This window comes from Burkholderia sp. HI2714 (assembly GCF_002223085.1).
Classification (GTDB): Bacteria; Pseudomonadota; Gammaproteobacteria; order Burkholderiales; family Burkholderiaceae; genus Burkholderia; species Burkholderia lata_D.
Map to the genome: position 1 here is coordinate 1 of NZ_NKFM01000061.1, position 49,712 is coordinate 49,712.

General features: G+C 65.1%; 39 protein-coding genes and 2 pseudogenes. 17 read left to right on the forward strand and 24 right to left on the reverse strand.

Annotation, left to right across the window (positions count from 1 at the left end; genetic code table 11):
• The 4 genes and pseudogenes from CFB82_RS33545 to CFB82_RS33560 form a co-directional block, all read right to left on the reverse strand.
• A pseudogene (locus CFB82_RS33545) lies at positions 1 to 262 on the reverse strand (multidrug transporter); the annotation flags it as partial.
• Positions 263 to 264: 2 nt separating this feature from the next.
• Positions 265 to 3,456, reverse strand: a complete 3,192-nt coding sequence (locus CFB82_RS33550; protein WP_089486755.1) for an efflux RND transporter permease subunit — start codon at positions 3,454 to 3,456, stop codon at positions 265 to 267.
• Positions 3,457 to 3,471: 15 nt separating this feature from the next.
• Positions 3,472 to 4,728, reverse strand: a complete 1,257-nt coding sequence (locus CFB82_RS33555; protein WP_089486756.1) for an efflux RND transporter periplasmic adaptor subunit — start codon at positions 4,726 to 4,728, stop codon at positions 3,472 to 3,474.
• Between the two features lie 231 nt (positions 4,729 to 4,959).
• A complete protein-coding gene (locus CFB82_RS33560; protein WP_089486757.1) occupies positions 4,960 to 5,844 on the reverse strand; it encodes a LysR family transcriptional regulator in 885 nt (294 codons plus the stop codon).
• A gap of 597 nt (positions 5,845 to 6,441) precedes the next feature.
• On the opposite strand from CFB82_RS33560, the gene CFB82_RS33565 reads away from it, so the two are divergent.
• Positions 6,442 to 7,422 carry an AraC family transcriptional regulator gene (locus tag CFB82_RS33565; RefSeq protein WP_179255485.1) on the forward strand — a complete coding sequence of 327 codons (981 nt, stop codon included), beginning with the start codon at positions 6,442 to 6,444 and terminating at the stop codon, positions 7,420 to 7,422.
• An 80-nt stretch (positions 7,423 to 7,502) separates the two neighbouring features.
• Here CFB82_RS33565 and CFB82_RS33570 read toward each other — a convergent pair whose 3' ends face one another.
• The 3 genes from CFB82_RS33570 to CFB82_RS33585 form a co-directional block, all read right to left on the reverse strand.
• Positions 7,503 to 8,474 (reverse strand): aliphatic sulfonate ABC transporter substrate-binding protein, encoded by a 972-nt coding sequence (locus CFB82_RS33570; protein WP_089486758.1) that lies wholly within the window; start codon positions 8,472 to 8,474, stop codon positions 7,503 to 7,505.
• A 266-nt stretch (positions 8,475 to 8,740) separates the two neighbouring features.
• Complete coding sequence (locus CFB82_RS33575; RefSeq protein WP_089486759.1) at positions 8,741 to 9,682, reverse strand: LysR family transcriptional regulator; 942 nt, start codon at positions 9,680 to 9,682, stop codon at positions 8,741 to 8,743.
• A gap of 300 nt (positions 9,683 to 9,982) precedes the next feature.
• On the reverse strand, positions 9,983 to 11,281 hold the full coding sequence (locus CFB82_RS33585; protein ID WP_089486761.1) for an adenylosuccinate synthase: 1,299 nt from the start codon (positions 11,279 to 11,281) through the stop codon (positions 9,983 to 9,985).
• Between the two features lie 139 nt (positions 11,282 to 11,420).
• On the opposite strand from CFB82_RS33585, the gene gcvA reads away from it, so the two are divergent.
• Entirely contained in the window at positions 11,421 to 12,326 is a 906-nt protein-coding gene (gene gcvA / locus CFB82_RS33590) for a transcriptional regulator GcvA (RefSeq protein WP_089476471.1), read from the forward strand.
• 179 nt (positions 12,327 to 12,505) lie between these two features.
• Here the strand turns inward: gcvA and CFB82_RS33595 are convergent, their stop codons facing one another.
• Positions 12,506 to 12,814, reverse strand: a complete 309-nt coding sequence (locus CFB82_RS33595; RefSeq protein WP_046547226.1) for a hypothetical protein — start codon at positions 12,812 to 12,814, stop codon at positions 12,506 to 12,508.
• Positions 12,815 to 15,408: 2,594 nt separating this feature from the next.
• Here CFB82_RS33595 and CFB82_RS33600 point away from each other — a divergent pair.
• Entirely contained in the window at positions 15,409 to 16,725 is a 1,317-nt protein-coding gene (locus tag CFB82_RS33600; protein WP_039369202.1) for a replication initiation protein, read from the forward strand.
• Positions 16,726 to 16,819: 94 nt separating this feature from the next.
• On the opposite strand, the gene CFB82_RS33605 is transcribed toward CFB82_RS33600, so the two are convergent.
• The 4 genes from CFB82_RS33605 to CFB82_RS33620 form a co-directional block, all read right to left on the reverse strand.
• The gene (locus tag CFB82_RS33605) at positions 16,820 to 17,851 is read right to left on the reverse strand and encodes a ParB/RepB/Spo0J family partition protein (RefSeq protein ID WP_089486762.1); all 1,032 of its coding nucleotides are present in this window, start codon (positions 17,849 to 17,851) and stop codon (positions 16,820 to 16,822) included.
• A complete protein-coding gene (locus CFB82_RS33610; protein WP_011350423.1) occupies positions 17,844 to 18,539 on the reverse strand; it encodes a ParA family protein in 696 nt (231 codons plus the stop codon). The genes CFB82_RS33605 and CFB82_RS33610 overlap by 8 nt, the downstream gene beginning before the upstream one ends.
• 1,787 nt (positions 18,540 to 20,326) lie before the next feature.
• Entirely contained in the window at positions 20,327 to 21,343 is a 1,017-nt protein-coding gene (locus CFB82_RS33615; RefSeq protein ID WP_089486763.1) for an AraC family transcriptional regulator, read from the reverse strand.
• Between the two features lie 126 nt (positions 21,344 to 21,469).
• On the reverse strand, positions 21,470 to 22,594 hold the full coding sequence (locus tag CFB82_RS33620; protein ID WP_089486764.1) for an MBL fold metallo-hydrolase: 1,125 nt from the start codon (positions 22,592 to 22,594) through the stop codon (positions 21,470 to 21,472).
• A gap of 83 nt (positions 22,595 to 22,677) precedes the next feature.
• On the opposite strand from CFB82_RS33620, the gene CFB82_RS33625 reads away from it, so the two are divergent.
• Complete coding sequence (locus CFB82_RS33625; RefSeq protein ID WP_089486765.1) at positions 22,678 to 23,331, forward strand: TetR/AcrR family transcriptional regulator; 654 nt, start codon at positions 22,678 to 22,680, stop codon at positions 23,329 to 23,331.
• A 195-nt stretch (positions 23,332 to 23,526) separates the two neighbouring features.
• Positions 23,527 to 24,018, forward strand: coding sequence for a flavodoxin family protein (locus CFB82_RS33630; protein ID WP_089449010.1), 492 nt, complete (start codon positions 23,527 to 23,529; stop codon positions 24,016 to 24,018).
• Positions 24,019 to 24,112: 94 nt separating this feature from the next.
• Here CFB82_RS33630 and CFB82_RS33635 read toward each other — a convergent pair whose 3' ends face one another.
• Positions 24,113 to 24,697 (reverse strand): DUF2889 domain-containing protein, encoded by a 585-nt coding sequence (locus CFB82_RS33635; RefSeq protein ID WP_089486766.1) that lies wholly within the window; start codon positions 24,695 to 24,697, stop codon positions 24,113 to 24,115.
• 729 nt (positions 24,698 to 25,426) lie between these two features.
• Between CFB82_RS33635 and CFB82_RS33640 the strand changes: the two genes are divergently transcribed.
• Together CFB82_RS33640 and CFB82_RS33645 are read left to right on the forward strand one after the other, a co-directional pair.
• Positions 25,427 to 26,089 carry a ProQ/FinO family protein gene (locus tag CFB82_RS33640; RefSeq protein ID WP_089486767.1) on the forward strand — a complete coding sequence of 221 codons (663 nt, stop codon included), beginning with the start codon at positions 25,427 to 25,429 and terminating at the stop codon, positions 26,087 to 26,089.
• A gap of 501 nt (positions 26,090 to 26,590) precedes the next feature.
• Entirely contained in the window at positions 26,591 to 27,652 is a 1,062-nt protein-coding gene (locus tag CFB82_RS33645) for a DMT family transporter (protein ID WP_089486768.1), read from the forward strand.
• A gap of 120 nt (positions 27,653 to 27,772) precedes the next feature.
• On the opposite strand, the gene CFB82_RS33650 is transcribed toward CFB82_RS33645, so the two are convergent.
• The 4 genes from CFB82_RS33650 to CFB82_RS33665 all read right to left on the reverse strand — a co-directional run bounded on the left by CFB82_RS33650 (position 27,773) and on the right by CFB82_RS33665 (position 30,251).
• Positions 27,773 to 28,138: a bleomycin resistance protein gene (locus CFB82_RS33650; protein ID WP_089486769.1), complete on the reverse strand. Its 366-nt coding sequence runs from the start codon at positions 28,136 to 28,138 to the stop codon at positions 27,773 to 27,775.
• A gap of 59 nt (positions 28,139 to 28,197) precedes the next feature.
• The gene (locus CFB82_RS33655) at positions 28,198 to 28,788 is read right to left on the reverse strand and encodes a nitrogen fixation protein NifQ (RefSeq protein WP_089486785.1); all 591 of its coding nucleotides are present in this window, start codon (positions 28,786 to 28,788) and stop codon (positions 28,198 to 28,200) included.
• A gap of 84 nt (positions 28,789 to 28,872) precedes the next feature.
• The gene (locus CFB82_RS33660) at positions 28,873 to 29,298 is read right to left on the reverse strand and encodes a TOBE domain-containing protein (RefSeq protein ID WP_089486770.1); all 426 of its coding nucleotides are present in this window, start codon (positions 29,296 to 29,298) and stop codon (positions 28,873 to 28,875) included.
• A gap of 263 nt (positions 29,299 to 29,561) precedes the next feature.
• The gene (locus tag CFB82_RS33665; protein WP_089486771.1) at positions 29,562 to 30,251 is read right to left on the reverse strand and encodes a TetR/AcrR family transcriptional regulator; all 690 of its coding nucleotides are present in this window, start codon (positions 30,249 to 30,251) and stop codon (positions 29,562 to 29,564) included.
• A gap of 154 nt (positions 30,252 to 30,405) precedes the next feature.
• Between CFB82_RS33665 and CFB82_RS33670 the strand changes: the two genes are divergently transcribed.
• The 7 genes from CFB82_RS33670 (at position 30,406) to CFB82_RS33700 (ending at position 37,895) form a co-directional block, all read left to right on the forward strand.
• Positions 30,406 to 31,974 carry a bifunctional 3-(3-hydroxy-phenyl)propionate/3-hydroxycinnamic acid hydroxylase gene (locus tag CFB82_RS33670; protein ID WP_089486772.1) on the forward strand — a complete coding sequence of 523 codons (1,569 nt, stop codon included), beginning with the start codon at positions 30,406 to 30,408 and terminating at the stop codon, positions 31,972 to 31,974.
• Positions 31,975 to 31,985: 11 nt separating this feature from the next.
• The gene (locus CFB82_RS33675; protein WP_089449005.1) at positions 31,986 to 32,888 is read left to right on the forward strand and encodes a VOC family protein; all 903 of its coding nucleotides are present in this window, start codon (positions 31,986 to 31,988) and stop codon (positions 32,886 to 32,888) included.
• 53 nt (positions 32,889 to 32,941) lie between these two features.
• Positions 32,942 to 33,787, forward strand: a complete 846-nt coding sequence (locus CFB82_RS33680; RefSeq protein WP_089486773.1) for an alpha/beta fold hydrolase — start codon at positions 32,942 to 32,944, stop codon at positions 33,785 to 33,787.
• A gap of 53 nt (positions 33,788 to 33,840) precedes the next feature.
• The gene (locus CFB82_RS33685; RefSeq protein ID WP_256990578.1) at positions 33,841 to 34,629 is read left to right on the forward strand and encodes a fumarylacetoacetate hydrolase family protein; all 789 of its coding nucleotides are present in this window, start codon (positions 33,841 to 33,843) and stop codon (positions 34,627 to 34,629) included.
• Positions 34,630 to 34,637: 8 nt separating this feature from the next.
• Entirely contained in the window at positions 34,638 to 35,585 is a 948-nt protein-coding gene (locus CFB82_RS33690; RefSeq protein WP_089486774.1) for an acetaldehyde dehydrogenase (acetylating), read from the forward strand.
• A gap of 13 nt (positions 35,586 to 35,598) precedes the next feature.
• Positions 35,599 to 36,621 carry a 4-hydroxy-2-oxovalerate aldolase gene (gene dmpG / locus CFB82_RS33695; RefSeq protein WP_089486775.1) on the forward strand — a complete coding sequence of 341 codons (1,023 nt, stop codon included), beginning with the start codon at positions 35,599 to 35,601 and terminating at the stop codon, positions 36,619 to 36,621.
• 182 nt (positions 36,622 to 36,803) lie between these two features.
• On the forward strand, positions 36,804 to 37,895 hold the full coding sequence (locus CFB82_RS33700) for a porin (protein ID WP_166893426.1): 1,092 nt from the start codon (positions 36,804 to 36,806) through the stop codon (positions 37,893 to 37,895).
• 15 nt (positions 37,896 to 37,910) lie between these two features.
• Here the strand turns inward: CFB82_RS33700 and CFB82_RS33705 are convergent, their stop codons facing one another.
• From CFB82_RS33705 to CFB82_RS33725, 5 genes are read right to left on the reverse strand one after another with little or no spacing between them, the layout of a single operon-like run.
• Complete coding sequence (locus CFB82_RS33705; RefSeq protein WP_089486777.1) at positions 37,911 to 39,428, reverse strand: efflux transporter outer membrane subunit; 1,518 nt, start codon at positions 39,426 to 39,428, stop codon at positions 37,911 to 37,913.
• Positions 39,425 to 40,417: an efflux RND transporter periplasmic adaptor subunit gene (locus CFB82_RS33710; protein ID WP_089449000.1), complete on the reverse strand. Its 993-nt coding sequence runs from the start codon at positions 40,415 to 40,417 to the stop codon at positions 39,425 to 39,427. Before CFB82_RS33710 ends, CFB82_RS33705 begins: the two co-directional genes overlap by 4 nt.
• Before the next feature lies 1 nt (position 40,418).
• Positions 40,419 to 40,631 carry a DUF1656 domain-containing protein gene (locus CFB82_RS33715; protein ID WP_011350409.1) on the reverse strand — a complete coding sequence of 71 codons (213 nt, stop codon included), beginning with the start codon at positions 40,629 to 40,631 and terminating at the stop codon, positions 40,419 to 40,421.
• Between the two features lie 34 nt (positions 40,632 to 40,665).
• Positions 40,666 to 42,807: an FUSC family protein gene (locus CFB82_RS33720; RefSeq protein ID WP_089486778.1), complete on the reverse strand. Its 2,142-nt coding sequence runs from the start codon at positions 42,805 to 42,807 to the stop codon at positions 40,666 to 40,668.
• Complete coding sequence (locus CFB82_RS33725; RefSeq protein ID WP_089486779.1) at positions 42,804 to 43,283, reverse strand: MarR family winged helix-turn-helix transcriptional regulator; 480 nt, start codon at positions 43,281 to 43,283, stop codon at positions 42,804 to 42,806. The genes CFB82_RS33720 and CFB82_RS33725 overlap by 4 nt, the downstream gene beginning before the upstream one ends.
• A gap of 309 nt (positions 43,284 to 43,592) precedes the next feature.
• On the opposite strand from CFB82_RS33725, the gene CFB82_RS33730 reads away from it, so the two are divergent.
• The 3 genes from CFB82_RS33730 (at position 43,593) to CFB82_RS33740 (ending at position 45,472) form a co-directional block, all read left to right on the forward strand.
• Positions 43,593 to 44,453, forward strand: a complete 861-nt coding sequence (locus CFB82_RS33730; protein WP_089486780.1) for an FAS1-like dehydratase domain-containing protein — start codon at positions 43,593 to 43,595, stop codon at positions 44,451 to 44,453.
• Positions 44,454 to 44,664: 211 nt separating this feature from the next.
• Positions 44,665 to 44,952, forward strand: coding sequence for a DUF1330 domain-containing protein (locus CFB82_RS33735; protein WP_089486781.1), 288 nt, complete (start codon positions 44,665 to 44,667; stop codon positions 44,950 to 44,952).
• Between the two features lie 58 nt (positions 44,953 to 45,010).
• Positions 45,011 to 45,472 carry a hypothetical protein gene (locus tag CFB82_RS33740; RefSeq protein ID WP_143751000.1) on the forward strand — a complete coding sequence of 154 codons (462 nt, stop codon included), beginning with the start codon at positions 45,011 to 45,013 and terminating at the stop codon, positions 45,470 to 45,472.
• Positions 45,473 to 45,619: 147 nt separating this feature from the next.
• Here CFB82_RS33740 and CFB82_RS33745 read toward each other — a convergent pair whose 3' ends face one another.
• Entirely contained in the window at positions 45,620 to 47,320 is a 1,701-nt protein-coding gene (locus CFB82_RS33745; protein ID WP_089486783.1) for a dihydroxyacetone kinase family protein, read from the reverse strand.
• A gap of 736 nt (positions 47,321 to 48,056) precedes the next feature.
• Positions 48,057 to 48,936, reverse strand: a pseudogene (locus CFB82_RS33755) (IS5 family transposase); the annotation flags it as partial.
• Positions 48,937 to 49,712: the final 776 nt, after the last annotated feature.

Sequence of the window (49,712 nt, forward strand, 5' to 3'; positions counted from 1 at the left end):
GGTTGTTCTTCAGCGCGATCTCGATCAGCCGCTGCAGGCGCGGATCGACGAAGAACTCGCGCCAGCCGATGGCGGTCGCAGCTTGCCCGTTCGCGCTGCGCGCGCCGGCCGCACCCGGCTGCGTCGCATAGACGCCGCCGGCCGGGTACGCCTGCGCGACGGGCGCATCGGGCCGCTTGTAATGCGGCGCCATCGTGCAGCCCGCGGCGAACAACGCGGCAGCCAGGGCGACCGCGGTTGCAGTCAAAGCGTGTTTTTGCATCGTTACTGCCCCTTCGAATCGTGTGCGTCGTCGTGACCACGCTGCAGGTCGCCCTGCACGAGACGCCATGCGTCGTCGACGTTTTCCGTCTCGCCGCTGAAGATCGCGCGAACCCGCACGAAGAACATGGGGATCATGAAGATCGCGAGGAACGTCGCCGTGATCATCCCGCCGATCACGCCCGTACCGATCGCGTGCTGGCTCGCCGAGCCCGCGCCGTTGCTGATCGCAAGCGGCAGCACGCCGAGCATGAACGCGAGCGACGTCATCAGGATCGGACGCAGCCGCAGGCGCGCCGCCTCGATCGCCGCGCGCACCGGCCCCATGTTTCCGCCCGCCTGCAACTCGCGCGCGAACTCGACGATCAGGATCGCGTTCTTCGCGGACAGGCCCACGGTCGTCAGCAGGCCGACCTGGAAGAACACGTCGTTCTCGAGGCCGCGCAGCATCGTCGCGAGCAGCGCGCCGACCACGCCGAGCGGCACGACCATGATCACCGAGAACGGGATCGACCAGCTTTCATACAACGCCGCGAGACACAGGAACACGACGAGGATCGAGATCGCGTACAGGATCGGCGCCTGCGAACCGGACTGGATTTCCTGGAACGACAGGCCCGTCCACGAGTAGCCGATACCTTCCGGCAGCTTGCTCGCGAGCGCTTCCATCGCCGCCATCGCCTGCCCGGTCGACTTGCCTTCCGCGGCCTGCCCCTGGATCTCGATCGACGACACGCCGTTGTAGCGTTCGAGCTTCGGCGAACCGTAGCTCCAGTGGCCGGTCGCGAACGCGCTGAACGGCACCATGCCGCCCGCGCTGTTGCGCACATACCAGATGTTCATGTCCTCCGGCGTCATCCGGAACGGCGCGTCAGACTGCACGTACACCTTCTTGATCCGGCCATCGGTATCCAGGAAATTGTTCACGTACTGCGACGCCCACGCGATCGAGAACGTCTGGTCGATCGCGGCAGCCGTCACGCCGAGCGCGTTCGCCTTCTCGCGGTCAATGTCGACCTTGTACTGCGGCGTATCGTTCAGGCCGTTCGGGCGCACGAGTGCCAGCGCGGGATCCTTCGCGGCCATCCCGAGCAGCTGCCCGCGCGCGGCCATCAGCGCTTCGTGGCCGAGACCGGCGTTGTCCGTCAGCTCGAAGTCGAAGCCGGCAGCGGTGCCGAGCTCGGGAATCGACGGCGGGTTGAACGGGATCACCATCGCGTCCTTGTACTGCGCGTAGTGCGCGAACGTCCGGCCGATCAGCGCCTGCACCTTCTGGTCCGAACGCTGGCGATGCTCGTACGGTTTCAGCTTCACGAACACGAGACCGGCGTTCTGGCCGCGGCCCGCAAAGCTGAAGCCATTGACCGTGAACACCGAGTCGACCGCGTCCTTCTCGGTGGTGGTCAGGTACGTGTTGATGTTGTCGAGCGTCTTGCCGGTCGTTTCCTGCGTGGAGCCGGACGGCGTCTGCACGATCATGAACATGTAGCCCTGGTCTTCATCCGGCAGGAACGACTTCGGCAGGCGCACGAACATCACGCCGACCGCGATGAACACGGCCAGGTAGATCACGAGCCAGCGGCCCGAGCGCCGGATCACGTGGTTCACGCCGCTCGTGTAGCGATCGCGGCTGCGATCGAACGTGCGGTTGAACCAGCCGAAGAAGCCCTTCTTCTCTTCGTGATGCCCTTGCGGGATCGGCTTGAGGATCGTCGCACACAGTGCCGGCGTCAGAATCAACGCGACGAGTACCGACAGCACCATCGCTGACACGATCGTCAGCGAGAACTGACGATAGATCGCGCCGACCGAGCCGCCCGAGAATGCCACCGGCACGAACACCGCCGACAGCACGAGCGCCACGCCGACGAGTGCGCCGGTGATCTGGCCCATCGCCTTGCGGGTCGCCTCCTTCGGTGACAGGCCCTCTTCCGCCATCACCCGCTCGACGTTCTCGACCACCACGATCGCATCGTCGACCAGCAGGCCGATGGCGAGCACGAGGCCGAACATCGACAGCGTGTTGATCGAGAAACCGGCGATGCCCATGATCGCGAACGTGCCGAGCAGCACGACCGGCACCGCGATCGTCGGGATGATCGTCGCCCGCAGGTTCTGCAGGAACAGGTACATCACGAGGAACACCAGCACGATACCTTCGAGCAGCGTCTTGACCACTTCCTCGATCGACAGGCGCACGAACGGCGTCGTGTCGTACGGATAGTGGACGACGAGACCGTGCGGGAAGTACTTCGACAGCTCCTGGACCTTGGCCCGCAGCGCCGTCGCGGTGGCCAGCGCGTTCGCGCCGGTCGCGAGCTGGATCCCGAGACCGGCCGTCGGCTGCCCCATGTACTTCGTGTCGAACGTGTAGTTCTCCGAACCCAGCGCCGCGCGGCCGACGTCCTTCAGGCGCACCTGCGAGCCGTCCTGGTTGACCTTCAGCAGGATGTTGCCGAACTGCTCGGGCGTGCGCAGCAGCGTCGATTCGGTAATCGTCGCCTGCAGCATCGTGCCCGGCTTCGCCGGCGTGCCGCCGATCTGGCCGCCCGCGATCTGCACGTTCTGCTGCGTGATCGCGGCCGACACGTCGGTCGGCGTGAGGCTGTAGTTGGTCAGCTTGACCGGGTCGAGCCAGATGCGCATCGAAAACTGCGAACCGAGCAGCAGCGTCTGGCCAACGCCGTTCACGCGGCTGAGCGGATCGAGCACGTGCGACGCCACGTAGTTCGTCAGGTCCTCCTTCGACATGCTGCCGTCCTCGGAATTGAACGCGAACCACATCAGCCAGTTGCTGCTCGACTTCGTGACCTGCATGCCGAGCTGCTGCACGACCTGCGGCAGGTTCGGCGTCGCGAGCGACAGCTTGTTCTGCACCTGCACTTGCGCGACGTCCGGATTCGTGCCCGGCGCGAAGGTCAGCGTGATCGTCGCGTTGCCCGAGTCATCGCTCGTCGACGACATGTACAGGAAGTTGTCGAGACCGCTCATCTGCTGCTCGATCACCTGCGTCACCGTGTCTTCCACCGTCTTCGCAGAAGCGCCCGGATAGTTCGCCTGGATCTGGATCGTCGGCGGTGCAATCGTCGGATACTGCGCGATCGGCATCTTGAAGATCGATGCGACGCCGGCCAGCATCAGCACGATCGCGATCACCCACGCAAAGATCGGGCGATCGATAAAGAACTTGGCCATGAAACGGACTCCTTGTTATTGCGCGGCCGACGCAGCGGTCGAACGCGCGGCAGCATGGGCGGCAGTGCTCGCCGGCGCGGCGCCGGACGCATTCGCGGCGCTTGCCGGTGTGCCGGACGCTGCGTCCGGCGCCGGTGCGAGCTGCGCCGCGACGGTCTTCACGGTCGCACCCGGGCGCACCTTGTCGACGCCCTGCACGATCACGTGGTCGCCCGCTTCCAGACCGCCTTCGACGATCCAGTCCTGGCCATACGTGCCGGCCGTCGTCAACGGACGTGTCTCGACCTTGTTGGCCGCGTTCACGACCAGTGCGATCGCCTGGCCCTTCTGGTCATGCGTGACGCCGATCTGCGGCACCAGGAACGCGTTCTCGTTCACGCCTTCCTCGATCCGTGCGCGCACGAACATGCCCGGCAGCAGCACACGGCCCGGGTTCGGGAAGATCGCGCGAATCGTTACCGAGCCGGTGGCCTGGTCGACCGTCACGTCCGAGAACTGCAGCTTGCCGGCTTCCGAATAGGTCTTGCCGTCTTCCAGGATCAGCGACACCTTCGCCGCGCCCGGGCCGCTCGTTTTCAGCTTGCCGCTCTGCACGTCCTGGCGCAGCTTCAGCCCGTCGAGGCTCGACTGCGTGAGGTCCACGTACACCGGATCGAGCTGCTGCACCGTCGACATCAACGTCGCCTGGCTCGCCTGCACATACGCGCCCGGCGTCACCTGCGAGATGCCGACGCGGCCTGAAACCGGCGAGACGACATCGGTGTAGCCGAGGTTGATCTGCGCGGTATCGACCGCCGCCTTGCCCGCTGCGACGTCCGCCGCGGCCTGCCCTTGCGTGGCCACGGCGTTGTCGTAGTCCTGCTTGCTGACCGCGTTCGCGGCCACCAGCACCTTGTAGCGCGCGACCAGCGCGTTCTGCGTGACGAGGTTCGCCTGTGCCCTCGCGAGCGTCGCCTTCGCGCTGTTCAGCGCGGCGACGTACGGTGCCGGATCGATCTTGTACAGACGCTGGCCGGCCTTGACGTCGGTGCCTTCGGTGAATTCGCGACGCAGCACGATGCCGTCGACACGCGCGCGGACCTGCGCAACGAGGAACGCGCTGGTGCGGCCCGGCAGTTCGGTTACCGCCGGCACGGCCTGCGGCTGGACGGTGACGATGCCGACTTCCGGCGTTTGCGGCGGCGGTGCCGATTCTTTTTTCCCGCACGCGGCCAGGAAAACGGCGGCCGTTGCGGCAGTGATTAAGCGGTATGGAACCCGTTCGACGCGCATGGAGCGACCTCTCACAAATAGACGACCTTCAATGGGAATCACCAGATCTCCTCGTGACCTGCACGCGCGGCCGGAATGCTGTCGCTTCCTGTTTGCCGCGGATGCGGTCGCGTATTTCGGGCGTGCGTTGCGCCCTGCGGAGCGTTCGTTCGTCGAACTGCTTCCGAGGAAAAAGAACCATGAGCCCGCAGCGCTGGCGGGCGGGCGTTGCTGCGGCGATCAACCGGGCTGCTAGCGCGCGGGCCGGAACGCGGCGCCGGCGAATTCGACGAATGCCCGTGCAGCGGCCGGCAGATGCGCGGTGCGCGCATGCGCGAGCTTCAGCGTGACGGGCGCGAGCGGGCGAACCGGCGCGACGCGCACCAGCGTGCCGGCCACCAGATCGGCATCGACGAGATACGCGGGCAGCACTGCAGCGCCCATGCCGGCCACCGCCAGCCGCCGCGCCATTTCGAGATGGCCGACACCCGGACTGGCGCCGGGCGCCGTGTCGGATCGAAACGCAGCCGCATCGTCATCGCCGGTCGCCGGCAGATCGAGCCGCACGGCCGTGATGTCCGGCCAGTCGCCCGACGCAGCCGCGCCGCCATGCGCGTCGACATAAGTCGGCGCCGCGACGCGCACGGATTCGTAGGCGGCCAGCGTGTGCAGCGCATGCGCACCTGTCACCGGCATGCCGTCGGTGAGGAACGCGACGTCGATGGCTTCGGATGTCAGGTCGACATGGGCATCGGTCAGCGTGACGGTCGGCCGCACGTCCGGAAACCGGTTCACGAAACGATCGAGCAATGCGCTCAACTGGCTGAGCCCGAACGCGACCGGCGCGGCAATGCGCAGCGCGCCTTCCGGCTTGCTGCCCATCGCGACGAAACGCCCGTCGATCTCGTCGATCGCACCGAGAATCCGCTCGACGCGCGCGAGGTACAGCTCGCCGATTTCCGTCAGCGACTGGTGGCAGGTGCTGCGTTGAAGCAGGCGCGCGCCCAGGCGCGTCTCGAGCGCATCGACCAGCCGGCTCGCCATCGCCGTCGACACGCGCAGCCGGGTTGCCGCCCGGCGAAAGCCGCCTTCCCTTGCCACCGTCACGAATGCCCGAATCGATTGAAGTTGGTCCATTTGTCCGGATTCCCCTGCGCGGTCGACTGCCTTGACGCGGGCGCCCGTCGCCGCATCGCGACCGACATGCAACGGCCCGGCCAATGCGGCCGCACCGACGCCAGCCACGCCGGGTCGGTCGGCACGCTCGCGCCAGACGCGAGCCGGCATGCAACGGACGCAAGCCGGCCTCGGCTGGCCCGATGCATGAATATTCGAATAGCAGTCCTGAGTCTTTTCCAGTGGTTCGCCGCGACAACGCCGGCGGCGCCCGCCGGCCATGCGACGCTCATGCCCGCATCGCCCGAGCGCACTGGATCACGTTTGTTTCAGCAGGTGCAATGGTATGAAAACGGCCGGAAAATGGCTTGCCCGATCCTGCGATTGTTTTGCCTTAATTTCCGAATTTGTGCGCTGCACACGGCGCAGCGGCGAGCGAGGCGGTCACCGGCCATGCAGATCCGGATGATCGGGCTAATTTCCCACAGATTTAGGCAATCACGTGCACGCGACTCGCCGTACGATGTGACCGCCGTGCCGGCCCCCCCTGCCGGGACACCAACAGGGAATCGCAGCCGCGCACCTTGCACCGACCACTCCGCCATCCGCTCACGCACCATGGAAATCGACGCCCGAACGCCGCCGCTACAGCGCATCACGCCCGATCACGACCCTCGGTCGCCGGCCCGGTCGCCCACGGCCCGACTCGCTGCGCTGATCGCCGCGTATGCACCGCACGACGGCACGTTCGCGCTCCCGGTACGTGGCATGCGCATCGGGCGTGCCTCCGCGTCGCCGCCGCACTGGAACCATGGCGTGCACCACGCGTGCCTGAGCATCGTCGGGCAAGGCGCGAAATCGACGCAGGTTGGCGACGACACCTACGTGATCGACGAATCACGGATGCTGGTGGCGACAGCCGACCTGCCCGTCACCGGCCGCGTGATGCGCGCGAGCCCGGCCGAACCATTCCTTTATGCGCAACTGGAACTCGACCCGGCCCGCATCGCGGCACTCACGCCACGCGTGTTTCCGCTCGGGCTGCCGAAGGCGGTCGACTGCCGTGCACTCGACACGCAGGATGCCCAGCCTGAAATCGTCGACGCCGTCGTGCGCCTGATGCAACTGGTCGCGCACCCCGACGACATCGACCTGCTCGCGCCGCTGATCGTCGACGAAATCCTCATTCGGCTGCTGCGGGGCCCGTCGGGTGCACGCGTCGCGCAGGTCGGCCAGGCCGATTCGACGACGCAGCGCATCTCGCGCGCCGTCGCCTGGATACGCGACCACTACCTCGATCCAATGACGGTCGAATCGCTCGCGCGGCAGGTGGACATGAGCCCGTCGACCTTCCATCACCACTTTCGTGCGGTCACGTCGATGAGCCCGTTGCAATGCCAGAAGGTACTGCGGCTGCAGGAGGCGCGCCGACTGATGTGCCTGTCGGCAATGGATGCGCGGCAGGCGTGCCGCAGTGTCGGCTATGTGAGTGCGTCGCAATTCAGCCGCGAATACGCACGCCTGTTCGGCGATGCGCCGGGCCGCGATGTGCTGAAGCTGCGCGACGAAGCGGTGCCGCTATCCCGCGTCGCGCCGTAGGCCCGGCTCGACGCGTGCCCGATTGCGGACGGTGTGGCACGGTCATTCCGCCGTTGAGCGGTTACTTGCCGGCCGGACCATCAAGCGAGCGCAGGTGGCGCGGCCAGACTGACGTCGACGCGTTTCGGCAGGACGCCTGTCTGGTAGAACACATCGGCGATACGCTGCTGATACGCGAGCGTGTCGCGCGTGACGGGCTCGACACCGAAGCGCGCGCGGCGAAATGCGAGCGCCACCGCCGGCTCCGGAATCCCCCATAGCTTCGAGAACTCGGCCGCACCCTGCGCGCGGTTCGCATCGAGCCACCGCTGGACCGCCGTCAATTCCGACACGGCCGCGTCCAGCACGTCGGCATTGCGCTGCGCATAGGTGCGCGACGCAAAGTAGTAGCTACGATTCTCGACGAGCCCGGTGCCGTCCGCGACGATGCGCGCGCCGAACGCCTGCTGGACCACCGCGAGAAACGGATCCCAGATGATCCACGCATCGACCGAACGATTTTCGAACGCGGCGCGCGCATCGGACGGCGACAGCCAGACCGGCGAGATGTCGCCATAGTTGAGCTTGGCGGACTGCAGCAGCCGGACCAGCAGGAAGTGCGTGTTCGATCCCTTCACCAGCGCGATGCGCTTGCCGCGCAGGTCCGCGAAGGTCCTGACCGGCGAATCCTTCGCGACCACCAATGCCTCGGCCGCGGGGCCGGCCGGCGTTTGCGCGTAATAGACGAGTGGCGCGCCGGCCGCGAGCGCGAAGATCGGCGGTGCCTCACCGACATCGCCGAAGTCGATCGATCCCGCGTTCAGTGCCTCGAGCTGCGGCGGCCCCGACGGAAACTCGGTCCACGTGACGGTCACGCCGAGTGTCGCGAGCTTGCTCTGCAGCGTACCGCGTGCCTTCAACAGGCTGAGCGGCCCTTTCTGATAGCCGATGCGCAACGTACGCGCGCCGGCGGTGCTCGCCAGCGCAAAGCCCGGATGCGCGGCGGCGCCCGCCGCGATCGCCAGGCCAGCATGCAGGAGCCGGCGGCGGGTTGTGGAGTGTTGGTCTGCCATGTCGTATCGGGTTCGATGAAGAGGATGCGGCGTTGCGCACGCATGCGATGAAGCCGGTCGAACCGATTCTAGGGGAGTGGCGCCGCGCATCGAACCAACGTTGTTCGATAACGAAAGCAAGCGCTTTCATAAGGGCACGCCGGTTACCCGGGCATCATTGCCCGGGTCGGTCGCGAGGACGCCGCCGACATCCGCGCAAAACAAAGGACTACGGATTATTTATCGTTTGATGCGCAGCCTCGGGCTCACACGCCGAAGGTTCGACTTCAGGACTTGCAGGAAGCGGTCAGCGCAGCCTCGTCGGCAGCGAGCAACTCGGGCACGCATTCGCGCAGGAAATCGACGAACGTGCGGATCTTCGCATCGAGATACTGGCGCGATGCGTACAGCGTATAGACCGTCAGCTTCTGCAACCGGTATTCGGGCAGCACGCGCACCAGCGCGCCGCTCGCGAGCCCGGGCAGTGCGGCCGACATCGGCAGCGAACCGATCCCGAGCCCGGCACGCAGCGCGGCGCCGAGCGCATCGGCGATGTTCACCTGGAAATCCGGCAATGGCAGTTCGAACGTTTCGCGTCCGTTGGGACCATCGAGATGCCAACGGTCGCGCGGAAAGAGCGGCGTGACGATCTGCAGGCACGCATGCCCGTCGAGGTCGCTCACCGTCTGCGGCGTGCCGCGCGCCTTCAGGTATGCGGGTGACGCGCACAGCACGCTGCCCACTTCGCCGAGCCGCTGCGACACGAGCCCGGAATCGGGCAACTCGGTCGTGCTCAACTGCAGCGATACGTCATAGCCTTCGTCGATGATGTCGGGCACATGCTGCGACAGCGTCAGTTCGACCGCAACCGACGGATAGCGCTCACGGTAGCGCACGACAGCGGGCACCACGTAGGACTGGCCGAAACTCGTCGTCGCGTGAACGTGCAGCCGTCCCGACGGCTTCGCCTGTGCGTCGGCCGCCTCGGCTTCCGCCTCGTCGATATAGCCGAGGATGCGCTGGCAGCGGTCGAGATAACGCTGCCCGGCGTCGGTCAGCGCGATACGGCGTGTGCTGCGGTTGAGCAGGCGCGTGCGCAGATGCGTTTCGAGCTGCGCGACCGACCGCGATGCGTAGGCCGTCGTGATGTCCAGGCGCTGGGCGGCGCTCGTGAAGCTGCCCTCCTCCGCCACCCGGACGAAAATGCGCATCATCTGTAACGTGTCCATCGGCCTGTCCCCGGGATTGAGATCACGTCGCGCCACCGCGCGGCCATGGTGCCGGCAGCGCCGGCGCAGGCCGGTCTGGCGCGAATTGTGCGGAACAGTACAGCAGCCGTGCAGACGTGTCCAGTTCGTCGTATTCGGCGTAATCCGGATGCCGAATCGTGTCGCCGAGTCGCCCTGCGCGCGGTGTACGGACCGAGCGCATACGCGCCCCCGTCGCGCCGGCACGCGACCGGCATCGGATCGGCAAAAACTACCCGGCGACCACGATGCCGCCGCGCGATTCACGGCATGGATGACGTATTAGGCCCCGGCGGCCGCATCGAACGGATTACGCAACACGATCGTGTCGTCGCGCTCCGCGCCGGTCGTGATCATCGATACCGGTGCGCCGGCGACCGCTTCGACGCGTGCAATGAAATCCTGCGCGGCGCGCGGCAGCGCCGCACGTTCACGTACCCCCTTCACGGTGCCGCGCCAGCCGTCGAACCGCTCGTACACCGGCTTCGCGCGCGCCTGCGCATCGAGGCTCGCCGGCAGATGATCCACCCGCACGCCATCGAGTTCGTAGCCGACGCACAGCGCGATCGACTCGAAACCGTCGAGCACGTCGAGCTTGGTGAGCGCCAGCGAATCGATGCCCGAGACCCTGACGGCCTGACGCAACTGCGCGGCATCGAGCCATCCGCAGCGGCGCGGTCGGCCGGTATTCACGCCGAACTCCTGCCCGCGCGCGCGCAGCGTTTCGCCGGTCGCGTCGGACAGCTCGGTGAGGAACGGGCCGCCGCCGACCCGCGTCGCATACGCCTTGGTGACGCCCAGCACGTGGCCAAGCTTCGACGCACCCAGCCCGGTACCGGCCGCCGCCGCCGAGGCAACGGTGCCGGACGACGTCACGAACGGGTACGTGCCCCAGTCGATGTCCAGCATCACGGCTTGAGACCCTTCGAACAGGATGCGCTCGCCGCGGTCGGTCGCGTCGTTGAGATCGGCCCAGACGGAGCGCACGAACGGCAGGATCCGCGGCGCCAGGTCGATCAGCGTCGCCAGCATCGCATCACGGGAATACTCGTCGAGCCCCAGGCCGCGGAACCATGCGTTGTGATGGTCGACGAGCACATCCAGTTTTGCGGCGAGCCGGCCCGGTTCCGCGAGATCGCCGACGCGCAGCCCGCGACGCCCGACCTTGTCCTCGTAGGCCGGCCCGATCCCGCGCAGCGTGGTGCCGATCGGCTCGCGGCGCAGACGCTCCTGAGCCTGATCGATCGCGCGGTGGATCGGCAGCACCAGCGTGGCGTTCTCGGCGATCGACAGGCTATCCGGCGTCACCGACAGCCCCAGCTCGGCCATCCGCCCGATTTCCGCGAGCAGCGCTTCCGGATCGAGCGCCACGCCGTTGCCGATCACGCCGCGCTTGCCGCGCACGACACCGCTCGGCAGCAGCGCGAGCTTGTACGTCTTGCCGCCGACGACCAGCGTATGACCCGCGTTGTGGCCGCCGTTGTAGCGTGCAACGAGATCGGCCTGTGCGGCCAGCCAGTCCACGACGCGCCCCTTACCTTCGTCGCCCCATTGGGCGCCCACGACCACCACGTTCGGCATGCTCCGCACTCCATGTGAGAAATTCAGACAATCATTCGGCCGACCGGGCCGTTTGTATGCCATATTGGCGGAGCTTGAGCACCCGATCAAACGATTAAACCTGAACCATCGTGTGAGTAAATATCACACGAACGATCCAATGGCCCGACGACTCCCTCCGCTGAATTCGCTGCGTGCGTTCGAAGCCGCCGCGCGCCTCGGCAGTTTCACGCTGGCCGCGGACGAACTGTGCGTGACCCATGGCGCGATCAGCCGGCACGTGCAGCAGCTGGAAGCCTGGCTCGGACGGCCACTGTTCGAACGCCATAACCGGCGGGTCGAGCTGACCGACTCGGGCCGGGCGTATCTCGCCGAGGTCGGCGCGTCGTTCGACCGGATCGCGCTCGCCACCGCGCAGCATTTCGGCCACGCGCAGCAGCGCGTGTTGCGCGTCAGCGCCCCCGCGACGTTTTCGTTGCGCTGGCTGGTGCCGAAGCTGTCGTCGTTCCAGGTCGCCCATCCGGCCATCGAGGTGCGGCTGTCGACGTCGAACGAGCCGATCGACAAGCTGCGCGACAAGGTCGACCTGATCGTTCGCGGCGGCCCGCAGGCCATCGACGGTTACGTTGCCGAGGAATTCCTGTCCGAAGTCCGGCTGCCGGTGTGTGCGCCGAAGCTGCTGGAAGGCCGGCCGTTGCATACGCCTGCCGATCTGGCCGGCTTCACGCTGCTGCACGCTGCCACCTATCCCGGCATGTGGCCTGAATGGCTCGCGGCAGCCGGACAGCCGAATCTCGTGCCGCGCCACTCGCTCACGCTCGAGCACTTCTACCTGACGCTGCAGGGCGCACTCGACGGGCTTGGCGTCGCGATGGGACCGATCGCGCTCGTCGCGGACGACATCGCGGAAGGTCGGCTGGTGCAGCCGTTCAGCGAACCGGCACTGCCGCCGTGGCGCTACTTCACGTACGTGGCCTCGGCACGCGCGAATGACGAAGCGGTGCGGGCGTTCAAGGATTGGTTGAAGGTGGCGGGAAATACGGCCGCGCCGGGCGTGCGGAACTGACTGCGTCGGTGTGCGGAGAGCGCGCGCCGAGATAGACAGGAATGCGAAACAAATAACGCAAACGCCTGGATCGCGTTTGCCTTCGTCGATACCGGGAATGCTGTTTTCGAGGTGCGCCGCGGAACCGCGACGCACGCGGCAAGCCGCGGATCGAACCGTGGCTTGCCGCCGGCCGGCGCTTACTGACTTGCGCCGGCGGCTTTCTTCTCCGCGTTCTGCAGGTTCTGCGGATAGTTCGGATCATTGGCCGCGGGCTTGTAACCGGCGTCTTCGAGTTTCTTCAGCTCGGCGTTGTTCTTCGCACGTGCTGCCTTGTGCTCTGCCTTGCGTTGGGCCCGGGCAGCCTTGCGTGCCTGGCTCTTCGCTGCCTTCGCGTCCTGTGCCGCAGGTGCGCTGGCGTCGGTCTGCGCAAACGCAGGAACTGCCGAGCCGAACAGGAACGCGGCTGCGGTAGCAGCCAGCGTGAGTTTTCTGATCTGGATTTGCATCGCTGAACTCTCTTATCTGGTTTATCACGGATTGAAAGACCATCGAGATACCGCCCCTGCCCCGATCGGTTGTCATGCCGAGTTCGGGACCTGTGCATCATAACCGCGCCGCGAAAAATGTGGCGCCAACGTGGGAACGGAATGGGGATACACCTATGGGAGACAACGTGGATGCCCGGTCGACTGTCACCGACAGGACGAACTGTGTGGCGTGTGCCGATCGCGCTGCGGCGGAGACAGGACACAGTCGGTGTACCCGCGATTCAGCGCAGAGGATGGGTCATGTGCGCCCGGTGCAGTGCGATGTGAGTGACCCAGGACTGTTTCATAGGGGGTGTTGCCGGCACGCTCGCGCCTGAGGTGACTGTTATCAGACCATTCACGATCACAGCATCAGCAGTCGAACTGTGTGCCGCGTTGCCAGTCGACGCGGTTCAAGCGACGGTTCCTCCCATAAACGACCACGATTCGGTTTTGCGGCGATCAACGCATGCACGATTGCGTCGCCACGGCGCGCAGCATTCGATCCGTCAACCAATCGCCGCACTGTGATGCCGAGCGCTACCTGGGCCGGTACAACGCGTCACCGCGTGATCCTGTGGGTCCGTATGACGAATGGTGTGAACACATCGCGTGTGGTGAAGAGATCGGCGGGATTCACTTCACGGTTGCGCCGACGGTGCCGCACCGATGTCGCTGCGCTCGTCCGGTGACCGTGGCACGTCGGGTTGCGATGTGGCGGCCACGCTTGTGATCCGTCCGATTCGGCTCAGGAACGCACCGCGCAACGGGTGCGAATCACAGGTTTTTCATTCCGTAGCGTGGCTCGCCCGGAATCCAGCCGGGTGCCGCTGCCTGCACAGCATGCCGATTCCTGCGGCCTCGCCTGGTTGGTGAGCTTTTACAGGATTCGGAACTGTCGGAAGGTGAGCATGTTCGGGATCATCGCTCGAATTCGATTGCGGTGAGCTTCGCGGTCGCCCGCATCTTCACGTTGGTTCGCGACGTGCCCTGGATCGACCCAGGAGCCGGCGATGCGTGCAGATAGCGCCACCCACCCCGTTCATCCGCGGGAAGCCGTTCCCGGGCCTCTCCTTGTGATCCTGGTGCACAGCATTGAACTTCGGTTGGTGGCTCCAAAGGTAGAAAGTTCGAAGACCACCGAGGCAGCAAAGCGAACGACGTCGATTGCCTCTGTACACAGCCCACAGGCTAAATTTGACGAGAAGCGCGCGCGGGCAAACGGAAAAACTTGTCCATGGACAGGGAAGCATGAGTGCAAAAAACCCTTCGGCTGCCGTCCCGGATGATTTCAAACTGCTGTGAACGAAACCAGAGAGATTCATGTTTCCGGATCGTTGATCCGCTTTGCGGGTCGGTGACACGCGCTGACGAGGTCACGTAGCCGGGTTTTTTGATCCCATAAACGGGAACCTGTGCGTGGAAACGGAGCCTTCTTCCCGTTTTTCTCCCATAGGTTTCTACGTTTCGGGCTCATGTGAGTGTGTACTCACCTCTTTTGGGAGCCTTGTCGGGCCTGGAGCCTGTGTAGAACAGGGCGCCAATTCATTGTTTCCACGCTTGAATCGATTGTTTGAAGGCGAGCAACACCATAGACGGCTACCCATTGGTAGCGGTTTATGGGGTTCGTCTTTCTGCGGACGCGCACGTGTGTTTACATCTTTTGTAAACCACGTTTACTTCTTTAACTACCTTTAGACGGCTCACAGCCTTATCTGACAAGGGTTTGATGGGGGTTCGGTACCCATTTATGGGAGCACAGGTGTAAGGGCTTGGGAGTTAAGGTCTGTGGATTTGGGGATTGGGGTACCCCGTTGTGGGGAATCGGGGTTGTGGATATGGGGCAAGCGTACCCGGTTATGGGAAATCGGCCCGGAAACGCGTTGGGTAGTCGTCTATGGGAATGCCCGTGGGTAGCCTTTTATGGGGCGCTTTTGGGGATCCGTGAACGCCGGGCCGCACAGTGATTTTTCTCGGGTAGCCGGTTATGGGGCCCCTCAAAGGTAGCCGGTTATGGGTCACATCTGGGGTGGCTCGATTGCTTCTCTCCCGGATTTCCTGTGGCTGGCTCCCATGGACAGGGTCGATGGGACCGACAGGTAACCTTTTATGGGGAAAACAATGGGTTGCCGTTTATGGGAGCGATGTTTGCCTTCAGGGCTGGAATCAGCGCAGCCAACGCAGCCCGTGCCGGTCGAAAGGTACCCTCCTGTGGGAATCGGTGAAGGTAGCAAGTTATGGGAAGAAAGCAGGTCCGTGCTGCAGAGCACCACGAATTCGCCGAACGATCTCGATTCTCCGCATTTGCTTCCCATGGATGGTTACCTTGCCAGGGGCAAATCTCATGCCGGGTTTCCGCGTCCGGGCAGGAAAGGTAGCGGCTTGTGGGAGGCATTTTTGTCGAAAGGTAGCTGGATATGGGGTTCCGCACAGATCGTCTGATTGTGAATTTTCCTTTTATATCTGTAGGTTAGCGGAGAGAGTGCAAGTAAATCCGGAACAAGGACGTTGCTCGTTGGCGCGAAAAGGTATAAAGTCCGCTCTCAACAAGGTGACCTTATCCGGACATTACGATGCCGCGCAAGCCCGCAAGCAAAGGCTCAGACAAACAGGTTTCGCTGTTTCAGACCCCAGAGCCTCCCGACTTGCTGCGCAAGGCGGTCCAGGCGATTCATATCGCGCCCAAGTCCGGAAAGATCGGCCTGCAGCAGCGCAAGATGTTCAGTTCGCTGATCAAGAACGCGCTTCGCCAGGAGGCGTTCGAGCCGGGCCGGACGAGCTTCTCGATTTCGCTTGCGTCGCTTTCGCACGAGAGCGGGTTGAACAGCAACAATACGAAGTACGTGAAGGACACGGTCAACTCGCTGATCAGTACCGTCGTCAACTGGGACTATCTGGCCGCGGATCGATCGACAGTCTGGAAAGCGTCGGGCCTGCTCGCCGGCGCGGAGCTCGAGCAATCGGTGCTGAAGTACAGCTTCTCCGACCAGATTCGCAGCGAGTTGCTCAACCCCGAGATCTACGCACTGATCGATATGCGGATCGCCCGCGAGTTCCGGCGGTCGCACTCGCTCGCGTTGTGGGAAAACACGGTGCGCTACGAGGGGATCGGCATCACCGCGAAGATTCCGCTGCCGAAATTTCGTGACCTCATTCTCGGCCAGGACAAGGCGTCGCAGTCATACAAGGAATACAAGCTGTTCAAGAGCAAGGTCCTGGTGCCGTGCATTCAGGAGGTGAACGAAGTTTCGGATCACACGCTCGAGCTGATCGAACACAAGTCCGGCCGGAGCGTGGAGGCGGTTCAGTTCAAGGTGACGCGCAAGCAGAGCACCGATACGGTGGAGGACGGCGACGTCAAGAACGAAGCGCTGGTCGAGGAGGTCGCCAAGTTCGGCATCCCGCGCTCGGAAGCGCGCCGGCTGATCACGCAATACGGCGTGCAGCGCATCAAGGCGGCGATTGCCTATACGCTCAATCGGACTACGAAGAAGAATGCGGCCCCGGTCGACAACGTGGCCGCGTATTTCCGCAAGGCGCTGACGCACGGCTACACGCTGTCCGACGGGCAGGGAACGGAAGCGGCGGCCCCGGCGAAGGAATCCGCGCAGAGCAAGCAGGAGCAGATTCGCGATAAATATCTGGCGGCGAAGGTCGAGGAAGCCGGCGCGTATTTCCGCGAACTGGAGATCGACGATCAGACCAAGCTGATCGAGCGTTACAACGAGACGGTGGCAGGCTCGAAGGACCTGACGCTGTCGCCGAAGAAGAAGGCGAGCAAGCTCGCGCAGACCAGTTTCTTCCGATGGCTCGCGCTGGATACGTGGGGCGAACCGACCTCGGACGACTTGCTGGAATTCCTGCTGAAAAGCAGTCTCGCCGGCAACTGAACAAGGCCTCGCAGCCGGATGTGTGTCGCGCGCCGGACGTCATCGTCCGGCTTCGCGGTGCAACGCGGATGCGAGGCTTTCTGCTTTTCGCGCGTTACTGCTGCGTGGCCGTTGCCAGTTCGGCAACGTACGCGTCGATGACGGTCTTGAGCTTGTCGGCGAGCGCTTCCTGGTGCGATGCGTCGACGCCCTTGAGCTGCAGATCCAGACGTCCGTCCGGATAGGTTTTCAACTGGCCGATCGCTCGCGATTCGAGCTCGAAGTCATGGCGAACGCTGTAACGCGTACGCCCCGCTTTCTTGCTGCCGTCGCTTTGTGCACGCAGGAAATTTTCCAGATCACGAACCGACTTTTTCCGGTCGATCACGGCCGTCAACAACCGGTCGGCAGTCGGCTCGCCCAAGCGTTCGAAGATCAGCTTCAAGAAGTATGCCGCCTGCAGGCCGACCACGTCGTTCGCGCTCGCCATCCGTTCCAGGAGTGTGTTCGGCAGCGCGTTGAGCGACAGCGTCTTGCTGATCGATGCCTTGTCCTTGCCGATCTTTTCCGCCAGCGTGTTCTGGTCGGCAAAGACTTTCTCGTCGAGGAGACGCTTCCACGCGACCGCATCATCGAAGATCGTCTGGCGTTCGTGGTCGTGGTTCGCGCGATATGCGATCGTGTAGAGCTGCTCAGGCGTGTGATCCGTGCGGAACGTGGCGTTGATGGTTTCATCGCCGTTGATGCTCGTCGCGCGGAGCCGGCGTTGCCCATCGATCACCACGAGCTTGCCGGGAAACTCCGGGAGGCGCGTAACCTTGATCGGCTCGATCTGCCCTTCCCGTTTCAGTGTCAGCGCGAGCTCGTGCAGACTCGACTCCGAGTAGAACACGCGCGGGTTGAACGGGTTCGGAATGCAATCCTTGACCAATACCTTCTGAGGCGCGCCAAGATCCGGTGTGCTGGCCGGCGTGGCCGAGGCCGGAGCGCTGGCGGGTGCCGTTTCGCCGACGACATTCGGTGCAGCCGCCGGTTCGGGCAGCCGCGTTTCGAGTGCCGCATTCTCCTGCGCGAGTCCGCGCAGCAGGCCGGCTGCGAGATGCAGGTTGCCGGTCGGCTTCTTGTCCTTCGAGGTGTCCTTAGCCATGGGCGGCTCCGGTAGCGCGCGTCGACGCGATGTATTGGGCCATTTCCGTGACCAGCTTTTCGATTTCCGCACGGGCTTCTTTCAGGCCCTTCAGATATCGATTGTGGTGATGGATCGTGGTGCCGAGCGCAAACGTCTGACGGTAGACCTCGCGCTGCGCGATCTGGCTGTCGAGCAGATGCTCCCCTATTTCCTCAGCCCTTAGAATTTTTAAAATTTCTTCACGCATTTTAGTTTTTCCATTAACGCTATTCAGCATTAATGCGGAAGAAAGATTCGGGTTACGGACGGATCGCATCGACTCGATCATGCGGATCATCGCGACCGTGCTGTAGAGATCGGCTGGCGATGGTGATAGCGGCACGAGGCAGAAGTCGGCGACCTCGAGTACGGAGGCGATTCGCGGGTCTTCGAGGTTGCCAGGACAGTCGACAACGATCACGTCGAAGTTCGCGTCCTGTTTCTTGATCTCGCCGCCGATGCCGCGACCGGCAGGGGCCAGAGAGAGAACCGTCATCGGCAGCGTGTTCTCGCCGCTCGTCACCCACCGGACGGACGTGCCTTGAGGGTCGGCATCGATCAGGGCGACCTTGTTGCCGCCGGCTTCGAATGCAGCGGCGATATTGACGGAGATGGTTGTCTTTCCAGTCCCACCTTTTTGATTACTGACGGCGATCTTGAAAGCCATTAAATTTCTCCACGGAGTTTTGCGTAATATATTCAATTGTTATCGAAATGTCCAGAAAAGCCTTCGACGTGATGTATGTCTTGAGGATCGATGCGGTTGTCACGTGACAAGTGGGCCGAATGGCTAACGAGTCAGTCGTAATTCGCGGTCGAGTAAAAATAAAAATGACGATCGCGGTTGGAAATTACGTACGAAGATCGGGAGGAAGTTCGACAAATTGCCGATGGCTGCGTTTTGCGAATGGAGACAGGCCACTTGAGGTCGCAGTGTCCTCGGCAGGACTCGCCACAATTTCCATTAGCCAATTTATGGGCGTCGCCAGGAAACCTGGTTGTCACGTGACAAGCAGCCGGGATTTGCTCTTTCTCGACGTAATACGGCGCCAGAAATCCCTCCTTTGATTGCAATCAAGACTACGTGAGGTCATTCGACGCCCGAAATATGGTTTTGGATTTGACATGACTGCCTCTCATGCGATGAGTTGTCACGTGACAATCGATTTGGAGCGGGAGATAACGTAAGTACTGAATCGTTCATCAGGAGGGGTTGTGATCGGACTCGATAGAGCATGAGCACGTGGATCACTAAAGAAGAGATTTGCATCGCCGGTTTGTCGCGACATGCAGCTTCCTAGATGGATTGGCTGCGGCGTTGTCACGTGACAACTGGAGTGTTGTATCGGGGGACTTGCGTGTCGAAGTAGCGGTTTGTGTCGCACTTCGGACGAAGGGCGTCTATGTCGGAGAGTATGGGCCGTCAATTGCTTCGCAGACCCGGGAGCTTCATCGTTGTTTACCTGCAGTCATGTGCCAGAAGAAAGGCGCCGGTTAGTTTGCCGGGCTGCATCCATAAATGCGTATCACGGGCGCATTTGATGTGTCCCCATTTATGCGAGGTGTTTTGTTCGGACCACCTTTGCCAGTGTGTGGGTCGGAAGGGGAGGGCATGGCCTTGGTCGCGCGTAGCCTTGAGTTAAGCCAGGAGCTTCTGCGCGATAACTCTGCATGCGAGGCTCTGATTTGCGACGAACTGCAGTGTTGAAGGCCGCTGACAACTCAAACGGGCCGGATCGTGAAACATTTCCAAGAAATTCGACGTTCGTGGAAATCCTTATCTGGCAATGGGTTGCGCTCTATTCTTCATGTTGTTTCACGCACAATTGCCAAGATCACCCTTGTAAATAGGGGGCGTATGGTCATTTCGCATTCTTCGTGCCAAAGACGGTGCGTACGCGCTGCAAATTGTCTCGTTTGATACGTAATGTGTGGTATTTGAGACGTATCGGTCGGTCTGGCATCGAGCTGAATCGAATTGAGGCGAACCTGATACCTCACGACACGATGCAGAACACTCATATTAGGTGCCTGCGCTGATCTCTCAGCGAGAGTTGTCACGTGACAACGCACACTCTCACCGGGCGAATCGTTGGGCCGCAACGTTATGCGAGACTTCCGGCACTGGAGAGTATGTGGCCGAGCGACAGGAGGGCACTAAGACGACTTGGTTGCGGAGACGGCAAAGTCCCCATCAGTTCATGAGGTCGGTATGAGACGACTCGTCTCCCACCGATGGAACACTTGCGAGTTCGGGTGCTGGTCGGACCGTTCGATACTCAAATCGAAATTCGCGGCCGGCTGCCGGGCAATCAATCCAGGATCAGCAACAAGCGTGTATCCCGCTGCGCTCGTCTGGCTCAACCGGATCGACCTTTCACGTGGAGAGTCGATGCAACCCTTCTACGGATACCACCAAACGTGGATCCTGCATCTCAAGTACCGTCCCCGCGATCAATACGTTGTGGCCACAGACAGGACGACATCGGCTCCGCTTCGCAGGCTATCGATATCTCTCCGCGGAGAATTACCGAACAACCGGCTGTATTCGCGATTGAACTGAGTCGGGCTCGCATATCCGACCCTGAACGATGCCGACGCGGCATCGAGCCGCTCGGACAGCATCAGTCGACGCGCCTCATTGAGCTGAATCCATTTCTGGTACTGCAGCGGACTCATGCCGGTGAGCTGGCGGAAGTGGTGGTGAAAGGTCGAACTGCTCATTTGTACCTGCGCCGCCAGATCGTCGACCCGAAGCGACTCGTCGTAATGGGTCCGCAACCACTGGATCGCCCGCGACACGCGGTTGCCCTGACTGCCGGCGGACGCAATCTGGCGCAGACGCGCGCCCTGGTCGCTCGTCAGCAGCCGGTAATAGATTTCCCGCTCGACGTACGGTGCAAGAACTGCAATGGCATTCGGATCATCCAGCAACGCCAGCAAGCGATTCACTGCGTCGTAGAGCGGTTCGTTCATATTCCCGACGACGAGGCCGCGGCCTGCAGGGGCTTCCTCGTGATCCGCTGCGACCTGCGCCATCAGTTCAGCCATGACCCGAAAATCAAGCTTGAGCCCGATTCCGAGAAACGGCCTTTCGCGGCTGGCCTCGATGACCTGCGTCGAACCGGGCAAGTCGAGCGACGTGATCAGAAAGCGGTTGGCGTCGCAGAGATACACATCGCCGCTCTGAATGAGCCGCTTCGTGCCTTGGACGACGAGACCGAAGCTCGGCTCGACCATGCAGTCCATCGGCTGCGTTGTCGCCTCCCTTCGATGGAGGCTCAGGTTCGGAATGGCCGTGGTGAGGTGATCGACGTCATCCGTCCATCTCGCGACGCGCTCTGCGAGCGTCTGCCGCAGGTCATTCTCCCGGCTATGGCTCGTCGATCGGGGGACTGCCGGGTTGAATGCGGCGATGGTGGCGTCGTCGACGGGTTGGCCTGGTGCGTATCGGACGGGTGCCGGAGGCATGACTTTTCTACTCAGGTAATCGGGTCTACAGACAGCACGTCGACGTGCGGCTACGCCGGCAACGCGCCTGCCGGAGTCGCGGCATTGCCGCGCTCCGGGGAAAAAATGTACAACGATCGGTGGGTTTTACTTCGTGGCCTGCGACGCGCAAAGCGTCCAGCGGCGCGATTTCGTGGCAACGGACGTCACGCGATCGTCGACCGTGCGCCACCACCGCTCGCCGCGATGCGGTTCGTCGAGTGCGAGGCGTTCGCCCATCCTGGGCGTCGACAAATCGACGCCTCGCACGATCGCCAGTGCCGTGACGCGCTCGAATGGTTCCTGCCAGCGATGCATCGCGAGATCGAACGTGCCGTTGTGAATCGGGACCAGCCAGCGTCCGCGCAAATCGATGTGCGCCTGCACGGTCTCTTCCGGCTGCATGTGCACGTACGGCCATTGCGCGTCGTAGGCGCCTGTTTCGATCAGCGTGACATCGAACGGCCCGAGGCGCTCGCCGATCGTCCGGAAACCGTCGAAGTAGCCGGTGTCGCCGCTGAAGAACACGCGCAGGTCGTCGTCGACGATGACCCAGGACGCCCACAGCGTGCTGTTGCCGTCGAACAGACTGCGCCCGGAAAAGTGCTGGGCAGGTGTCGCGGTCAGTGTCAGGCCGGCCACGTCGACGCTCTGCCACCAGTCGAGCTGACGGACTTTCTTCGCGTCGATGCCCCATTCGATCAGGCGGTCGCCGACACCCAGCGTTGTCACGAACACGCCGGTGGTTGCCGCGAGCGCGAGCACCGTGTCTCGGTCGAGATGATCGTAGTGATCGTGCGACAGGATCACACCGCGCAGCGGCGGAAGATCTTCAAGCGCGATCGGCGGCGCATGGAAGCGCTTCGGCCCGACGCGCCGAAACGGCGACGCGCGCTCGGCGAACACGGGATCGGTCAGCCAGAATTCGCCGCGCAGCTTGAGCAGCAGCGTCGAATGGCCAAGCCGGTACAGGCTGCGATCGGGGGCAGCATCGAGTTCCGCGCGCGTCAGCGAATCGACGGGCAGCCGCCCTGCGGGCACGGTATTGCGCGGCTTGTTGAACAGCACGTTCCAGGCGATCCCGAGCGTCTTGCCGAAACCCTCGACCGGACGGGGCGCGACATTGCTGAAGCGCTCGCCATTGTGCTGCGGCGAGCCGCCTGACAGTGCGCGGCCGCGCCGGGAGGCCGCCAAACCCAGAATGCGATGAATCAAAACGAGAGGCGATGCCATGTCGGTTCGTCCGGAAGATAAAGTACACTAAACAGTGTAGTTTATTTTTGGGATAAGTAAACTACCCGGTGTAAAATTTCTGAATGGATACCAGTACTCCCCCTCAGCGCCTGACCGATCGAAAGCGCGCGGCCATCGTCGACGCGGCCATCGAGGAATTTCTCGCGTCGGGTTACGACGCGACCAGCATGGACCGCATCGCTGCGCGTGCCGACGTGTCGAAGCGCACGGTCTATAACCACTTCCCGGGCAAGGAAACGTTGTTCGCCGCCATCCTGCAAAAAATGTGGGATGCGACCCGGACAGGCAGTTCGCCAACCTACCGTGCCGATGTGCCCCTGCGCGAACAATTGCTTGCGTTGCTGGATCGCAAAATGCGCCTGCTCAGCGACGAGGCATTTCTGTCGCTCGCGCGCGTCGCGATCGGTGCGGCCATCCATTCGCCGGAACGTGCGCGTGACATGGTCGAGCGCCTCGGCGAACGCGAGGAAGACATGACGGTCTGGGTGCGGACGGCCGCGGCCGCCGGACGCCTGTCGGTCACCGACCCGGTGTTTGCCGCGCACCAGTTGCACGGTGTCGTGAAGGTATTCGCGTTTTGGCCGCAGGTAACGATGGGCCAGCCGCCGCTCGCGGCGCAGGAGCAACAAAAAGTCGCTGAATCCGCTGCCGACATGTTTCTCGCGTACTACGCGCAACCGGAACGCACCGACGCATCGCGCGACGTAACGGACTGATCGTGTATCCGGTCGAACTTGCGCGAATCGAGCCTGGCGCGACGTGCACGGATCGATACGTGCGTCGCAACGACGAGCCGGCAAACCGGCAGATCCGCGCAAGCGCATGCGGGATTGCCTCATCGAATCTCCGGCCATTCAGCGGAAATCGGCGATGCCGTCAGCGCACCTGAAACCGAACGTGAGTAACGACGAATGAAGACGTTGTTGATCGTCTATCACACGATGACCGGAGGCACGCAACAGATGGCCGAAGCGGCCGCCGGCGCTGCGCGCGAGCAAACCGGCGTCGACGTGAGGCTGCAGCGCGCCGATGCAACGAGCGCGGCCGACGTGCTGGCCGCCGACGCCTATCTGTTCGCCACGCCGGAGAATCTCGCGGCAATGTCCGGGCTGATGAAGGATTTCTTCGACCGCTGCTACTACGCGGCGCTCGATCGCGTGAACGGCCGCCCGTATGCGGTGATGATCTGCGCGGGAAGCGACGGGCAGAACGCGCTGCGCCAGATCGACCGGATCGCGACCGGATGGCGGTTGAAGAATGTGGCGCCGGGCCTGATCGTCTGCACGCACGCGCAGACGCCGGAACGCATCCTCGCGGCGAAGACGATTGACGCCGGCGATCTCGCGCGCTGTGCCGAATTGGGCGCCGGTCTTGCAGCGGGGCTTGCACTGGGCGTTTTTTGATCGCAGGCGCTGCAACTGCGACGACTGTTCGACGCACGTTGGTGCACGCGACGCACGCATTCTGCCGGTACGGCACTAGCCGAATGCCGGGCCTTTAGCTGTCCTTTGCCGTCTCGGAAGGCCGGTGATATTCGGGCCAAAGACGTTTCACGAGATCGCGCGATGCGCCATAGGCATGGCAGCTGTCGATCTTGAGCGGCTTTCCGTCGCTGTCGCGCGCCTCGAGCGACGACTTCCGCATGCCGACCATCGTCTGATAGGCCGTGGTGGCGATCGGGCCGAGCAACTCCTTCAGGTGCGTGCACGTATCGCAGGATGGCAAGCGCTTGCGAATCTCGCTGTTCCACCCCGCGCCGATGCTCAGTCCGACGAGCGCCTGCAGCGAGTCGCCGCCGCCCGGGCACTGCGCATACGGATGCGACCGGAGGAACGTGGATACGGCGCGAACGACCATGTCGGCGTCGAAGACCAGTGTCACGCCGAGGTCGTGGATCGGCGACAGCGCGGCGACTGTCCGCGTGCCGCCCGGCGGCGTGAAATCAAAGGTTTTGCGGTCCGAGAGGCAGGCCGTTACTTCGAACCGGCCGTCGCTGCGCCGATAGCCGCGCATGTCGATCTGCCGATGGTGAATTTCCTCGCGCATGATGCCGTCGTGCGGGATGTCGTGTGGGGGAACCATGTATCTGCTCCGTTTCGTACAACCGGTTCGTTCTTTCGGCAGGCAAGCGTGATGTCGGCGGCTCGCCCGTGGGGCCGGGCGAAACGGGCCGAGGTGCGCTGCCGACGACATCGATCCGGCCATACTACGCACTTTTCGGCCTCTTCGTGCGCCACGGGATGGATGCGGACGCAACGAGTCGCGTGTGGGCACCGATGCTTTCGAATGGGCACGGCACTTGCGCCGATCCATCGCCGTGATCTTTGATTCGCACGCGGCCGACGCTGCCAACCGGATGCAGATTCGCAGCCGGGGGCGGCGACGCACCGATGCGGCGGGATCGCGCTCGACGTCCCGAGGCGGAACACCACGTGCCGGACGTCGATCAGTACCGCCGGGGCAATCGCAGTACGGAAAATGGCCCCGATTTCCGCCAACGAGCGTGAACGGCGTGACTTCCGGAAACGTATCCATATAATGCGCAACACGACCGCATGGACGCATTTCCGGTACCCCGAATCGGGCCAATGCAGACCGGTGAGTCAACCGGCCGCCGCGCGTACCGGTATACTTCCACTCCTGCCTTGTCCGGCATCGTGGCCGGGTGCCTGAAAACAGAGTGGCGTGCGCGATGCGGCCCCGTCGTATTCCGCATCGGCGGCAGACGGGTCGCACGCATGGCGGCGAAGCTTGTGCGCCGCGCGGCATGGCCGCACGAACCACACCTTATATTCCTGGTGGATTGAATTTATGGGTTTTGAACAACTTGCCGAATTGCGGGCGCAGCTCGCAGCGAAGGCCAAGCAGGAGCGCAACGCGAAGCGGCCGGCAGCGCCGGCGGACACCGGCGCGAAGCCGAAGTCCGGCGACCAGCCGCAGCGTGGCGCCAAGCCGGCTGCGGCCGGCGGCAAAGCAGCGCACCGCGCGAAGCCGGCTTCGGCGAAGCCGGCGGCGCCGGTCGATCCGGTCATCGTTGCGATCGGCAAACTGCAGCGCAAGTTTCCGCGTGCGTTCCCGAAGAATCCGGCCCCCAAAGTGCCGCTCAAGGTCGGTATCTGGGACGACCTCGCACGTGAAGCACAGGCCGTCGGGCTCAACGAAGCCGAACTGCGTGAAGCGATGTCGACGTGGTGCCGTGGCAACCGTTACTGGTCGTGCCTCGTCGAAGACGCCGTGCGGGTCGATCTGCAGGGTAACGAAGCAGGGCGTGTCACGCACGACGACGCAGCGCGGGCGCGCCGGCTGAAGGCACGCCGCCCCGGCAAGGGCGCGGCACAGGCGGCCAAAGGCGCGCAGCAGCAGCCGAAGGCCGAACAGCCGGCCGAGGCCGCCGCCGAGCCGCAACCGGCCAACGTGGAAGCGCAAGCCGACGCAGCGCCGCGGGTCGAGCAGCAAACGGCTGGAAACGCGTAATCCGCACCGCGCCGCTGCATATCGCACGGCGCAGTCCCGCAGGCACATCGCCCGCGGTGAATGACACGACGGGCTGACCTGCCTCGACCGAGGCAGGTCAGGACTGCTCCCACCGGTGCTCGACGTGCCGGGCTCTTACCTGTCCCACCTCGAACAGACCACGCGACCGGACGAAGAAAGTTCGCCGATCGACGCTGCACGCGCGTTGTTTCGATTGTGTCGTTTGCGCATGGACGGTACGCATGCCCCGAATACGGCAACGCGTCGTTCAATTAATTCGTTTTCCTAACATAGAGGCATGCTGAAACCACCGAAGGGCGCGTGGACGTTCGCGTCCGGTCATCGTGACATGATGACGCGCGATAATCTCGCCGAGGCCGTCAGGTCGCGCGCAAGCTGGCCGCCTGCGATGCAGCTTGCATTGCGAAAGGTACGACAAGCCCACCGCGACGCGACCCGCTGCGACAGCCGGCGTCCTTCAACGTCAATTCAAACCGGATCATGCACTCGAGACATTCCGCGATTCTCGTCGCGCTCACCGCTGCCGCGCTGTTCGGCGCCGCGACACCGCTCGCCAAGGCGCTGATCGGCGCGATGTCGCCGTTCATGGTCGCCGGCCTGTTCTATCTCGGCAGCGGCATCGGGCTCGGTATGGGTATCCTGCTTCGCCGCCTGCACAACCGGCATGCGCCGACCGCAGGCGCCGCGCCGCTGCAGCGTGCAGACCTGCCTTGGCTGGCCGGCGCGATTGCGGCGGGCGGGGTGGCCGGCCCGGCTTTGCTGATGCTCGGGCTGTCGAGCACGCCAGCAGCGACGAGCGCGTTGCTGCTCAATCTCGAGGGCGTGCTGACGGCTGTCATCGCGTGGGTCGTGTTTCGCGAGAACGTGGATTCGCAGGTGTTCCTCGGGATGGTCGCGATCGTCGCCGGCGGCACGCTGCTGTCGTGGACGCCGGGCCAGGCCGGCGTGCCGGTCGGCGCGTTGCTGATCGTCGGCGCATGCCTGTGCTGGGCGGTCGACAACAACCTGACCCGCAAGGTGGCCGCGAACGACGCGATGGTCATCGCGTGCGCGAAGGGGCTGATCGCCGGACCCGTGAACATCGGCATCGCGCTGGCGACCGGCGCGACGCTGCCGGCTGTCCCGGTCACGGCTGCCGCGATGCTGACGGGGCTCGGCGGCTTCGGGATCAGCCTCGTGCTGTTCGTCGTCGCACTGCGTCATCTCGGCAGCGCGCGCACGGGCGCCTATTTCTCGATCGCGCCGCTGTTCGGCGTCGTGCTGTCGCTGCTGATCTGGCCCGCGCTGCCGCCCGCGACGTTCTGGATCGCGGCCGTGCTGATGGCGCTCGGCATCTGGCTGCACGTTCGCGAACGACATGAACACACGCACACGCACGAGCAGCTCGAGCACACGCATCGGCATCGGCACGACGAACACCACCAGCATGCACACGATTTTGCGTACGACGGCAACGAACCGCACACGCATCCGCACGTGCATCTGCCGATCACGCACAGCCATGCGCATTTTCCGGACATTCATCACCGGCACCGGCATTGACCGCGTCATGAACAGCAGGCGATACGGTTTGCAAGGTAACCGTTTATGGGGCGTGCGTTGCATCGCGCGCGCATCGGTTTGCAGCACCGCCCGAGCGCGACCGCAACAGCGGGTGCGAGCCTAGTCTTCAGTCTGGATCAACCGGATCAGCGAACCGTCCGGATCGATCAGTGCGCCGACCGTGCCGCCCCAGGCTTCGCGAGTCGGCCGGTGCGCGCGTGGCCAGCCGGTCGCCTGCTCCGGAATGCCGGCTGCGAGCACGTCGTCGAAGAACCTGCCGACGTCCGCGAGCCGGAAGCAGCAACTGAACCAGCTCGTCGCCGGATCGAGTTCGGGGTGCGGAAAGAATTCCAGCAACAGGTCTCCGCGCTTGAGGATCATCCAGCCGTCATCGAGCCAGGTCTCGGCGAACCCCAGTTTTTCGTAGAACCGGGACGTGATTTCGAAATCGCGCGACGGCAGGTTGGGGCTTGCAATGTCGGTCATGGCGGGTTCTCCGGATGGCGACGCGGCGACTCGAATGAGCAGCCCGCCCGCCGCGGTGGTTATCGCGCGTGAGGAAAGCAAAAGCCGAAATCCTCGCAGCCCGGGCACCCGGGGGCAGGGCCCGGCGGCACATCGAGCGAGGCGGCCACTTCCTGTGCGAGGAATTTCTTCCAGCGCAGGTGAGCGATGTTGCGCGCGGCAAGCGCGGGGAAATAGCGATCGAGCATCGCGGATACCGCGTCGCGCCCGTCGAGCCCGAGATCGCGCCACAGATGATCGGGGCGCAGGCAGGCGTGCGCGATGATCGACGCGAGACAGCCGGCGTCGTCGCGGTCGGCGGCGGGATTCGCGTTGTTCATCAGCCGCGTGTGCAGCGTTGCGACGAACGCCGCGTGAGTGGATGGCAGCACTGCCATCGCGGCCGTTGGCGCGAGCGCCGCGACATCGGCCGCAGGCAGGTGCGGAAACTGCCGCGTCAGCAGGCCGGCCAATTGACGACGAGACAGGCCGAGCAGCCCGAGTTCATCACGGCGCGCGCATGCCGCAACGAGTGCGCCGAACAGGCGTGCATCGGGTGTGTCGGCACTGGCCGTCGCGGACAGCAACGACTGCAGCGCTCGTTGCCGAGCGTGATCGAACGCGGTTGTCATCGCACGCATCCCACCGGCAGCCGCACGGCGCGATTCGCGTGAATGCGCCGTGCGAAACGGATCGCCATCGCGATCGTCATCCGTTCACTCGACGCCGACGATCACGCTCGATGCCTTGAAGATCGCGGACGCAGCCGTGCCGCTCGCGAGGCCGAGGCGATCGACGCTGTCGTTGGTGACGATCGCGACGATCTCGGCGCCGCCCGCGGCCTTGATCACGACTTCCGAATTGACCGCGCCGTTCGCGACCGACGATACGGTGCCCGCGACGCAGTTGCGGGCCGACACCTTGCTGCTGTCGACGTCGACCATCACGATCACCGACGACGCCTTCACGAGCGCGAATGCCTTCGAGCCGGCCGCGAGGCCCAGCGAAGCCGCGCTGCCGTGGGTGATCACGGCGACGATGTCGAGGCCGTCCTGCGTGCGGAGCGTGATTTCGTCGTTGACGGCACCGGTCTTGACGGTGCTGACCTGGCCGGCGAAATGGTTGCGGGCGCTGGTTCGCATGGTGGATCTCCGGAAAATGAGCCGCCCGGCGGGCGGTGGGTAAAGACGGGAAATTGCGGACGAGTTTACCTTCAATGCCGGCGAAATGCGGCTCGGGTTTCCGATGCCCGGCATTCCGGTTGCGAACGGTCGCTCGATTGCCCGGCGGGCATTCGCCGGAAGCTTCCGGCCAGCCCCCGGGCGGCCTCGCGCGCAGCGCCCGGCGAGTCGCGCGGCGGCGTCACGGTCGCCCCGCAATCCATGCTGCGCTGCGGCCCGCGCGCCTAGCTGCGCTTCGATGCGCTGCGCGGCGCCGCGGCCTGACGCGAAGCCGTCTTGCGGGCCGGGGTGGCTCGCGTCTCGCCCAGCGCGACGAGTGCATCGGTCAGTTGCGCCATGTGTTTCGTCATCGATCTCGGGTCGCCGGACTGCAACGAGACGAACGCGCCGTCGAAACCCATCATGCCGAAGTACGCGAGATCGTCCGCGGCGGCGGCGGTCATCCCCTTGCCATCCTGGCCGAACGCGTTGCGAATCATTTCGCGCATATAGTCGCGACCTTCATTCCGCACATCGACGACGGTCTGCATCGCTTCCGGCTCCGCCGCCTCGTTGCTCATGACCATCACGAACAGCAGGCGCAGGAAATTCTCGCGATGCAGGAAGACCTCGCCGGTCTTCTGCAGATACCAGCCCAGCCGCTCGCGCGGCGTGCCGTCGGGCGGGTTCGCGTGCGCATTGCGCATCGCATCGAAAAACCCCCGCGCGCCTTGCGCCATCACTTCCGCGAGCAATCCGGCCTTGGAGCCGAAGTGATGGTAGATCGCGCTCTTCGGGATGCCGGTCGCTTCGACCAGCGCAGACATCGATGTGCCGGCATAGCCATAGGCCGACATGACACGAGCCGCCGCGTCGAGGATTTCCTGGCGTGATTTCTGACCGCGCCGGTTACCGATTTGTTGTGGATTGTCCATGGCAAAAGTATACGCCTCCCAATTATTGTACCGATCGGTCCAATACGCGTTTTCCCTAGATTTTCAGTATTGGACCTATCGGTACAATTCTCCCATCGAAGGCGTGGACCGTCACACCACGTGACGAACGCACTACAGGAGAAGGAGACACCCCATGACTCACGAGTACGACGCCGACGTTGCGATCGTTGGCTATGGTCCGACCGGCGTCATCGCCGCGCTCACGCTGGCCCGGCACGGCATTTCCTGCGTGGCGTTCGAACGGCATCGCGAGATCTACCCACGGGCGCGGGCGGTGACGGTCAACGACTGGACGATGCGGATCTTCCAGAATCTCGGCGTCGACGAAGCGGTGCTGAAACACATCGATCCGCAACGTGCTCTGCGCTGGATGCGCTACGACGGTACCGAGATCATGCGCATCGAACACCCGCCGTCGACGCTCGGCATCAAGCCGCGCTTCTTCAACATTTATCAGCCGACGATGGAAGCGGCCTTGCGCGAGTGCGCGGCGAAGTACGAGCGCGAGATCGACGTGCGCTACGGCTTCGAGGTGATCTCGCTGACGCAGGACGACGCGGGCGTCACCGTGCGTACGAGAAATACGGCGACCGGCGAAACGAATGACACGCGTGTGCGCTACGTGATCGGATGCGACGGCGGGAGCAGCGCGACGCGCGGCATGCTGGGCATCAAGCTGCTCGGCGATACGCTGGACGTGCAGTGGATCGTGATCGATTGCCGCGTGAAGCGCTGGTGGCCGGATCGCAACCTGCTGACCTTCTGGTCCGACAAGGAGCGGCCCGTGGTCGATATCGCGCTGTCCGGCGGCAATCATCGCTGGGAGCTGCCGCTCAAGCCCGGCGAAAGCGAAGCCGATTTCGCGACCCACGAGCAGGTCTGGCCGCTGCTGAAGGCGCTTGGCGTAAGCGAGGACGACGTCGAGATCCATCAGTATGCGTTCTACCGGCATCACACGCGCATGGCCGATACGTGGCGTGCCGGCCGCGCGTTTCTCGCAGGCGACGCCGCGCACCTGATGCCGCCATGGGCCGGCGCGGGCATGCAGACCGGCATGCGCGATGCCTTCGACCTCGGCTGGAAACTTTCTGGTGTGCTGAACGGTACGTTGTCCGAAGATTTTCTCGATACCTACGAGACGGAACGCCGGCCGAACGCGACGTTCTACACGCAGCTTGCCGTTCAACTCGGCCGCATCATCAAGCAGGAACTGTCGGAGGACGAGCAGGCAGCCCTTGCCGCGCCGCCCTGCCCGGACGCGCCTGAACCACCGTTGATTGCGCCGCCCGTGCTCGCGGCCGGATGGCTGCGCGGCCCGCTCGGCGATGAGAGCGTCGTCGGCCGGATGGTGCCGCAGCCGGTGGTGGGTGACAACCGCGGCGCGATGGCGCGGCTGGACGACCTGCTGGGTGACGGCTTCGTACTCCTTGGCGACGACGTCGATCCGGCCAGCCTGCTCAGCGCCGACGAAAAGGCGGCGTGGGACCGGCTGGGCGCGCGCTACATCGCCGTGCGCCAGCAAGATGAACATACGCAGGGGCCCGACGAATTCGTCGATCTCGACGGCGTGCTGCAGCCGTGGATGCGCAAGTTCGGCGCGCGCGCGGTCGCGCTGCGCCCGGACCGGTTCGTCGCGGCCGCCGACGTGAGCGGTCTCGCCGTACCCGATCGCACCGTCAGCCGATGCGGGACGAATCAATGAAGGAGAGCAGGATGAGTACAGTGACGGAACTCGGATACGTCGGCATCGAGGCAAGCGATCTTGCCGCGTGGGAACGCTTCGCGACCGGCCTGCTCGGCATGCAGGTCGGCAGCCGCTCCGACGACATGCTGGGCTTGCGGATGGACGGCGCGGCGCATCGCTGGATCGTCGTTCGGGGCGGGGCCGACGATCTCGCATTCACCGGCTTCGGTTGCGAGACGGACGCGGATCTCGATGCGATCGTCGGCCGGCTGCGCGCGGCCGGCAACGAAGTCGTCGAGGGTGATGATCAGTTGTGCACGCAACGGTCGGTTCGCCGCCTCGCCGTGACGACCGATCCGCTGGGCAACCGCGTCGAACTATATGTCGGGCTGGCCGCCGCCGATACGCCATTCGAGTCCCCGCAACGCGTGTCGCGCTTCGTTACCGGCGGAATCGGCGCGGGCCACCAGGTGCTGATCGAGAACGGCGCGGACCGTCGTGTGCTCGTCGACTGGTACGGGCTGCTCGGCTTTCGCACGACGGACGTCATCGACGAGGAGGTGGCGCCCGGCATCGTGGCCAGCGTGGCGTTCCTGCGCTGCAACCCGCGTCACCACTCGGTCGCGTTCGCGAACATGCCGTTCGGCAAGCGCATGCATCACTTCATGATCGAGGCCGCCGAGCTCGGCGACGTCGGGCTCGCGCATGACCGCTGCCTCGAAGCGAAGCAGCCGCTCGAGATGAGCCTCGGCATGCACCCCAACGACCGGATGTTCAGTTTCTACGTGCGTACGCCGTCGGGCTTCAACGTCGAGTTCGGTTGGGGCGGGCTCGTCATCGACGAATCCAGCTGGGAAGTTCAGCACCTGGACCGGCTCAGTACCTGGGGGCACCGCCCTCCGCACGTCGTTGCGGACCTGCTGCGCGGCTGACGCCGCGCGCTCCGGCGCGACACACCTCAATCACTTTCGGGAAGGAAACCATCATGGCGCTTACCCAGGCTCAGACCAGCCGCACCGTCAAGACGCGGGACTGGCAACTTCATTACCACGAGGCCGGCAGCGGTCATCCGGTGATCCTGCTGCACGGCAGCGGCCCGGGCGCGACGGGATGGAGCAACTTCAGCGGCAATATCGACGCACTCGCGAAGCAGTTCCATGTGTACGCCGTCGACATGCCCGGCTGGGGGCAATCGGATCCGGCGACGGTCGAGCAGCTCGACCACGTCGACGCGGCGATCCAGTTCATGGATGCGCTGGGCATCGAGCGGGCCGCATTCGTCGGCAATTCGATGGGTGGCCAGACGTCGCTGCGGCTCGCGACCGAGCATCCGGAACGCATCACGCACCTCGTGACGATGGGGCCGCCGGTCGGGCGCATGCCGACGCTGTTCGGCGCGGGCGACGGCCCGTCCGAAGGGCTCAAGGTACTGATCCAGGCGTACCGCGATCCGTCGCCGGAGCACATGCGCCGGCTGGTGGAGATCATGGTGTACGACAAGGCGCGCTTCGCGACAGCGGAACTGTGCCAGGCCCGATCGGACGCCGCGCTGCTGCGCCCCGAGCACCTGAGCAACTACGTGGCGGGGCTGCCGGCCGGCGCGCCGCTGCCGAAGTGGGTGAAGCCCGAGCTGCTGCCCGCGATCAAGACGCCCACGCTGCTGATCCACGGCCGCGACGATCGCGTGGTGTCGTTCGAGACGTCGCTGTATCTGCTCGCGAACATTCCGGATTCGCGTCTCGTGCTCCTGAACCGCTGCGGGCACTGGGCAATGATCGAGCATCCGGACGAGTTCAACCGCCTGGTCGCCGATTTCATCGGGAACGCGTGATGGGTATGCGCGATTCCAGTCCACCACCGACCGAGTGCGGGAGAACCTTGAAGATACCGGATTCCGAAGTCATCGACACGCTGGCCGCGCGCCTTCGCCACGCGGAGGCGCAATGCAGGGCGACCGAACCGGTGCGCGCCGAGATCGCAGCGGACGACGGTGCGGTCGCATATGCGGTGCAGCAAGCCAACGTCGACCTGCGGGTCCGCAACGGCGAGCGCATCGTGGGGCGCAAGATCGGCCTGACGTCACTCGCGGTGCAGCGGCAGCTCGGCGTGGACCAGCCCGATTTCGGCACGCTGTTCGCGTCGATGGCGGCCGGCGATGCCGAACCGATGCGACTGTCGCAGCTGATCCAGCCGAAGGTCGAAGCGGAGATCGCACTCGTGCTCGAGCACGACCTCGTGCACGAGAAGCACACGTTCGCCGACCTGCAGCGTGCGTGCGCGTATGCGCTTGCGGCGATCGAGATCGTCGACAGCCGGATTGCCGACTGGGACATCCGCTTCGTCGACACCGTCGCGGACAACGCATCGAGCGCGCGCTTCGTGCTCGGCAGCCGGCCCGTGCCGCTGAAGGACGTCGATCTCGCGGGCTGCGAGATGACGCTGTCCTTGGACGGCAACGTGCTGTCCCGCGGCAACGGCGCCGCCTGCCTCGGCAATCCGCTGAACGCGGCCGCGTGGCTCGCCGACCGCATGGTGTGGCTCGGCACGCCGCTGCGTGCGGGCGACGTGATCTTGACCGGCGCGCTCGGGCCGATGGTCGCCGTCCGGGCGGCGGGCACGTTCGTCGCGGAGGTTGCCGGCCTCGGCAGCGTGCGCGCGACTTTCATCGATTGAGGACTTTCATGAGCCATCCGAAACTCAAGGCCGCGATCATCGGCTCGGGCAACATCGGCACCGACCTGATGATCAAGATCATGCGGCATGCGCGGCATCTCGACGTTGCCGCGATGATCGGCATCGACCCGGCGTCCGACGGCCTCGCGCGGGCGGCGCGCTTGGGCGTCGCGACGACGCACGAAGGCGTCGAGGGCCTGGCGCGATTGCCGGTGTTCGACGATATCGACTTCGTGTTCGATGCGACGTCGGCCGGCGCGCACGTGAAGAACGACGCATTCCTGCGCACGCTGAAGCCTGGCATTCGCTGCGTCGACCTGACACCCGCGGCGATCGGCCCGTACTGCGTGCCGGTCGTCAATCTCGATGCGCATCTCGACGCACCGAACGTGAACATGGTCACGTGCGGCGGCCAGGCGACGATTCCGATGGTCGCGGCCGTATCGCGCGTCGCGAAGGCGCACTACGCGGAGATCGTCGCGTCGATCAGCAGCAAGTCGGCCGGGCCCGGCACCCGCGCGAACATCGACGAATTCACCGAGACGACGTCGAAGGCGATCGAGGCGGTGGGCGGCGCGGCGCACGGCAAGGCCATCATCATCCTGAATCCGGCCGAGCCGCCGATGATGATGCGCGACACCGTCTATGTGCTGTCGGAGTTGGCCGACGAAGCGCGGATCGCCGCGTCGGTGGACGAGATGGCCCGCGCGGTACAGGCATACGTGCCGGGTTATCGACTGAAGCAGGCGGTGCAGTTCGACGTGATCCCGGCATCCGCACCGCTCAACATACCGGGCCTCGGCCGCATGAGCGGGCTGAAGACGTCGATCTTCATCGAGGTCGAGGGCGCGGCGCACTACCTGCCGGCGTATGCGGGCAATCTCGACATCATGACGTCCGCCGCGCTCGCGACCGCCGAGCGCATGGCGCAGTCGCTGCAGCGCGCGAGCGCGTAACAGGGCCTTCATCATGAGCAAGAAACTTTACATCTCCGACGTCACGTTGCGCGACGGCATGCATGCGATCCGGCATCGGTATTCGGTCGACGACGTGCAGGCGATCGCCCGCGCGCTCGATGCCGCGAAGGTCGACAGCATCGAGGTCGCACACGGCGACGGCCTGCAAGGATCGAGCTTCAACTACGGGTTCGGTGCGCATGGCGATCCTGAATGGATCGCGGCCGCGGCGGACGTCGTCATGCAGGCGAAGATCGCGACGCTGCTGATTCCTGGCATCGGTACGATCCACGACCTGCAAGCCGCATACGATGCGGGCGCACGCGTCGTGCGTGTCGCGACGCACTGCACCGAGGCCGATATCTCGAAGCAGCACATCGAGCATGCGCGCGCACTCGGCATGGACACGGTCGGCTTCCTGATGATGAGCCACATGACGGCGCCGGACCGGCTGGCCGTCGAGGCGAAGAAAATGGAAAGCTACGGCGCGACCTGCATCTATGTGGTCGATTCCGGCGGCGCGATGAACATGAACGACGTACGCGACCGCTTTCGCGCGATCAAGGCCGTGCTGAATCCCGACACGCAGACGGGCATGCATGCGCACCACAACCTGAGCCTCGGCGTCGCGAACTCGATCGTCGCCGTCGAGGAAGGCTGCGACCGGATCGATGCGAGTCTGGCCGGCATGGGGGCAGGTGCCGGCAATGCGCCGCTCGAAGTGTTCGTCGCGGCGGCCGAGCGACTGGGCTGGCATCACGGCACGGACCTGCACCTGTTGATGGATGCGGCCGACGATATCGTGCGCCCGTTGCAGGATCGGCCGGTTCGCGTGGATCGCGAGACGCTCGCGCTCGGCTATGCCGGCGTCTATTCGAGCTTCCTTCGCCACGCGGAAGCGGCGGCGCGGAAGTACGGGCTGAAGGCGGTCGATATTCTCGTCGAGCTCGGCAAGCGGCGGATGGTCGGCGGGCAGGAGGACATGATCGTCGACGTCGCGCTGGATCTACTCGATTCGCGTTCCACAGCGCAATAGCGGTTCGATCGGCAGGAGGCGTGCCTGTCCGGGCAGGACAGGCACCGCCGGCAAGGGCGGAATTCGTTTCACGCGAGCCGGCACGCATCGTTTCGATGCGGCAGCACGAAAACAATAATCAATATAACTAAATAAACCGGAAATCAGGTCAATGGAGACGAGCAATGAAAAAGGTGGTCTGGGTGGGAATCGCGCTGGGCGCTGCGGCATGCGCGCACGACGCGCAGGCGGGAACGGGTAGCAGCGTCACGCTGTATGGCTTTCTGGATGCGGGCATCACCTACGTCAGCAATTCGGGTGGGCACGGCAACCTGAAGTTCGACGACGGCATCATGGCGCCCAATCTGCTGGGTATCAGGGGAGACGAGGATCTCGGTGGCGGCACGCACGCGGTCTTCGATCTCGTCAGCCAGATCGCGGTCGGCACGGGGGCGATCCAGCCGCCCGGCAAAGGCCTGTTCGGGCGCAACGCATGGGTCGGGTTGACCGACAATCGGTTCGGGTCGATCAAGTTCGGCAACCAGTACGACTTCATGATCGACGCGCTGTTTTTCGGGCGTACCGATGCGGCGTTTGCGGTCGGCGGCCTGTACGGTTTTCGCGCGGGCCCGTTCCAGAAGATCGCGCTTCCGTACAACCCGCCTTACGCGGCGCAGTTCGACTGGGACCGGATGTCCGGCCAGACGGTGACGAACTCGGTCAAGTATCAGTCGCCGTCTATCGCCGGTTTCCGGATGGGCGCGATGGTTGGATTCGGTGGCGTGCCCGGATCGCTGGGTAGTGGAAACAGCGTCAGCGCCGGCCTGAATTACGATCATGGCGCATTCGGCGCCGCCGCCGCGTTCACCGAGGTCAAGTATCTGCAGCCGGGAGGGCCGCAAGTCGGCATCCGCAACTGGGGCGTCGGCGCGCGCTACGATTTCGGCCAGCTCGCGATGAACGCGCTCGTCACGACCGTGCGAAACGGCGCGAACGGCGGGGCGATTGCCCAGGGCCAACTGGGGGCGACGTTCCTCGTCACGCCCGCGCTGCAGCTCGGCGCGAGCTACCTGTACATGAAGGGCAACGCGTACCTCGAGAACCATCACGCGCATCAGCTGAGCGCGTCGGTGGACTACTTTCTGTCCAAGCGGACCACCGTGTACGCGGTCGCCGTGTACCAGCGCGCGAACGCCGACGCGCAGGCACTCGTCAGCGGCATCATCGACCCGAACGGCACCGCCAGCGGCCCGAATCAGCTGCTGGCGCGTGTCGGGGTGCAGACGCGCTTCTAGGTTTTCGTCGGCAGGTTATTCGGCTACGGTGACGGCGGCCGAGGCTGCCGACGCGCCGCTTGCCGGCGCCGGCTTCGACGTCTGTTTTGCCGCATCGGGCGCCGCATCGTCATCCCACCCGCCGCCGAGCGCGAGGAAGAGCCGCACCTGGTCGGTCGCGACCTGGCCTTCGGCGGTTGCCACCTGCGCCTGCGCGCTCGTCAGCGTGCGCGTCGCGTCGAGATCGGAGATGAACGACTCGCGGCCGGCCAGATAGAGGCGATGCGTTTCGTCGGCGGAATTGCGGGCCGATTCGTAGGCCGTGCGCAGCGCTTCCGTGCGCTGCACGTCGGCCGCATAGGTCGCGAGGCTCGACTGCGTTTCGCGCAGCGCGTTCAGCACGACGCCGTCGAAATGCGCGAGCGCGCCGCCCGTCGCGGCTTCGGCCTCGCGTACGCGCGCACGCTGGCCGTTGACCGGGAACGACCAGCTGATCAGCGGGCCGAACGACCAGCGATTCGTCGTGGACGAGAACAGGTCGGCGGCGACACCGACCGAGCCGGCCGACGCGCCGATGCTGATCGACGGATACAGCGCGGCGGTCGCCACGCCGATGCGTGCGGTCGCGGCCGCGAGTTGCCGCTCGGCTGCGCGCACGTCGGGGCGGCGGCGCAGCAGCGCGGCGCCGTCACCGATCGGAATCGGCTGGCGCAGCTTCGGCAGGCGCTCGCATTCGGCAACGGCCTTCGGCAGGTCGGCGGGCGAGCGCGCAAGCAGCGCGGCGAGTTGATATTGCGCGACCTTGCGGCGGCCTTCGAAGCGCGGGATATCGGCGGCGAGGGTACGCACCTGCGTCACGCCGCGCGTCACGTCGGTCTGGTTGCCGCGCCCGGCATCGCGCAGCCGCTGCGACAGCGCGACGCGCTGCTTCTGCAGCGCGAGCGACTGCTTCGCGACAGCCAGCTCGTCGCCGGCCGAACACGATTCGACGTATGCGCGCACGACGTCGGCGACGACCGTGATGCGCGCCAGGTCGCCTGCGGCGCGGACGGCCTCGCTGTCCGCGCGCGCGGCTTCGACGCCGCGCCGCAGCTTGCCGAACAGGTCGATCTCATACGACACGTTGATGCCGACCGTACCTTCGTTGACGACCGGCAGCTTGTTCTCGAGCAGGTATTGCTCGGCCGATTCCTGGGCGCGCTGCACGGCGGCTTCCGCGCGGCCAGAGAAGCCGCCCTGCTGGCTTGCGACTTCCAGCGCCGCGCGCGAGCGCGCGAGGTTGGCCGCGGCGACGCGCAGGTCGGTGTTCGACTTCAATGCATCGCGCACGAGCCCGTTGAGCACGGGATCGTCGTAGAGCTGCCACCAGTTGCCGGGCACGGCGTCGCGCGACACGAGCGTGCCGTTTGCATCGTCGAGCGCATGGTTCGCGAGCGGCGCATTCACGTACGCCTGCTGCGGCAGCGTGTAATCGGGGCCGACGGACTTGCACGCGCCGAGTGCGAGCGCAAGCGGCGCGAGCGTCGCGGCGAGGCGCAGACCGTGCCGCTTCATTGCGATGCTCCTGCCGCGCTGGCGGCCGTGCCGGAAGCCGTCGATACCGGCGCGACGGCCGCCGAAGTGCCGGCCGCCGCCGACGCGCCGGCCGCCGGCTTCGCGTTGTCGTTGCGGCGCGTGTCGGCGTCGCGCATCGAGACGGTCGCGGTCCGGCCCGCGATCATCCGGAAATCGTCGGGCACTTCGTCGAGCACGACGCGCACCGGCACGCGCTGCGCGAGCCGCACCCAGCTGAATGCCGGGTTCACGTTCGGCAGCAGGTTCGCGCCCTGCGTGCGGTCGCGATCCTCGATCGCGGCGACGATGCTCTGCACGTGGCCGCGCAGCGCATGCGGCTCGCCCATCACGATGATGTCGACCGGCTGGCCGATGTGGATGCCGCGCAGCTTGGTTTCCTCGAAGTAGCCGTCGACGCGGAACGAATTGCGGTCGACGACCGACAGCACCGCGCGGCCGGCCGGCACGTATTCGCCGACGCGCGGCGCGCGGTCGTTCAGGTAGCCGTCCACGGGACTGACGATCGTCGTGCGCTGCAGGTTCAGCTTCGCGGTGTCGAGCGACACCTGCGCATCGGCGACGGCGGCTTCGCCCTGTTCGACGCGCGTGCGGCTTTCCTCGACCTGTTCGCTCGCGACCAGGTTGCCGAGCTGCAGGTTGCGGGCGTACTCGCGCTTCGCCTGCGCGAGCGTCGCGCGACGCTGCGCGAGCGTGGCTTCGGCGAGCCGTTCCGCGAGCGCGTAGCGCGCCTGGTCGATCACGAACAGCACCTGGCCGCGCTTGACCTCCTGGTTGTCGGCGACCTGCACCGACGTGATGAGGCCCGCCACGTCCGGCGCGACCTGGATCACGTCGGCGCGCACGTGACCGTCGCGGGTCCACGGCGAGAACATGTAGTAGTTGACGATGCGCCACAGCACGATGGCCGCCACGACGACGACGATCAGGGTGAGCAGGATTTGCCCTGCCGAGAGCCAGGTTTTTTTCACGTTAGGTAGCCACGAGATGGTGGGACACGATCACGACGGCGGCAAACACGAATACGTAGATGCCGAGGTCGAAGATCGAACGGTGCCAGACGAGGCGGTAGAAGCCGACGCGCTCGAGCACGGCGCGCACGACGATGTTGATCAGGTAGGCGATCAGCATCAGCACGAGCGGGGCCGGCACGAATACGCCGAAGATGTCGATTTCGCCGATCATGGTCGCGGTCGGAAAGACGGATGGGAAAGCGGGATCATGCGCGTGCTCCGTCCGGCGCCTGCGGCGGCTGCCCGGCCGCGGCCGGATACAGCGACAGGCGCAGGCCGACGAGCGCGTGCAGCGTGTCGCGCAGCCGGCGATGCATGGCGGGCGTGGCCGGTGCGGTGGGCGCGGCGGGCGCCGTGCCGTCGTCGGCCGGCGCGGCGCCCGGCAGGTTGCGGACCGCGACGCGTTGCAGCGCGTCGTCGATCGTCGCGAGCAGCGCGGGCGGCGCCGGCTGGCGCGCGTTCGCGGCGGCGCAGCGTTCGTAGTGGTCGGTGACGCCGGCCAGCACGCGATCGATTGCATCGGGCACGTCGCCGGACAGCCGGCGGCGCGAGCGGCGCAGGTCGAGCGCATTGAGCGCGATGCGCAGGTCGCGGAAGCTTTCGATCGACGGGTGGCGATGATCGTCGGACGCGCCGAGGCGCGGCAGCAGATGCGTGACGCGGTCGAGCATCCGCGATGCGTGGTTGCGCTGGTCGTCGAGCGGTTGCGTCGACGCGGAGCGCGCGACATCTTCCCAGCCCGAGCGCAGCAGGCGCCGCACCGCGAGTTCCGCACCGAACGGCCGCGTCGCACGCGTCCATACATACGCGAACAACAACCCGGCGACGCCCGCGAGGTTGCTGTTCAGGAACACGAAGAAATCGGCGTCGTACGCACCCTGGATGCTGATGAAGGTGGCCGTGTTCACGGCGACGAGCATCGTCACCATGTTGAACTGCGGGCGCGGCAGCAGCGTGCCGATCAGGATGAACGGGCCCGCGAACATCACGACGAGCATCGCGAAATCGTGCACGTGCGGCAGCACGACGAACAGGTACAGGCCCGCAAACACGACGCTCGCGGTCGTCGCGAGGAAGAACTTGAACACCAGCGGCGCCGGCTCGTCGAGCGCGGCGAAGAAGCTGCACGAGACGGCCACGAGCGTGACGGCCGCGGCGCCGTCGTGCCAGCCGGACGCGATCCACAGCCAGCTCGCGAACACGATCGCGGCGGCGACGGTCAGCGTCGAGAACAGCATCATTCCGCGATCGAAGAAGCGTTCGGTGCCGCCGAGCCGCCAGTGCCGGTAGCGCGGCTGCCAGACGCCCGCTTCGTTGCCGATCAGCGCGCGCAGCGAGCGGCAGTCCTGCCAGATGTCGATGACCTGGCGCAGCCGCCACAGCGCGTTCGACAGCAGCGCACCGTCCCAACTCGAGAGCGCGTCGTCGCCCGGCTGCAGCGCGGCGATGCGTTCGCGCAGGCGTTCCGCGACCGGGTCGTCGGCCATGTCGCCATCGGAGCCGGCCCGCACGGCCGGCAGCGGCGCGTCGAACCACTTCGCGGCATCGGCGAGCAGCTCGTCGAGCCCGGCCGGCCGGATGTGCAGGTCGCGCATCAGCGCGATCAACGGATCGGCGAGCGACGACATCAGCGGCAGGAACAGCTGCATCCGGCCCGCGAGCGCCTGTGCCCGCGCGAGGATGCGCGGGTGCGCATGGTCGTAGCTCAGCTGGCTCAGCAGGAATTCGAGGCCCGTGATGGTCGCCGCGAGGCGTTGCCGGCACGCGGACAGCGCCTTGCCGGCGATGTGCCCGGACAGCGTCTCGCGGCCGTAGAACGCGGCATCCTTGAACCACGCGTCGGTGCGCTCGATCAGCGTCGGCGCGAGCCGGTTCGGGAAGATCGCGCTGCCCACCACGCTCGCGCACACGATGCCGAGCACGATCTCCTCGGTACGTGCGATTGCGACGTCGAACACGGTGGACGGATCGGTCACGGTCGGCAGCGCGACCAGCGGCATCGTGTAGCCGGCGAGCATGAACACATAGCTGCGCGCGGTGCGGTCGGAGATCGCGAGGTAGAGCAGCGTGCCGCACCAAGTGGCGACGATGATCGCGAACAGCAGCGGCGTCTCGACGAACGGCGGCACGAAGAAGATCGCGGCGGCCGCGCCGAGCGCGGTGCCGAGCGCGCGATACAGCGCCTTCGAGCGCGTCGCGCCGACGAACGGGTTCGACACGATGTAGACGCTCGCCATCGCCCAGTACGGGCGCGGCAACTGGAAATACAGGCCGAGATACAGCGCCAGCATCGACGCGGCGAACGTCTTGCCCGAGAACAGCCAGTCGCGAAGGCTCGGGTAGGTCATGACGCGGCGTCACCGGTATGGGAGGTGCGCGCGACGGGTGTGTGCGACTCGGCGGCATTGAATGCATCGAGCACGCGCAGCGTCGCTTCGAGATCGGCGCGCGTGACACCCTTGAGCACCTGCGCGCGCAGCACGCGCAGGTCTTCCTCCATCTTCGCGGTGACCGCGCGGCCGGCGGCCGTCAGCGAAATCGTCTTCGCGCGGCGGTCGTGCGGATCCTCGTCGCGGCGCGCGAGGCCGGCCGCGCACAGCTGGTCGAGCAGGCGCACGAGCGATGGCCCTTCGATGCCGACGTATTCGGCGAGCGTGCCCTGGCGCACGCCTTCGCCGAGGCGCCCGGCGATCAGCAGCGGCGTCGCGCAGGCCTCGGACACGTTGTACGTGGTCAGCACGCCGTCACTGGTGCGGCGCCACTTGCGCGCGGACAGCACGAGAAGGCTGCTGACGGCGAGGCGGAGGTCGTGCAGATTGGTCATGGGCGAGATGATAGGGGCAAATTAATTCGATAGCAAACTATCGTTTTTGTCACCCGGATGACACGTCGCACGCGGTTCGGCCCGCCCGTTTGAAGCAATTTAGGCGGCGTGCCGGGGATGGTCAAACTGTAAGGTTGTCGATGCGTCGTGCATGCGACGGCCGCGATCGAATGGTCAGATGAAAGTCGTCCGGCAGGGCTGTCCGGCGGGTCAGGCGGGCTCGAAGCCGGGGTTCGGGAAATCCGGCTTCGCGAAACGGCGCACTACGTGCATATTGGGGCCGTTGCAAGCCTTCCGGAGATTCCGCACGTGTCCACTTCATCCCCGCAGCCCTCTGGCCAGGCGTCGCTTGACGCGTGGCTCGGCAAGACCGAAACGCTCGGCGACGACATCACCGCGTTTCCGCTGAACGCGCTGGCCGCCACGCTCGACCGCCCGTCGCCCGGCGACGTCGTGCCGCCGATGTGGCACTGGCTCTATTTCCTGCCCGTCGCGCCGCTGGCCGAAGTCGGCCCCGATGGCCACCCGAAGCGCGGCGGCTTCCTGCCGCCCGTGCCGCTGCCGCGCCGCATGTGGGCCGGCGGCCGCCTGACATTCCATGCCCCGCTGCGCGCGGGGCGGCGCGCGACGCGCGAATCCACCATAGAGAACATCGAGGACAAGACGGGCCGCAGCGGCCGGCTCGTCTTCGTGACGGTGCAGCACCGGATCGAGTGTGACGGCGCGTTGTGCGTCGAGGAAGAGCACGACATCGTCTATCGCGATGCGCCGCAGCCGGGCACACCCGCGCCGAAGCCGATCGCCGCGCCGGCGGGCGAGACGTGGTCGCGCACGGTCACGGCCGACGCCGTGATGCTGTTCCGCTATTCGGCGCTGACCTTCAACGGTCACCGCATCCACTACGACCGCAGCTACGTGACGCAGGAGGAAGGCTATCCGGGGCTCGTCGTGCACGGCCCGCTGATCGCGACGCTGCTCGTCGATCTCGTGCACCGCGAGCGGCCCGACGCGACGCTGGCGAGCTTCGCGTTTCGCGCGGTGCGCCCGACGTTCGACGGGGAGCCGTTCACGCTGTGCGGCCAGCCTGCGGATGACGGCCGGACGATCGAGCTGTGGGCGAAGGATCGCGACGGCTGGCTGACGATGCAGGCCACCGCGACGCTTGCGTGACGGGCTCCGTTCCGGTCATCCGCGCGCGGCAGGATCCGTACGCGGGTGACCGTTGTCGCACGCAGCAAGCCGGCCGGACGCGCACTCGGCCAGCCCCGACGTTCGTCGGCAAACCCCTGTAAGCTGCTGGCAGGTCGCGTGCCGTTCGCCGGACCAGGCGATGCGCGGCCGGCTCTTCCCCCTTCCACGCATCGCATCAGGAGCAGGTATCTTGGCCACCTACATCGTGTTTACACGTGAAAGCATGCAGGACCAGCAGGAATTCGACCTCTACCAGAGCAAGGTCGGCGCAACGCTCGCCGGGCACCCGGTGAAGGTGCTCGCAGCCTACGGGCCGCAGGAAACGCTCGAGGGTGAAGGCCCGGAAGGCGTCGTGATCGTCGAGTTCCCGTCGAAGGAAGCCGCGCACGCGTGGTATCACGGCCCGGAATACCAGGCCGTCGCCCTGCACCGCTTCAAGGGCGCGCGCTATCGCGCCGTGCTGGTCGAAGGCGTCTGAGCGACGTGCATCGGGTGAGTCCGGCGGCGCGCCGCGACGCCGGACGCCCGGCCCGCCCATGAAACCATCGACTCCCGCCACCGCGCCCATTCGCCCGCCGATGGGCCGCGCCACGACCGTGCTGCTCGCGATCAGCGTCGCGCTTTATCTGGTCGCCATGTTCACCGCGCCGTTCCGCACCGGCGCGCCCGCTCCGCATCCATGGGCCGACGGCTGGCAGGTGCTGTTGACGGGCTGGATGGGCGTGCTCGTCGGTATCTATGCATGGCTCGCAAATCCGCTCGTGTTCGCTGCCTGGCTCCTGACCGCGAAGCGCTACCGCGCCCAGGCGGTCGTGCTGGCCGGTCTGGCGTTGCTGTTCGGGATAAGCTTCCTGTCGCAGCACCAGATTGCCGTCGACGAAGCAGGGAACGTCGAGCCCGTGCATCTCGACGCGATCGGCTACTGGTGCTGGCTCGCGAGCTTCGGCGTGGCGTCGGTTGGTGCGGCGTTGTTGCCCGGGCGGACGAAGACGGGCTGATTGATTGCGGACGCTTCGATGCGAATGTCGGCGGAGGTGAAGCCGACCGGCATTGCAATGATCCACGGCATCGGCACGTCACGCGCAATAGCGTCTTGCGTGCCGATGCATTGAAGGCGCACTGTCGCGCCTTCAACCTTCACCCTTTTACGCGATGTGCGGCTGCAACGCACGCAGCCAATACGACACCGCCACCGCCCCGCCGTCCGGCGTGCCGATCGCACGTTCGCCGAGATAGCTCGCGCGCCCGGCGCGCGGCGTCATGCGTGCGGTTTCCTGCGCGCCGTGCTCGGCGGCTTCGACTGCCGCGGCCCATGCGCTCGCGGGATCGCGATCGTTGTCGAGCGCGCGCTCGAATGCCGCGACGGCCGGTACCAGCGCATCGAGCATCGTCCGGTCGCCGGCATGCGCGCCGCCGAGTTCGCTGATCGAATCCACCGCTCCGCGGAATGCCGCGGCCCAGTCGCGCGCCGACGGCTCGGCGCTATCGGCCAGCCGGCGCGATGCGCGCAGCAGCGCGGTTGCATAGAACGGCCCCGAACTGCCGGCGATCGCGCGGCGCAACGCGGCGCCGAGCGCCGAGAGTGCGCCGGCCGGCGTGCCATATGCGGCTTCCGGCAGTGCAAGGATCGCCTGCGCGGCGCGCAGCATGCTCGCGCCGAGATCGCCGTCGCCGGCCGCCGCGTCGAGGTCCGTCAGCGTCTGCTCGTGATCGATCAGCGTCTGCGCGACTGCGTGCAGCGCCGGTCGCAGGCGCGCGGCCCACGCGCGGCCGGCCGGATCGAGCGGCGGCAGCGGCGCTTCCGGCACGGCGGCCGAGGCCACGCGGATCTGCGTATTCACCGCGCCGCCGCCCGGCCATGCGCGCGCCTGCGTCGGCGCGTCGAGCAGCACCGCGCGTTCGTCGTTCAGCCGCAGCACCGAGATCGAGCAGCCGGGCATGTTCAGCGCCGACAGGAACGTGCCGGCCCACGCACGCGCGACGACGATGCCGCGCCGGTGCAGGTTGTCGTGCGCGGCGCGCAGCACGATCGCGAGTTCCATGTCCGGCGTCGCGCCGAGGCCGTTGACGAACAGTGCGACGCGTTCGCCACGGTCGAGCACGAGATCGGCGACGATGCTCGACAGCAGCGTGTCGACCAGCGCATCGGCCGGCAGCGGCGCGCGGCGTTCGACGCCTTTCTCGCCATGGATGCCGAGACCGAGTTCGATCTCGTGATCGCCGAGGCTGAAGCCCGACTTGTCGGCGCCCGGGATCGTGCAGCCGTCGAGCGCGACGCCCATCGTGCCGAGTTCGGCCGCCGCGTCGCGCGCGATGGCCGCGACGCGAGCGAGCGGCAGCCCGCGCGCGGCGGCCGCGCCGGCGAGCTTGTGGATCAGCACGGTGCCGGCGATCCCGCGCCGCTGGCCGCGCTCGACGCGGCCGCGCAGCGACACGTCGTCGGCGACGATGACCGTCTCGACCGGAATGCCTTCGGCGCGCGCGAGTTCGGCGGCGAGCCCGAAATTGAGCCGGTCGCCCGTGTAGTTCTTCACGATCAGCAACGCGCCGTTCGGGCCGGCGCTCGCGCGGATCGCGGCGAGCACGGCGTCGGTGGACGGCGACGTGAACACTTCGCCGCAGACGGCTGCGCTCAACATCCCTTCGCCGACATAGCCGCCGTGTGCGGGCTCGTGGCCGCTGCCGCCGCCTGAGAGGATGGCGACGGGGCGCTGCGCGGGCTCGGGCAGCGGCTGGCGGACGAGCACGTGCTCGTCGCCGAGGATCGCGACATGCGGCGACTGCCGCGCGATGCCTTCCAGCATTTCTCGCACGACATCGGACGGGCGGTTGACAAGCTTTTTCATGGCGACGGGTTCCGGACAAGTGAACGAGGCTCGGCCGGGCCTGCACGGGCGCCGGACGGCCTTTCGTGTTGCGGAGGATCGTGCGGGCGCTGTCGCCGGGGGCGGGCGGTCATGTAATGGATGACCGTCCGCACGGGCGAAGCGACGCGCACGCTTCGCGCCACGATACATCAGGTTCGAACGTTGATGCGCGGCGTGCGGCGCACTCCCATCCATGTTGTGGGATGCGCGGCAAGAGATGCAAGTTCGGCTGCGGCGATATACGGCACATTACTCGCTATATCAACTTCGCTTCCGTGACAGCCGCGTACAGCGAACCGGTGAAGCATCGACTGAACCGAGGGAGAGTACTCGACCGATCAGAGGTGCGTCGGCTTGCCCGGCACGTTCAGCTTCCGTGTTTCTTCCTGTGCGCTCGAGTCAAGCGAAACAGTTCCGCTTGGTAGACGGCATCCTGAACCGCGTTGTGGTTTCCTTTTTGTGCGGGTCGTAGGTGGCCTGCCATGGCGCTCGAGCGTGTGTCTCTCCACGAGCACCCCGTCACAAAACCTCATTCCGAACTTCCATTCGAATCTCCACCTTTATCGCATCGAAAGTGTTGCCAGTGGCAACTCAGTCAGCCACCCGCGGAATTCGGTCCAACGCTGCCAGCTCCCACATTTCTCCGCGGACCAAACCGTCAGCGCTAGCGGATCACCTCGATTCCCGACAGTGACGGTCAAATATCGCTCGCGATCCTCGTTAAACGCCCGAAAATACCGCTAGTGCGTTTCGTATTTCGTGCGACGTTCGGCGTTACGTTGGCTCCATGGCAGGCTTTGACGAAACCTCGCGTGTCATAGCCCTTGTCCGCGCCGACTGTGATGCGCAGATTCGAACCGGCAACGTCCCGCAACATTTCGACGGAGACTTCGCGTTCTGCTCGCCCATTCGCTCGACCGGCCTGGACATTGACGACCAAACCGTGCCGATTGTCGGTCAGCGCATGACCGAGGTAGCGCCGGCGCCACATTGCTCTTGCGATACAGTCGGCTATCGCCGTCGTTTTTCGAATCGTGTGTTTCGTTGCTGCGCGTTTCGCCGTGCCAGTTGCCCGGCGGACGGCCGTCATCGCTGTCGTCTTTCCGGCAAATGCCTTTGTGACTGGCCCGGACCTGGATCGGCGTTCCGTCCACACTGAAGCGCTCGCTGGACAACAGGCCTCGCTTCTGTGCCGTTTCCACCGTCGTATTGAACAGGTCCGTGACCGCATCGAATTCGATCAACCGATCTCGATTCTTGCTGGACACCGAGTGGTTCCAGACAGCATCCTCAATCGACAGACCGATGAACCAACGGAAGAGCAGGTTGTACGAGTTCCACTCGACCAGTTGCCGCTCACTGCGGATGCTGTACAGCACTTGTAACAGCATGGCCCGCATCAGCTTCTCCGGCGCAATGCTTGGGCGATCGCCTTTGACGTCCGCTTCGAACATCGCCGAGAACTTCACATCCATCTGCGACAACGCCTCGTTCAGTCACGTCCGGATCGGATGCACCGGCTGAGTCTGCGGGACAAACTCCTCCAGCCGGACCGTGCTGAGCGGCGATTCGTTGCAGCCGTCGGCGCCTCGCATTTGCTTCTTCTTCCTTGATCTCGAATACTTACATCGCGCAGGATGGGCGGAGGTATTTTGACGGCCTGCTAGATCGCGTATGCTGATAAATGATTGACCGTCCGAAATATGATGCCGATTTCAATATCTTCGTGATTGGTCGATTAGGGCTTTCATCGGGCATGAGGCGCGTATCGTCAGTCAAATTCGGCGTATTGACATTGTGAGCTGATACGGGTCAGCCATTACGCGCCCGAGACATGCACCGATGTCGTCTCGTTGTTAGTCTTGGCGACTAAGGGAGTGGTGTTCGGGCGACAACAGTGTAAGCACCATCGCAGTACTACCAGCACGCCGTACTGTGTCTTACGATCTTCATCAAGCAGTCATTCGGTGTGTGATATGTCGTATGGCTTCGTAAATTCGACGTATGCGATATGCGGGTATTCCATGATGCAGAGTGATGTTCTGTAGCGGCCCCATTTCATTCGTGCCAACTGTCGCGTTTCGGCAACTCGTGTGCAGCGAGGTCGGAACGGTTCACCTTCCATTTTCTACACAACTGAAGAGGTAAATGTCATGAAACGAAATATCGTGATCGTCGGCAGCGACTTCACGACGCAGTGTTTCGGTTAGGAGATGGTCTTCGCTAACTCTGTACGATTGCATCGGGGGGTGCCCCTATGTCTTTCGTCAAGCGTTAGGGGCTGACTTGGGTTGGTAAATGGTGCCGTCGCGCAGCATGGCGAACAGGACGTCGCAGCGTCGCCGTGCCAGCGCGATGAGTGCCTGGTTGT

What these genes read in the sequence shown, in the direction of transcription:
- CFB82_RS33550 (WP_089486755.1), bottom strand. Translation starts at nt 3,456, where the DNA reads ATGGCCAAGTTCTTTATCGATCGCCCGATCTTTGCGTGGGTGATCGCG.
- CFB82_RS33555 (WP_089486756.1), bottom strand. Translation starts at nt 4,728, where the DNA reads ATGCGCGTCGAACGGGTTCCATACCGCTTAATCACTGCCGCAACGGCC.
- CFB82_RS33560 (WP_089486757.1), bottom strand. Translation starts at nt 5,844, where the DNA reads ATGGACCAACTTCAATCGATTCGGGCATTCGTGACGGTGGCAAGGGAA.
- CFB82_RS33565 (WP_179255485.1), top strand. Translation starts at nt 6,442, where the DNA reads ATGGAAATCGACGCCCGAACGCCGCCGCTACAGCGCATCACGCCCGAT.
- CFB82_RS33570 (WP_089486758.1), bottom strand. Translation starts at nt 8,474, where the DNA reads ATGGCAGACCAACACTCCACAACCCGCCGCCGGCTCCTGCATGCTGGC.
- CFB82_RS33575 (WP_089486759.1), bottom strand. Translation starts at nt 9,682, where the DNA reads ATGGACACGTTACAGATGATGCGCATTTTCGTCCGGGTGGCGGAGGAG.
- CFB82_RS33585 (WP_089486761.1), bottom strand. Translation starts at nt 11,281, where the DNA reads ATGCCGAACGTGGTGGTCGTGGGCGCCCAATGGGGCGACGAAGGTAAG.
- gcvA (WP_089476471.1), top strand. Translation starts at nt 11,421, where the DNA reads ATGGCCCGACGACTCCCTCCGCTGAATTCGCTGCGTGCGTTCGAAGCC.
- CFB82_RS33595 (WP_046547226.1), bottom strand. Translation starts at nt 12,814, where the DNA reads ATGCAAATCCAGATCAGAAAACTCACGCTGGCTGCTACCGCAGCCGCG.
- CFB82_RS33600 (WP_039369202.1), top strand. Translation starts at nt 15,409, where the DNA reads ATGCCGCGCAAGCCCGCAAGCAAAGGCTCAGACAAACAGGTTTCGCTG.
- CFB82_RS33605 (WP_089486762.1), bottom strand. Translation starts at nt 17,851, where the DNA reads ATGGCTAAGGACACCTCGAAGGACAAGAAGCCGACCGGCAACCTGCAT.
- CFB82_RS33610 (WP_011350423.1), bottom strand. Translation starts at nt 18,539, where the DNA reads ATGGCTTTCAAGATCGCCGTCAGTAATCAAAAAGGTGGGACTGGAAAG.
- CFB82_RS33615 (WP_089486763.1), bottom strand. Translation starts at nt 21,343, where the DNA reads ATGCCTCCGGCACCCGTCCGATACGCACCAGGCCAACCCGTCGACGAC.
- CFB82_RS33620 (WP_089486764.1), bottom strand. Translation starts at nt 22,594, where the DNA reads ATGGCATCGCCTCTCGTTTTGATTCATCGCATTCTGGGTTTGGCGGCC.
- CFB82_RS33625 (WP_089486765.1), top strand. Translation starts at nt 22,678, where the DNA reads ATGGATACCAGTACTCCCCCTCAGCGCCTGACCGATCGAAAGCGCGCG.
- CFB82_RS33630 (WP_089449010.1), top strand. Translation starts at nt 23,527, where the DNA reads ATGAAGACGTTGTTGATCGTCTATCACACGATGACCGGAGGCACGCAA.
- CFB82_RS33635 (WP_089486766.1), bottom strand. Translation starts at nt 24,697, where the DNA reads ATGGTTCCCCCACACGACATCCCGCACGACGGCATCATGCGCGAGGAA.
- CFB82_RS33640 (WP_089486767.1), top strand. Translation starts at nt 25,427, where the DNA reads ATGGGTTTTGAACAACTTGCCGAATTGCGGGCGCAGCTCGCAGCGAAG.
- CFB82_RS33645 (WP_089486768.1), top strand. Translation starts at nt 26,591, where the DNA reads ATGCACTCGAGACATTCCGCGATTCTCGTCGCGCTCACCGCTGCCGCG.
- CFB82_RS33650 (WP_089486769.1), bottom strand. Translation starts at nt 28,138, where the DNA reads ATGACCGACATTGCAAGCCCCAACCTGCCGTCGCGCGATTTCGAAATC.
- CFB82_RS33655 (WP_089486785.1), bottom strand. Translation starts at nt 28,788, where the DNA reads ATGACAACCGCGTTCGATCACGCTCGGCAACGAGCGCTGCAGTCGTTG.
- CFB82_RS33660 (WP_089486770.1), bottom strand. Translation starts at nt 29,298, where the DNA reads ATGCGAACCAGCGCCCGCAACCATTTCGCCGGCCAGGTCAGCACCGTC.
- CFB82_RS33665 (WP_089486771.1), bottom strand. Translation starts at nt 30,251, where the DNA reads ATGGACAATCCACAACAAATCGGTAACCGGCGCGGTCAGAAATCACGC.
- CFB82_RS33670 (WP_089486772.1), top strand. Translation starts at nt 30,406, where the DNA reads ATGACTCACGAGTACGACGCCGACGTTGCGATCGTTGGCTATGGTCCG.
- CFB82_RS33675 (WP_089449005.1), top strand. Translation starts at nt 31,986, where the DNA reads ATGAGTACAGTGACGGAACTCGGATACGTCGGCATCGAGGCAAGCGAT.
- CFB82_RS33680 (WP_089486773.1), top strand. Translation starts at nt 32,942, where the DNA reads ATGGCGCTTACCCAGGCTCAGACCAGCCGCACCGTCAAGACGCGGGAC.
- CFB82_RS33690 (WP_089486774.1), top strand. Translation starts at nt 34,638, where the DNA reads ATGAGCCATCCGAAACTCAAGGCCGCGATCATCGGCTCGGGCAACATC.
- dmpG (WP_089486775.1), top strand. Translation starts at nt 35,599, where the DNA reads ATGAGCAAGAAACTTTACATCTCCGACGTCACGTTGCGCGACGGCATG.
- CFB82_RS33705 (WP_089486777.1), bottom strand. Translation starts at nt 39,428, where the DNA reads ATGAAGCGGCACGGTCTGCGCCTCGCCGCGACGCTCGCGCCGCTTGCG.
- CFB82_RS33715 (WP_011350409.1), bottom strand. Translation starts at nt 40,631, where the DNA reads ATGATCGGCGAAATCGACATCTTCGGCGTATTCGTGCCGGCCCCGCTC.
- CFB82_RS33720 (WP_089486778.1), bottom strand. Translation starts at nt 42,807, where the DNA reads ATGACCTACCCGAGCCTTCGCGACTGGCTGTTCTCGGGCAAGACGTTC.
- CFB82_RS33725 (WP_089486779.1), bottom strand. Translation starts at nt 43,283, where the DNA reads ATGACCAATCTGCACGACCTCCGCCTCGCCGTCAGCAGCCTTCTCGTG.
- CFB82_RS33740 (WP_143751000.1), top strand. Translation starts at nt 45,011, where the DNA reads ATGAAACCATCGACTCCCGCCACCGCGCCCATTCGCCCGCCGATGGGC.
- CFB82_RS33745 (WP_089486783.1), bottom strand. Translation starts at nt 47,320, where the DNA reads ATGAAAAAGCTTGTCAACCGCCCGTCCGATGTCGTGCGAGAAATGCTG.